39 protein-coding genes (1 of these 39 running past the window's edge) are annotated in these 57,671 nt (G+C 31.7%); 23 read left to right on the forward strand and 16 right to left on the reverse strand.

The features are described from left to right. Positions 1 to 347 precede the first annotated feature (347 nt). The 16 genes from RCH18_RS16130 to RCH18_RS06565 all read right to left on the reverse strand — a co-directional run bounded on the left by RCH18_RS16130 (position 348) and on the right by RCH18_RS06565 (position 24,445). Positions 348 to 536: a BREX protein BrxB domain-containing protein gene (locus RCH18_RS16130; RefSeq protein WP_442788151.1), complete on the reverse strand. Its 189-nt coding sequence runs from the start codon at positions 534 to 536 to the stop codon at positions 348 to 350. An 8-nt stretch (positions 537 to 544) separates the two neighbouring features. Continuing rightward, a complete protein-coding gene (locus tag RCH18_RS06495; RefSeq protein ID WP_326935942.1) occupies positions 545 to 877 on the reverse strand; it encodes a hypothetical protein in 333 nt (110 codons plus the stop codon). 228 nt (positions 878 to 1,105) lie between these two features. Continuing rightward, positions 1,106 to 1,546 carry a BrxA family protein gene (locus RCH18_RS06500; protein ID WP_326936028.1) on the reverse strand — a complete coding sequence of 147 codons (441 nt, stop codon included), beginning with the start codon at positions 1,544 to 1,546 and terminating at the stop codon, positions 1,106 to 1,108. After that, the gene (locus RCH18_RS06505) at positions 1,543 to 1,764 is read right to left on the reverse strand and encodes a helix-turn-helix domain-containing protein (RefSeq protein ID WP_326935943.1); all 222 of its coding nucleotides are present in this window, start codon (positions 1,762 to 1,764) and stop codon (positions 1,543 to 1,545) included. The genes RCH18_RS06500 and RCH18_RS06505 overlap by 4 nt, the downstream gene beginning before the upstream one ends. A gap of 465 nt (positions 1,765 to 2,229) precedes the next feature. Beyond that, positions 2,230 to 2,700 carry a hypothetical protein gene (locus tag RCH18_RS06510; protein ID WP_326935944.1) on the reverse strand — a complete coding sequence of 157 codons (471 nt, stop codon included), beginning with the start codon at positions 2,698 to 2,700 and terminating at the stop codon, positions 2,230 to 2,232. A gap of 482 nt (positions 2,701 to 3,182) precedes the next feature. Beyond that, a complete protein-coding gene (locus RCH18_RS06515; RefSeq protein ID WP_326935945.1) occupies positions 3,183 to 5,582 on the reverse strand; it encodes a glycosyltransferase in 2,400 nt (799 codons plus the stop codon). Beyond that, positions 5,572 to 6,606, reverse strand: a complete 1,035-nt coding sequence (locus RCH18_RS06520; protein ID WP_326935946.1) for a pesticidal protein Cry7Aa — start codon at positions 6,604 to 6,606, stop codon at positions 5,572 to 5,574. Before RCH18_RS06520 ends, RCH18_RS06515 begins: the two co-directional genes overlap by 11 nt. 806 nt (positions 6,607 to 7,412) lie before the next feature. After that, positions 7,413 to 10,454, reverse strand: coding sequence for an SMC family ATPase (locus tag RCH18_RS06525; protein ID WP_326935947.1), 3,042 nt, complete (start codon positions 10,452 to 10,454; stop codon positions 7,413 to 7,415). A gap of 11 nt (positions 10,455 to 10,465) precedes the next feature. Then, positions 10,466 to 11,689 (reverse strand): metallophosphoesterase family protein, encoded by a 1,224-nt coding sequence (locus tag RCH18_RS06530; RefSeq protein ID WP_326935949.1) that lies wholly within the window; start codon positions 11,687 to 11,689, stop codon positions 10,466 to 10,468. A 123-nt stretch (positions 11,690 to 11,812) separates the two neighbouring features. Further along, positions 11,813 to 13,660 carry an outer membrane protein assembly factor BamB family protein gene (locus RCH18_RS06535; protein WP_326935950.1) on the reverse strand — a complete coding sequence of 616 codons (1,848 nt, stop codon included), beginning with the start codon at positions 13,658 to 13,660 and terminating at the stop codon, positions 11,813 to 11,815. A 14-nt stretch (positions 13,661 to 13,674) separates the two neighbouring features. Further along, on the reverse strand, positions 13,675 to 14,496 hold the full coding sequence (locus RCH18_RS06540; protein ID WP_326935951.1) for an alpha/beta hydrolase: 822 nt from the start codon (positions 14,494 to 14,496) through the stop codon (positions 13,675 to 13,677). Positions 14,497 to 14,962: 466 nt separating this feature from the next. Beyond that, positions 14,963 to 16,267, reverse strand: a complete 1,305-nt coding sequence (locus RCH18_RS06545) for a serine hydrolase domain-containing protein (protein ID WP_326935952.1) — start codon at positions 16,265 to 16,267, stop codon at positions 14,963 to 14,965. Positions 16,268 to 16,271: 4 nt separating this feature from the next. Further along, a complete protein-coding gene (locus RCH18_RS06550; protein ID WP_326935953.1) occupies positions 16,272 to 18,776 on the reverse strand; it encodes a beta-N-acetylhexosaminidase in 2,505 nt (834 codons plus the stop codon). 4 nt (positions 18,777 to 18,780) lie between these two features. Continuing rightward, a complete protein-coding gene (locus RCH18_RS06555; RefSeq protein WP_326935954.1) occupies positions 18,781 to 20,259 on the reverse strand; it encodes a glycoside hydrolase family 10 protein in 1,479 nt (492 codons plus the stop codon). A gap of 304 nt (positions 20,260 to 20,563) precedes the next feature. After that, the gene (locus RCH18_RS06560) at positions 20,564 to 23,479 is read right to left on the reverse strand and encodes an FAD-binding and (Fe-S)-binding domain-containing protein (RefSeq protein WP_326935955.1); all 2,916 of its coding nucleotides are present in this window, start codon (positions 23,477 to 23,479) and stop codon (positions 20,564 to 20,566) included. A gap of 216 nt (positions 23,480 to 23,695) precedes the next feature. Beyond that, positions 23,696 to 24,445 carry a DeoR/GlpR family DNA-binding transcription regulator gene (locus tag RCH18_RS06565; RefSeq protein ID WP_326935956.1) on the reverse strand — a complete coding sequence of 250 codons (750 nt, stop codon included), beginning with the start codon at positions 24,443 to 24,445 and terminating at the stop codon, positions 23,696 to 23,698. A gap of 214 nt (positions 24,446 to 24,659) precedes the next feature. On the opposite strand from RCH18_RS06565, the gene RCH18_RS06570 reads away from it, so the two are divergent. From RCH18_RS06570 to ribB, 23 genes are all read left to right on the forward strand, one after another. Next, positions 24,660 to 27,917: a SusC/RagA family TonB-linked outer membrane protein gene (locus tag RCH18_RS06570; RefSeq protein ID WP_326935957.1), complete on the forward strand. Its 3,258-nt coding sequence runs from the start codon at positions 24,660 to 24,662 to the stop codon at positions 27,915 to 27,917. Between the two features lie 23 nt (positions 27,918 to 27,940). After that, positions 27,941 to 29,671: a RagB/SusD family nutrient uptake outer membrane protein gene (locus RCH18_RS06575; protein WP_326935958.1), complete on the forward strand. Its 1,731-nt coding sequence runs from the start codon at positions 27,941 to 27,943 to the stop codon at positions 29,669 to 29,671. A 216-nt stretch (positions 29,672 to 29,887) separates the two neighbouring features. Continuing rightward, complete coding sequence (locus tag RCH18_RS06580) at positions 29,888 to 31,078, forward strand: exo-beta-N-acetylmuramidase NamZ family protein (RefSeq protein WP_326935959.1); 1,191 nt, start codon at positions 29,888 to 29,890, stop codon at positions 31,076 to 31,078. A 54-nt stretch (positions 31,079 to 31,132) separates the two neighbouring features. Beyond that, positions 31,133 to 31,960, forward strand: coding sequence for an N-acetylmuramic acid 6-phosphate etherase (murQ, locus tag RCH18_RS06585; RefSeq protein ID WP_326935960.1), 828 nt, complete (start codon positions 31,133 to 31,135; stop codon positions 31,958 to 31,960). Between the two features lie 53 nt (positions 31,961 to 32,013). After that, positions 32,014 to 33,522 (forward strand): sodium:solute symporter, encoded by a 1,509-nt coding sequence (locus RCH18_RS06590; protein ID WP_326935961.1) that lies wholly within the window; start codon positions 32,014 to 32,016, stop codon positions 33,520 to 33,522. Between the two features lie 78 nt (positions 33,523 to 33,600). Then, positions 33,601 to 36,600, forward strand: coding sequence for a glycoside hydrolase family 3 N-terminal domain-containing protein (locus tag RCH18_RS06595; RefSeq protein WP_326935962.1), 3,000 nt, complete (start codon positions 33,601 to 33,603; stop codon positions 36,598 to 36,600). Between the two features lie 338 nt (positions 36,601 to 36,938). After that, entirely contained in the window at positions 36,939 to 38,147 is a 1,209-nt protein-coding gene (locus RCH18_RS06600; protein ID WP_326935963.1) for an anhydro-N-acetylmuramic acid kinase, read from the forward strand. A gap of 33 nt (positions 38,148 to 38,180) precedes the next feature. Continuing rightward, on the forward strand, positions 38,181 to 39,452 hold the full coding sequence (locus tag RCH18_RS06605) for an acyltransferase family protein (RefSeq protein WP_326935964.1): 1,272 nt from the start codon (positions 38,181 to 38,183) through the stop codon (positions 39,450 to 39,452). A 134-nt stretch (positions 39,453 to 39,586) separates the two neighbouring features. Continuing rightward, a complete protein-coding gene (locus RCH18_RS06610) occupies positions 39,587 to 41,119 on the forward strand; it encodes a glycoside hydrolase family 10 protein (protein WP_326935965.1) in 1,533 nt (510 codons plus the stop codon). A gap of 25 nt (positions 41,120 to 41,144) precedes the next feature. Next, positions 41,145 to 42,404, forward strand: a complete 1,260-nt coding sequence (locus RCH18_RS06615; protein ID WP_326935966.1) for an MFS transporter — start codon at positions 41,145 to 41,147, stop codon at positions 42,402 to 42,404. Positions 42,405 to 42,482: 78 nt separating this feature from the next. Next, complete coding sequence (lgt, locus tag RCH18_RS06620) at positions 42,483 to 43,331, forward strand: prolipoprotein diacylglyceryl transferase (RefSeq protein ID WP_326935967.1); 849 nt, start codon at positions 42,483 to 42,485, stop codon at positions 43,329 to 43,331. A gap of 190 nt (positions 43,332 to 43,521) precedes the next feature. Beyond that, complete coding sequence (locus RCH18_RS06625; protein WP_326935968.1) at positions 43,522 to 45,132, forward strand: glycoside hydrolase family 3 protein; 1,611 nt, start codon at positions 43,522 to 43,524, stop codon at positions 45,130 to 45,132. A gap of 146 nt (positions 45,133 to 45,278) precedes the next feature. Continuing rightward, a complete protein-coding gene (gene nhaC, locus RCH18_RS06630) occupies positions 45,279 to 46,736 on the forward strand; it encodes a Na+/H+ antiporter NhaC (RefSeq protein WP_326935969.1) in 1,458 nt (485 codons plus the stop codon). A gap of 408 nt (positions 46,737 to 47,144) precedes the next feature. After that, positions 47,145 to 49,337, forward strand: coding sequence for a catalase/peroxidase HPI (gene katG, locus RCH18_RS06635; RefSeq protein ID WP_326935970.1), 2,193 nt, complete (start codon positions 47,145 to 47,147; stop codon positions 49,335 to 49,337). 205 nt (positions 49,338 to 49,542) lie between these two features. Continuing rightward, positions 49,543 to 50,181 carry a peroxiredoxin gene (locus RCH18_RS06640; protein ID WP_326935971.1) on the forward strand — a complete coding sequence of 213 codons (639 nt, stop codon included), beginning with the start codon at positions 49,543 to 49,545 and terminating at the stop codon, positions 50,179 to 50,181. Positions 50,182 to 50,353: 172 nt separating this feature from the next. Continuing rightward, a complete protein-coding gene (locus RCH18_RS06645) occupies positions 50,354 to 50,662 on the forward strand; it encodes a thioredoxin family protein (protein ID WP_326935972.1) in 309 nt (102 codons plus the stop codon). Between the two features lie 87 nt (positions 50,663 to 50,749). Then, complete coding sequence (locus tag RCH18_RS06650; RefSeq protein WP_072992602.1) at positions 50,750 to 51,007, forward strand: DUF6952 family protein; 258 nt, start codon at positions 50,750 to 50,752, stop codon at positions 51,005 to 51,007. Positions 51,008 to 51,186: 179 nt separating this feature from the next. Further along, the gene (tpx, locus tag RCH18_RS06655; protein ID WP_326935973.1) at positions 51,187 to 51,684 is read left to right on the forward strand and encodes a thiol peroxidase; all 498 of its coding nucleotides are present in this window, start codon (positions 51,187 to 51,189) and stop codon (positions 51,682 to 51,684) included. 9 nt (positions 51,685 to 51,693) lie between these two features. After that, complete coding sequence (locus RCH18_RS06660) at positions 51,694 to 52,068, forward strand: diacylglycerol kinase family protein (RefSeq protein ID WP_326935974.1); 375 nt, start codon at positions 51,694 to 51,696, stop codon at positions 52,066 to 52,068. An 18-nt stretch (positions 52,069 to 52,086) separates the two neighbouring features. Continuing rightward, entirely contained in the window at positions 52,087 to 54,534 is a 2,448-nt protein-coding gene (locus RCH18_RS06665; RefSeq protein WP_326935975.1) for a DNA translocase FtsK, read from the forward strand. A 4-nt stretch (positions 54,535 to 54,538) separates the two neighbouring features. Further along, positions 54,539 to 55,228, forward strand: a complete 690-nt coding sequence (locus RCH18_RS06670) for a LolA family protein (RefSeq protein ID WP_326935976.1) — start codon at positions 54,539 to 54,541, stop codon at positions 55,226 to 55,228. Between the two features lie 8 nt (positions 55,229 to 55,236). Continuing rightward, positions 55,237 to 56,670 carry an LptF/LptG family permease gene (locus RCH18_RS06675; protein WP_326935977.1) on the forward strand — a complete coding sequence of 478 codons (1,434 nt, stop codon included), beginning with the start codon at positions 55,237 to 55,239 and terminating at the stop codon, positions 56,668 to 56,670. An 8-nt stretch (positions 56,671 to 56,678) separates the two neighbouring features. Then, positions 56,679 to 57,671, forward strand: the 5' portion of a protein-coding gene (ribB, locus tag RCH18_RS06680; protein ID WP_326935978.1) for a 3,4-dihydroxy-2-butanone-4-phosphate synthase. Its footprint extends 141 nt past the window's final position; only the first 993 of its 1,134 coding nucleotides appear in the window; the start codon lies at positions 56,679 to 56,681; its stop codon lies beyond the right edge, outside the window.

A 57,671-nucleotide genomic window follows, 5' to 3' on the forward strand; every position in this document is an offset into this window, starting at 1 on the left:
GAAAAGAATTTATTTTCTTTTCTCTCTTTCTGTAAAAATTTAATATACTTGCAACTCTTTTCTCAAAAGTTGCATTTATAAGTTGAATTCAAGAACTATAAATTAATAAGATTTAGTAATTATCTATAAAAATATAAAATTTCTTTTCTTTTCATTATAACGTTCTTTATTGTTTATAATCGCATTCAAAAATCGGTAAACATTTTTTGTGATACCTGGTGTGAAAACATATTCTTCAATCTCTTGATTGATGAAATAATCATCCATTTCACTTACCACAACAGCTAGATTAATTCTTCTAGTAATTTCTTTATCGTTTAGTTCTTATATTGTTTTCATAGGTTTATCTATTCTAAAAATTTGTTTAAATGATTGGATCTGTATAAATTATCGTCATTTAGTAGTCCAAACATATTATAATTGTTGTTGTCGTAATTACCAGGATAAAAAAGAATGACTTTAAATTCTTTTATCAATTGTTCCGTGTTTTTGAGAAAGTCAGAAGCTCTTAGATAAGGATAGGCTGTACCAAACACATGTAAGACTAAATAAACCTTCTTTTCATTGTTTGTACCGAAATGGTTCTTAACTTTTCAGTAAATTTAGTATAAAAGTTCCCCTCGTTAATTTCTTCCAATATCCATTCTAATGCTTCTTCATCATCTTCTTTTTCCTTTTCTAATATTAAATCAAAAAGGGATCTGTTTGCGAACTGTTCAGCTTTAAGAAAATCGATCATTTCATCGTAAATATTAATCACCAAACAGTCTAAGTAGTTATTGGGTCTACTTAGTTTTTCGATTAGTAAGTTGATTTCCTGACGCATTTCATATTCTTGCGCTGGATCATAAGTGTAGATATAAACTGGAAAAAACAAATTTCCAGTTCTGGGCTCTTGAAACCCTCTATTTCCATTAATTTGAATAGTTTATTGCTATTTAACATGGCTAAATTTCTTGTTTTTCTAATTCACTTAATAGCAATACATCCAAGAACCAAAAGTCACCGGCATTACAACACTCTCTCAAAACTGTATTTGTTATTGCTATTTTTGAATTCTGTTTTTACGCAACATTCCTAGATCAATGAGCATTTTTAAAGCTACTTAACTACTTTTGTAGATTGAATTTTCGGTAATTTTTTGTAATTCTGAATAAAAGCCCATCTTCCTATGCAGAAAGTTAATAAAATCAGTAATTTCTAATTCATAATCTAAATTTTGCCATTTATTTAGTACTACTTCCAGCATAAAGTGCTTAATGATAGGGTAGCATTTACAAATACCGTAATACAATAGTACGTTTTTGCCGTTTCTATCCAACGTCATAAACGAATCGAGTAGTCTTTCATTATTGATTGCCTTTAATCTTTTCGCAATCTCATGTTTTAATGTTTTCTTAGACTTTTCTGAATTTACAGGAATAACATTGAAATCGATATTTTCCATACCGTCAAGGAAATTCTTAGCACTATTAATAACTGAGATAAACGCTTCTGTTTCCCGAAGTAGTAACGCACCTGAAGTAAAGGCAGTGCTATATCTTATTTTTTCTTATGCCAGTAGTTAATTATGCTATTATTTTCTGTTAAAAGTTCTTTTGCCTCGATTTTCAAAAGAAAAGCGATTTTATATAATTGCTCGATGCTGGGTTTTCTTCTATTTTGAGCATACGCATTTACCATATTGTAGCTTTTGCCCAAATGTTCTGCTAACCAAGTCTGTGTCAATCCTTTTTTCTCTAGTTCCTGTGTGATTCTGTTCATTTCAAAAAATTTAAGGCTAACTGTAGAATTTTAACATAGATATAACAAAATATGAGCTAGTATTTTGTGGAAAAATGCGGATAATAAATTACATAAAATCAGACTAACTTTTTTGACCAATGGCTTCTCTAGTCAAAAGTTATTTCCGATTTCAGCGCAGAATATAAAATGAAAACTTAAAAAACTATCTTAAGTTTTTCAAAATAGTGCATCTCGAATAAGTCAAAGCGTAGTTTGATACACATTTTTTAAAACAAAAAAATTACTAACTAAATAAGAGATACATATATAGATTGAGAATACAGTCAAGGCAAAAAAAACCCCAACAGTTGTTGGGGTTTTTTTATGTTTTGAAATGGATAATTTTTAAAGTAAAATGAACCATTATAAAGTAGGTTATGATAAAATATAAATATTATTGAAAAAAGAAATTCTATTTAACATCTTTAAATAAAATGAAGTTTTTTACTTACAATCCACTGGATCAAATTTATATTTTACACTATCAAAATCTATTGGTTCGCCTTTAACAAAGTGCGAAGCCCCTAAAGTTATTTGGATTTGACCATTTCCTAATATCAGTTGATTATTGCGTTTTAAAAAAGCCATTGGATTTTTAAACGTTTTCTCTTTATTACTTCCCTGTATAAAAGTGTAGCTGGCAAATATGGTATCGCCTTTAGTCTCACCTACTAATTCCCCGACTTTTGTTGGCATATTTTCTATTGCCATTTCCATTGTACCGGTTACTTTTCCATCTTCAAAAGTATTTATTTTCAAATCTAATGTATCTTGCTCATAAACCGCCTTGTAACAATTTACGCTTGTAGCTTTTGCTATTTCTTGTGTTTTGTCATTTTTTTCATTCTTATCATTTTTACAACTTTGAAAACTAACACAAGTTATCAATAAACCTAAGACAGCTAAATTTCTCATAATACAATTTTTTAGTTATTTATTTTGATCTTACTATTTGCTAATTTACAAATAAAAATACTACTTCTGACCATAAAATCTACAGTTTTAAAGACAATTTTTATAAATATTTATTATATTTTGAGTTTTACAAGGAAAATATAAATTAAAATCTGACGCGATTGTAATTGGTATCACATCCACTATTCCTGCGCTTTCGTATTGGCTAAAAAATGAAAATCGATAGATATAATGTCACCTCTTTTTAGGCTTAGTTATTAAAAGCACATTATAATTGACATTGAATTATATCACACTAAAAAATTTAAATCTTTGCTATTTTTTAGTTGCTAATATGAAATGAAGTAATAATAGATGTAAAATCTAAACAATCCAATAATTTATTTATCGAAGTTTACGATATCAAAAAAAAATGAGCTTGAATAAATATCGAGCTCATAATTTTAAGATTTACGTCATCATATAGCAACAGCAGTTGATTTTTAATTATGATTACTGCTATATTCGTTTACTTTATTTTTTTCACTTTTATTTGCTATTTCAATTGCTGATGACATAATTTCATCCATGGTAAGTCTTGAAAGCAAGTAACTGATAGTAGATTCAGCACCTTGATTTAGATTTACCTTCTTTTCTTCCAATCCATCATAACAACCACCTGTTTTTGGGTTATAAATGATCATCTTTAAATGATTATTACCTAAAAACCAGTCAAATGCAATCTTCATTTTGACGCGATACGAATTCTCTTTAAACTCATCTAAGAAAGTTCTTAAAGCAAGAATTGTATAAGCCACATCTATGGGTTGTTCACCATATTGATGTACTGATTGACCTTTTTGATACCAACCTTGATTGGATATCACTTTAATTTGAGTATCCGTAAAAATAACTGATAGTAAGAAATCAAATGAATCTTTAGCTATATTTTTGAATAATTTACTTCCTGTCGCTAAACTCGCAAATAACATTGCTTCTGGAATAATGCTGTTAGCATAAGTTAAATATTCCTCATACCATTTCCATTCCTCATCTGAAACTCCGCGATACTTTGAAACTAAATTATCAGCTAAGGTTGTAATGAGCTGTGTAATTTCATTATTTTGTATTTCCAAATTATAATAATATAATCCTTTTATGGAAAACGAAATGGCTCTTGGAGATTTAAAGGTTGTAATAGTATTCAAACTTTTTTTAAGTCCAGTTCTTGCTTTTTCAATTAACTCAGCAGGAATACAATTATGAAAAGAACTAAATTCACCCAATGCCCAAATTCCTCTTCCATTAGCATCCTCCAAATTCTCATTATGATTATTAGCTGTAAATTTTCCATTTACATCCACATAATTTAAAAATGATCCATCTTTTTGCTGACAAAAAAGTATAAAATCTAGGTAGATTTGAATTAATTTTAAATCATCAGGGTCTTTATTCAATTGATAATGTTTTGTAACTGCAATTAATGCTCTAGCGTTATCATCTATCGTATATCCAGAAGAAATATCAGGTACAGCTATCTTTGAGAACTGTATGTAGCCATCTTTAGTAGTCATTCTTTTGATATGATCTAAAGAAATTTTAGGCATATCGTAAACTAGTTCAATCTTTTTATTTGAATTTTTGACTAACTGTATATGAGCAATTGCGGCATTTTCCCAAGATGTAGAGCTTATTTTCTGTAAAGCACTCAATCGCATTTTTTCTAATAGTTTTGGACTATTCAGTACTCTAATTGTTTTGTTTGCCAATTGATCAAAATCTTGAAAATCATAATTTAAACCAGCACCTATCAAAAATTCTTTTGCATGTGGAATGGGTGTCGCGATCACAGGACATCCGCAAGCCATTGCATAAGCTAATGTTCCGCTAACTGCTTGATTTGGGTCTTTTGAAGTAAAAAAATACAATTGAGTTCGTTGTAAATAATGCATCAAATCATCTAATGATAAGTAATGATTTATAAATTTGACATTATCTTCTAATTTGAGCTCTTTTACTTTGTCTTGTAGAGACTCTCTGTATTTTTCACCTTCATTTTTAAATACTTCAGGATGTGTTTTTCCAATTATTAAATATAAAACATTCGGAAATTTTTTAATAATCTTAGGTAAGGCCATTAAAGCAGTTTCAATACTTTTTCCTTCACTCAGTAATCCAAATGTTGACAAAACTATTTTATCATTAAATTGATGCTCTAATTTAAGTTTTGTATTATCAACTGGCGCTACTAAATGGGTTCCGTGAGCAATGACCGTAATTTTATCAATAGAAATACCGTAATCTTTTATTAAAATTTGTTTTGAAAAAATGGTCATCACTACTATACTCTCAGAATAGTATGCAATTTCCTGTACAATACTTTTTAATTTGTCGTTTGGATTTGGCAACACAGTATGAAATGTAGTTGATACAGGTGTTGTAATTTTTTTTAGAAATGGCAATAGATATTCTCCATAATTACCACCAAATAAACCAAACTCATGCTGCAAAAAGAGCATTGAGATATTTTTGTTAGCATTGAGATTTTTGGCTAAGGTTGTAAAATTCTGCACTTCTTGAGTATTGATCCTATATTTAACTTCTTTAGGATATTGATGATTTACTTCTCCAGCTTCTAAAGCGCAAATTTTTATTGTAAAAGAACTACCAAATTTTTGCTGAATTGCATTTTTAAGATCTTGAGAATAAGTGGCAATACCACATTCTCTAGGAGGATAAGAAGTCATTATTACTATTTCTGGCAGCTTAACATCACTGTTTGAAAGTGGATCGTATTTAAGATCATTTGAATTCTTTCTTAAATTGTCTTCTTTATATTTACTTTTATCTGATTTAAAAGTAATATCTGATTTACTGTAGTTTGGAAAAATATTAGCTCTCATAATGGATCGTATTTAATAAAAGTTCTTGTAATAATGCTTTTAAACTCAAGGATGCGCAGGCTATTTGTTTGTCGGCAGCACCATAATAAATATATAAAGTGTCATCAAATAATGCAGTTCCAGTGGGAAATACCACATTAGAAACAATTCCATCCTTCTCATAATCTAAATCTGGCGAGAATAATGGCTCTTTTAATCGTGCAATAACCACCGTAGGATCATCAAGTTGCAATAATGCTGCTGCTGCAGTATAAATATATCCTTGGGAAGTATCTTGAACGCTATGATAAATCAATAACCAACCATATTCAGTAGCAATGGGAGGACAACCACCGCCTATAAAACTGGACTCATGCTGATTTCCAATAGGATCTAAAATAATATGTTGATCAAAATGCAGAAAATAGTTATTCCAAAAACCAACGGTCAAATCCTCTAATTTCTCTATTAAAACAAGCTGAATGCCAGGGCGAATGCGATGTAAAAAAGCTAATTTCCCTTTAATTCTAGCTGGAAAAAATATTACATCTTTATCCCAAATAAAAACTTTTTTACTACGATCAAAATGTCTTGACTGACGAAAATATTTTTTATTTACTAAATTATTACACTCTGCTAAACGCTTAAACTCATCAAATGTGAATTTTGGAACAATGATTCCGTTATTCCGAAATGTCATAAAATCCCGTGATGTGGTCAATGTTCCTAACGCATTCACTCCATCATAAGAAGTATACGTGATATAATAAACACCCTCGATTTTTACAATTCTTGGATCCTCAATTCCTGCTGAGGCCTCAGCAGAAGATGGAATTAATAAAGGTGTATTGTTGCGTTGTACAATATTTAAAGGACCATCAAGTTTACAATATCCTATTGTCGAATAATTACCTCGACGAACCGCTCTATATAATAAGTGTAAAATGTTTCCCTCCTGCATAACCGCTGGATTTAATACACTGTCATTTTCAAATGAGAGAGCTGTTTTTGATAAAATTATACCTTCCTTTTTTACTTTTAACATCGCTTCCTTAAAGTATTATCTCTATATAGATTTTACAAATTATTTGAAAATCAATTTAATAAATGAACCATTATTTAAAATATGTTCTAATTGTTATTAAAAAGGATTACTGTAAATTATTAAGCTTAGACCTTTTAAACAAACTATATTTTACTGAAAATTGTCATTATATATTTCCTTTTACTAAGCGAATATCATTGCCACTATTGATTCAAATAAAATTAGCAGTGGTAACAAGGAAATTTGTTACTTGCCGCGCAGTTTTTATTTTAGCTTTTAAAAATGAAAATTTGAGTACGCTTGTATTACAAAGTTGAAATTATTAGCTTAAAATTAGTTATACGATTTAATTGAATAGTTGTATAAATCACAGATAAACGACACAAATGTTTAAATGTGTTTCGAATTATCTATTTAAAGCCAAGTTTTTAGTAAGAATTATAGAAAATTCTTAGTTTTTAGATAATAGGGAATTGTAATTATGATTGTAGCAAACAAAGAATATAATTTTGTTACGTCAAGATATTGAAGTCATTAGAAATAAAAGGACAAAGCGCCTATTTCTTCTTATATTGGGGTTTGGATTGGTAAAATGTAATGATTTTGTCAACATCATTTAAGAGGGAATCTTTCAAGGACAATTAGTTCATAAAATATGATGATATTATGGGAAAGAACATCAAGTTTACTTCTCTGTCACTTTATGCGGAGTCCAAGGGTAATAAGCGGAGCTGCTCCGACTCCGATTTGTGTGGCAAAGTGTGCCTAAAATAATAGGCACTACTTTTATAAATAAAGTTTCAATTTTAATTCCAATTTTCGGTAACAATACTACCTTTTTCATCCTGTTTTGTAACATTTATAGATCTTGGAATGCGCTCTTGCAATTCAGCTACATGCGAAATAATCCCTACAATCCTATTTTCCTTTCGCAAGGACTGCAGTGTTTCAAAAACGATTGAAATGCTTTCTTGATCTTGGGTTCCAAAACCCTCGTCGATAAAAAAGAAATTTTTATCATTTTTATTTAAGGATTGAACGCTTTCCGCCAATGCTAAAGCTAAACACAAGGAAGCCTGAAATCCCTGACCACCCGAAAGTGTTTTTACGCTTCGTGATGCGCCATTGTTAAGATAATCAATCACTTCAAACTCATTAGCGCTGTTAATAGTCAAGCTCAACTGATTTTTAGTCATTCGGTGAAAACGAATGTTGGCAACATCAGCTAAGTTTTGCAAGTAAATACTAGAAACATAATTGACAAAACCACTCGCATTAAACATATTCGATAATATGCCTAGATTAGAATGTCGTGTACTCACCATTTCAAATTGAGCTAATAAATCTTGTTTTTCTATAAATTGTTTGTTGATTCTTGATAAGTTATCATTTAAAGTGGAGTATAATCCTAATTGATTTTCAAATTGTAATTTGAAACTAGAAAACTGTGATTTCTTTTCCTCTAATATATTATTGTCGAATGTTTTTCCTAGTATCCGTTTTTCTGCTTCTAGCACCGCATTAGTAACAGTCAATAAGTTCACCGTAAATAACTTTACCTTTTCCTTTTCAAGTGTAAGATTCCAATTTTTTAATAGAATAGTTCTAACTTCTTCAACCGAGGAAAAGTTATGTTCGATTAACAATTCTGCAATAGTTTTTTGAGTCAGTTCAAGTGCTTTTTTATATTCTGTAACTTGCAATTGTATTTCTGCTAAACTTCCTGTAAGCATCGCCAAATCTTGATTTTCTTTAGCAATCAGCTCTTTCAAAATTTGAAAATCTTTCGCTGTTTTTAGATTATTATTATGTATTGCCGTTTTCTGAGCTTGAATTGATGCTACAGCAATTACTTCGTATTCGGCAATAGAAAGTATTTTTATTTGACACTGCTCATTATCGATAGCAGCACTTTTAACCGCTTGTAAAGTAACAAGTTCGTTTTTACTTTTGTAATTATTTTTTAGAAGATCGGTTATACTTTCATACTCTTTGCGAATCTTTTTCTCATCATTTTCTAAGGCTATTATTGTTTTTTCTAGTAGTAGTTGTTGTTTTTTTGTAGATTCAAATAATTGAGAATTGCTGGGATCAAAATCTTTCCAAATGAAATTTGTCAGATGAATTTTTAGTTTATTTTGGACGTTTTCTCTTTCCGAATTTACTATTGTTATTTGCGCTTGAAAATGATTTATTTCAAATTCTAATTTTTCGCATTGTGCTTTATTTAAACTAATCTGCAGTTCTCGATCGTTTAAATTATTAATAACTTTAGCGATTATAGCTAATTGATTCGAAACATCTTCACCATGCATAATATTAGGATGCTCTACTGATCCACAAAGCGGACAATTTTCGCCATCATGTAAATTCTCAACAAAAAGAAGTAGCTCTTTAGAAACTAAAAGATTTGTCCTAATTTCTACTGCCTTTTCCTTTTCGAGTGTAACTTTGTCTAAATTAGTTTTTAAAACATTATTCCAACTTTCAAATGGTAATTCTAAAAGTTGAAATGCAGCTGTTTTTAATTTTAAATCGTGCTGAAGTAAATCATTTTTCTTTTTATTCTCATCAAGATTATTTTTCCACGCTTGTTGCTGTTGATACCATGTTTCTATTTCAAATAACAAAGAGGTATCTACTCGAATTTTTTTAGCGTCGCCCAATTGTTTTTCAATGCTTTCTAATTGAAAAATTAGTGCTTTTTCTTTTTTCTCACTATCTAAAAATAAGTTTTCCTCTGCCTTTAGTTTTTCAGCGATAGTAACTAACTCCTTCTTTAAATTTATAATTTTTTCTATGGATTCTAAATCGCAAACTTTGATTTTTGAATTGTCTAAATTTTCAAATTCTGGCTGTAAAATTTCTAAAGCAGATTGGTTTTTTAATCCACTATCTACTAATAACTGCCTTTTATGTTCAGTTACAATTTTATTTTCTTTTGATTTTTCTAAAGCTGTTCTTTCCGTTTTTAAGGTGATTAAATTAGATTTAAAATTGCGTTCTGTTTTTTCATATAAATCTATTTCACATTGTAGCGAATCGATCATTTCTTTTTCAACATTCAATTCAAAAAGTTGGATTTTCTTTTTCTCTAAATCTTCAAAGTTTGTTTTAAGGAGCATTAACTCATTGAGTTCTATTTCAACTAAACTCAATTCACTTTTATTTTTTTGTAATACAGTAGCGGCTTCACCAACTTCATTTTCTAAAACGGAAATTGCTTCGGCTGAAACTGATTCAAAACCTGATAAAACGCCTTTTAATTGATCTAATTCTGTCCTTGTTACACTTTGAGCAGTTGAAACTTTATAAGCCAAATCAAAACGTTGAAGATAAAAAATCTCCTTCATCATATCAGATCGCTCTTTGCCTTTTAAACTTAAAAACTCATTGAATTTTCCTTGCGGAATTATAATGGTACGTCTAAAGTTTTCATAAGTAAGACCTATAATAATCGTTGCATCAGCAGAGGTCATCGGGATCCACTGCTCCTCTTTCCATTCATAAGCCAATCGCTCTATAGAAGTGGTTTCTTCAAAACGCTTTTTTCGTTTCCAATCAGCCACAAACTTAAATTTTCGTTCTTGATAATTTAGAAATTCCAATTCGATATTGGCTCGATCAGATTGTAAATTGAGCATGTTATAAGCGCGCTTATCGGCTTTGTTTAAACGGTCTGTTTCACCATACAACACAAAACCAATGGCTTCTAAAATTGAAGATTTTCCAGAACCTACAGCGCCAAAAATTCCGAATAAACCAGCATCAGTCAGTTCTTCAAAATCAATAGTTTGTTTTTTCTGATAAGAATATAAACCCGCAATAGATAATTTTAATGGTAACATAACTACTTTCTTTATTGATTTTTAGATTGACTTTCAATAATTTCATTAAACAAATCTAATATTTCAGTATTAGGTTCTTGTTTGTACTTAGAAATAAAATAGTCTTTGAATAAGCCTTGCATGTCCTGCTCTAAGTTTACTTTGAAAGATTGTTGCTGTTCTTCATTCTCTTTACTTATAACTGGAATAATATAAATAATTCCATCATGGCTTTCGTGAATTCGCTTTAAATCTAGAGTGGCAAAAAAAGTATCGCTAACCAGAGTTAACTCAACTAAACAATATGGATTTGCTAACAGCCACTCTACAGCTTCATCAATAATTTCAAATCTTTTTCTATGCAAAACTCTTCCTGACTGCAATGGAGCTGCAGTGTACTGAACCGCTTTGTTGGGTTCAGCTTCAATTAAAACTACTTTTTTTTCTTGACCTGTTTCTGAAAAACTATACGACAATGGACTGCTTGAATACACTACAGGACTGTTATGACCACCTACATTTTGAAAACGATGTAAATGTCCTAAAACAGTATATTGAATTTGATGCGGAATACAATCAGTGTAAATAATATCGGCATTTCCTATTTTTAATGGTTTCTCACCATCAGGTTCTTCAAGGATTTCGCCGCCACGTTTGAGCATATATAAATGAGTGGTTAATATATTTACGCCTTTTGTATCACAATATTTATCGGCCAGTTTAGCCCATGAATCCTGTAATAATTTGTTTAATTGATCTTCCTTATTCTCACTCCCTAAATAAGTTTTTAGTCGCATTTCATTGGCGTAAGGGGTAGTTATAATTCTAACTGGGAAATTATATGACGGTAATTTAATTTCCAAAAACCCATTTTCTGATTGTATGATTTCAAAGCCATTTTCGATTATCATTTTCGGTATAGTCATATCTGGATTACCTACAAATAGAATTCCGCATTCTCGTGCAAGGGGATTTGGCGAGTCAATTCTATCTGGACTATCGTGGTTACCTGCGATGGCAATTACAGGTCTTTTTCCATTATTAGTTAATCTTTTTAGGGTTTTATAAAGTAAATCAACAGCCTCAACTGGAGGGTTAAAAGTGTCAAATAAATCGCCGGCAACTATAACTAAATCCGCATTTTGATCGTCAGCAATGGTGCATATTTCATCCATTACCAACCTTTGCTCTTCTAAGCGAGAAAAATGATTTAACTTTTTTCCTAAATGCCAGTCGGCAGTATGTAATATTTTCATTTTAAAACTATAGATTTTGATGCTTATCGCAGTTAATTGTAACTCGTAATTTGACGCAGCAAGATCTAAATAAAAAATTATAAACAGTAACTTTTGATTAAATTGATTTTAATTTTTATTAAATTATATAGATCCATCTAATTTAAAAATGCTGCCTTCAATAAGCGAAGTCCATACAATTCCATTCTTATCCGTAGTAAAGCCATTTATACTTGAAGTGCCTAAATGCACTGTTTTCAAAACTTCAAATTTTTCAGCATCAACAATTACAACTTCACCTTTACGACTTCCTAAATAAATTTTACCGTTATTTTCTAATATTGCTGCTGGATTGTGTTCATATCCTATTTTTAAATCTAAAACTTTACTTTGAGTTATTAAATTTTCCTCGGTCAATTCTATATCATCGTTGAGAGGCAAGCGTAGCAATTCGCCGTCCATTGTTTTAGCATAAAAGAATTTTCCATTTTGACTCTTGCCCATCGATTCGCGTACTTTCCATTTGGAAGTTCTCAATAAAGATTTTCCTGTATTGATATCTAAAATTGTTAAAAATCGTTGAGGCGTTACAAAATAGAGTCGGTTTTTTGAGGAAACTAATTCAACATTTCCTGCAGAATATAATTCTTGTTTTTCATTGCCATTGTTCCACTTCCATAAAAGGTCGCCCGTATTTTTATCTAAACAGTAGAGATAAGTATCCCATGTTCCAAAAATAATGGCATTCCCTTGAATTAGCGGTTTTCCTTGTGAGTAGGATTGTGGTAGTTTATTTTCCCAAATTACTTTTCCATTATTAATATCAATGCAAATGAATTTTGTTGAACTCGCGGTGTACAGTTTTTCGTTCTCAATATTTGGATATCCTACTAAGATTCCCCCAACAGCAGTTTTCCATTTTTGTTTTGATGATCTTTTATCATAACCTACTAAGTTTCCCTCAATTGTTCCAACTATTAGATTACTATTGCTAATTTGTGGTTGAAAATAAATAGAATTGCCTGTCTCAATTTTCCAATTTATTTTCTTATTTTTCAAATCAATTGACTGAATTGATCCTAGTGAATTAGCGAAATAAATATTTTTTTTATCAAAAGATGGAACCGTATAAATGGATGCTATATCATTGACAAAAGATGTTAATTCATTATGCTTCGTGCTTTTATCGATTATAATCTTGGATGGTTTTGTAGAAACTGAATGCGCAAATACAGCGTTTTTTTCTATTTCTTTGTGATAAACACTAATGCTATCGCTGCTTATTACCACTTCGTTATAACCTTTAGTTTGTCCGTCTTTTGAAATTATCGATCTCCCCATAAGCCCACTTAACCCGGAGAAATCATATTTTTTTTGGGTATGTCCATGTCCACAAAAACTAGCTACGGTAGGATATTTTTTTAGAACAGAAAGTACTTCTTTGTAATTACTAAGACTATTGTCTAGCGGATAATGAGAAAAAGTCAATACTTTTTTAATATTATCTTTTAAACTATCTTTTATGGTTTTATCAAGCATAAGTATATCTTCCCTTTTTACAAAACCGTCTCCCATTTTCATATAAGGTCCACATGCAAATCCTACAAAAAGATAATCGCCTTTTGAAAACGCAAACCGATCTGCACCCCATAATTTTTTATAAGTCAAGGCTGCGCTTTCGCTCCAAGTTGTTTCATGATTACCAGAAATAATGTAATAAGGCAGCTTTAAATCGGTAAGAATAGTATACACACGATTGAGCTCCTCATCATCCCCTCGGTTAGTTAAATCTCCAGTTATAACCACGAAGTCATTCTTAGAATCATTGATTTCTTTTATAATTTTTTGGAGTAAAACATCATTATCATTGCCTACAGACACATGTAAATCAGTAAGATGAACAAATTTAATTTCTGGAACTTCCGTTGACTTTTGTGCAAAGCAAGTTGAAATGATAACAAGCAATAGAATTTTAGAAAATATATATTTCATAATGAAGTATTTATTTAGTTTGAGATATTATTAAAAAAATTACTAAAAAATAAAAATTGAAATTTTAATGAGTTTTCCCAATATTCGCCATTGTGTTCTCCCGGACGTTCAATATAATCATGCTTAATTTTTAAGTCTAGCATCTTTTGATGTAAATTTCTATTAACTTTGATAAAAAAATCATCAACACCGCAGTCTATAATAAGTTTTAGTTTATTACTTTCTACTAAATTGAGCATATTAATTACTGTGTTTTTTTCCCAATTTTCAGCAAAATCTGTTATTGAGCCCAATCGTTTTTTTAAATCCCAATTTTCTGAAAACGGACGAATATCCACTCCCCCACTCATACTTCCCGCAGCCCCAAATACGTCCTGATGTTTAAATGATAAGTACAAAGCTCCATGTCCGCCCATGCTAAGACCACTGATGGCTCTACCTTTAGGACTAGCATTAGTTCTATAATTTTGATCAATAAAGGGAATTAACTCTTCAATAATATACGTTTCATATTGAGATGAGGGATCAATGGGACTATTAAAGTACCAACTAGAATAATTTCCGTCTACACCTATAGCTATGAAATTATAGTTGTCAACCTGCTTCATTACAGCTGCAAAACTTTTGGCCCAAGTAGCATAATTTCCACTATATCCATGCAATAAGTAAACTACTGGAAAATTGCTATTTGTCTTTTTATAACTATCAGGAGTGATAATGCAAGACTTTATATTCTTTTTCATGACAGTACTGTACACTTGAATCGTGTCGATCTTTGCTGCATTACTATGTAGCATTACAAATAGAAGTAGCGTTGTAAAAAATATTTTTTTCATGTTATGGCTGATTAGTATTTATACTGCTCAAAATATTTAATTGATTTATAATTCTTTAGTATTTATTTTAAGATCAACTAAGATTACTGTTATTAAGTATGTAGTCAATTAATAAAAAATGAACAGCAGATTAATTGGTTTTTAAACAACTTCTTAATATCGAAACTGGATGCAAAGCTTTTCTATTATACCATCAAAAATTTGGTGACACAGCTTGTTCCTGCTGCTGTAATTTAAAAAGCGGTCAAATTAAAAAATCTACTATGTGAATATTACTATTAATAATACCTTTTTGATTAGTGACAATTCCCACATTTTTCCCTTTTAGAAGAGGCAAATATGTTAAGTAATTTTTAGCTCCTACTTTTATATCTTGTGCAAAAGCGAAGGATAAAATAAGTAAGCTACTTAAAAATATGTTTTCATAATCAATTTATTTACATTCTATAGAACTCAACACTATCATTTAATTATTTATTTGTTTCCATATTTTAGACGAAAAGTTATCTTTATACATTAATCTATTGGTTCGAATAGGATTTACACGATTAGTTAAAATGATTAAATACCTTTTAGAATCAGGATTCAGAAAGAAAAAAGTACCAGTAAAACCAGTGTGACCATATTGATTTTTTGTAAAAATATTGTCTGGTTTTCTCTTATCAAATCCAAGTCCTCTATAGATTCCTTTTCTACCTAAAGGTGAAGATGTAAACTCTTTTATGATTTTTGATTTTAATATTTGTTTTCCTTGATGCTTTCCATTATTCAATAGCATTTGACAAATTACTGATACAGATGATGCGTTTGCAAATAATCCCGCGTTACCTGACACACCACCAAAGATTGCGGCTGCTTCATCATGTACATATCCATTAATTGTATCTCTTCTAAAATAATTATCAATTTCAGTAGGAACAATATCATCAAAAGTGGTCCAATTATAGGGATTATATCCAATATTTTTAATTCCTAATTCTTTATAAATTTCATTTGCCAAATGGTCTAATGTATAATTCGTTTTAGACTCAATAAATTGTTTAATTAGCAAAAAATTTAAATCACTATATAAATATTTACCTCGTATGTTAGTATTTGCTTGACTAATTTTTTTGTAAACTGATTGATAAAATTCTGGATTTAACCACATATTTCTATATATCTGAATATAATTATCTTTTGGCTCGAATGCTAAATACTTAGCATCAAAAAGAATATTCTTATTTACATACATATTATCAAATGGAAGAGGATAATTTTCTGATTTTTCGTTAGTGAGAAGAGGTAATCCATCTGATGTGGAGAGTAAACTTTGATAAAACGTAATGCTTGGTTTTAAACCACTAGTGTGCGTTAACAACTCAAATAGAGTCAAATCAGCGATAGCAGTGTTTTTATACTCAATAACTACATTCCCTAATCTTTCATTCAAACTAATTTTACCGTCTCCAACCATGCGCATCGTTACAAGAGTTGCACCTAAAACTTTAGACATAGAAGCTAAATCATATACATCTTCTGACTTAACCGTTGCTTTTTTTGAATAATCGTGATGACCATAATTTTTCAAAATAAAAATAGAATCTTTACTACCTACTATAATTTGAGCACCTGGAAAAAAACCTTCTTTTAAAGCATTATTAACAATTGAATCAATATAGACTTCATTTTGCTTAACATTGAAAACATTACTCGACTTTTTTAAAGAACTGCAACCAGTTATTGATAAAAGTACCAAAATAAAAACGGTTGCAAATATTATTTTTTTCATTTTATTAAGGATTAATTCTTAAATCTTGTGCCGCCATAATTGCCTCGTTGTTGGTTCCGGTAATTACAATTTTAACTGCCAGCACAGTTTGGTTGGGAAATATAGAGGCATTCCCATAATCAAATGAATCTCCTTTGATAAAATCAACTCCATTATAAGAGTACTCAACGTGACCATCATTAATGATAAATCTTGGGTGATTTGGAATTCCAGTTAACACATCAATTTTCGAGGACACTATAGGTGTTTTGAAAGTGTATAATATCCAGTCACCACTAACACAAGCAACATCAGTCCGCAGATAGGTTTCCATATTATAATCTTCTAAAAGAGAGAATGGAAATTTTGGATTTTCTATCATAGACGATGTCACTTTTACTGCTGGTTCTTGATACGGACTATGATCCAGATTAACTTTAGCAGCTGATTCTTTATCCTCTTTATTTTCAACAGAAAAATCTAAACGATAACTATTTCTTTCATTATAATTTTCTATAGCAAATCTCAAACGTAGTTTAAATTTTAGAGCATTTTCCGCTCCATAGGAATTTATTAATTTGTCATTTTCATAAAGAGTTACGGCTCTAATAGCGCCGTTTGCCGTACTTTCAGCTATTGGATTAAAAGTGAGATACCAAATTCCTGATTTATCTATTGTTTCTGATATTATCTCTGAAAATTTTATAATTTCCTTTTTAGACGTACTCCAGTTGGCTACTGGTAATTTCTCTACTTTTACTGTTGGGCTTGCGGTGCTTTCATTAAAAAAAGTGCGAAATAAGTACTTTTCATACTCTTTAGTTTGAATTGCACTTGAATAAAGTGGTGATTGTATCGTTGGTTCTTTACCATCGGAACTATAACGAACTATCGCTCCATGATAAGGTAATGTTACCGTTATGTTACCTTTATTATATATCGCTGTAGGTGGAAAATCTCTAAATGCAATTCCCATATTTGCAAGTCTCCCTAAGTGACTATTAGTTAATCGACTATAGAAATCCTCCCAGTTTTTTGGCTGTTTATTAGACCAAGCAATTTCAGATAATGCACTAATCCTAGGATAACTCTGGTATTCCATAAATCGAGCTGGTAAATCAAGATATTCACTCCATAAAGCTCCTTGCACTCCTTTTATTAATTTCTGTTGTTGTACCGTTAACTCATTTTCAGGAATAGGTTCAAATGAATACACTCTCTTAGTATCAATAATTGCAGCCCAACGATGGCCACGCTCAGTTGCTGATTGTGCCATATCGAAGTACGTATATTGTCCCGGAATCATAACTGTATTATGACCTTTTTTTACAGACTCAATACCATAACTTATTCCTTGCCAAGCAAAAATTTCTGTTTTAGGACTAAGTTCTCCTCCTTTAATAATTTCATTCCAACCAGCTGCTTTTTTATTATATTTTTCAACAATTTTTTCCACTTTTCTAAAGAAATAATTTTGAAGCTGGAAGGTGTCTGTATAACCTTCTGTTTCCATAACGGCTATACATTTTGGACATTGTTCCCAAGTTGCAAGGTTTACCTCATCACCTGCAACGTGTATATATTCAAAAGGAAACATCTCAGAAAACTCTTTTATAATAGAATCTAAAATGTTATAATTTTCTTCACGCCCCACGCACCATACATTGTTCACTTCGCCTTGAACGCTTTTAGTCTGTTTGGTAATTACACATCCTATCTCAGGATATGCACCTATAACTGCGCGTGAATGTCCTGGAATTTCAATTTCTGGCATAATAGAAACCCCACGTTCTGCCGCATAATTTACTATTTCTTTAATGTCTTTTTGTGTGTAATACCCTCCATATCGTTTATTACCAGAACCGTATGCAGGTGGTAATACTTCATCTGGTCCTCTAAAACCTCCTTTAATTGCTAAATCAGGCATTGATTTTATTTCAACTCTCCATCCATTATCGTCAGTAAGATGCCAGTGAAAAATATTCATTTTGTGTGCAGCTAACCAATCAATATATTTCTTAACTGTTTCCTTGTCAAAAAATTGTCTTGAAACATCTAGCATCATTCCACGCCATGCAAAACGGGGATAATCTTCAATTTTAACATAGGGAATAGTTCCTTGCTTGACTTCTTTAGCCGTAATTATCTGTACTAATGTTTGAAAACCATTCAATAATCCATTTGTAGATTTTCCCTTAATTATCACTCCATTCTCTGATACATTCATGGTATATCCATCAGTAGGAATACTTGCCTTTTTATCAATAAGAAGTGAAATATTTTTCTTTTTGTGCTTATTACCAATACTCATAATTGGCTTAATACCAGTTTTTTTTAAAAATTTATCTTTTATAAAATATTTACTATTTCCTAACTTTTTATCAATCGTAATGTGAATTGAATTTGGAATTAAATATACCTTATCTATTTGTTCTACCTTGACAGGTTTAGGGATTAAATCTAATTTCTGCCCATAAAAAACAGTATAAAAACTAAAAAAAAATACTATGAATAAAAGCTTTATTTTCATGTCTCTATTTATTAAATTGTATTAAAGTACTTTCACTTTGTGTAGCGCTTAATGCCGTTATTGCAAAATCATAATTCTGAAAATCAGTTGGAGAGATTTCTATAGTCGTTGCTGTAGTTACATAATAAATGTTTTCAGAGTTAGATAAATCAGCTAACTTATCTTTAGAAAATTTGTAAATAACAAATTTTTTATTGTCTTTGCCATGCATCCAATGTAGCGTTACTTGCCCTAATTTTTGAGTAACATTTGGATTTATTGGTGGAGCAGGTTGTATTTTAATTACTCTATTTGCCTCAGGGGTTAATGCTATATGTTTGTATTGTTTTTCTACAATAGGTTTTCTCAGCGTATCACCCAACTTTTGAAAAACGTTTGCCGTAAAATGCATCGAACCATCAAGTAAAGGTATTGAACGAATCATTTCCAGTTGTCGCACAATTTGATTTGCGCTTCTCCATTCCACCTCTTTAGCTTTCTTTGTAATTTTATAATCTCCAAGACCTATATACACATTTGCTCCATATTTGTGAGTAGCCCACCATTTTGCTAAAACTTCAAAATCAGCTCTATCAAATCCAATATGCCAATACAACTGAGGGGTAACATAATCAATCCAATTTTCTTTTTGCCATTTTAAAATATTGGCATACAAATCATCATAGTTTGTAACTCCTGCAATCGTATTACTACCATCCAAATCTTTTGATTTGTTTCGCCAAACTCCAAATGGTGAAATTCCAAATTCGACTTCAGGTTTATTGGCATTTATCGTATCTCTTATTTGTTTTATAATAAGATCAACATTATCTCTCCGCCAGTCATCTTTATCTTTAAATTGGCGATGCTCTTTAATAAAAGCTTGCTCATCTGGAAATTCTTGTCCAGTAATTTTATAGGGATAAAAATAGTCATCCATGTGTATCGCTTGAATATCATAGTTTCTAACAATTTCACCTACAACAGAAGCAACAAAATTTCTGGTTTCTTGAAGACCTGGATTGAAATATCGAGTTTTGCCATAAGTAACAAATAGCTCTGGCTTTTTAAAATATAAATGAGATTTAACAAGGACATCTTTAGTGATGTCTTTTTGTACCCTATACGGATTAAGCCACACATGTACGCTCATTCCTCTTTTACCAGCTTCATCAATCATTAATTGTAATGGATCAAAACCTGGAGCCAATCCTTGTTTTCCAGTTATCCAATGGGATGCTGGCTCTTTGGAAGATTTATAATAAGCATCTGCTGTAGGTCGAATTTGAAAGACAACGGTATTTAGATTGTAAGAGCGTAAATTGTCTAAAATCGCTGTCATTTCGCTTTTCATTTCTTTATCTGAAAGACCAGGTTTTGATGGCCAATCAATATTATCAACTGTTGATATCCAAGCAGCACGCATTTCTCTTTTTAAAGATTCCTGGCTATACATTGTAATTTGAAATAATACTAGCAGAATTAAAATATTTATAGTTTTCATAATTATTTTTTAAAATTTTAATTTTTATATCAAGGCATATAAGTTTTACGATTAATCTAATCTCGCACTTAATTATGCTGTCAACAATAAAAGCTAAATCACCCACTAAAGTTCTACTATCCTAATGATTGCATAAAAAAGTATTGTAAATATAATTTGGTACAAAAAATCCGTTCTATCGTCGCTAAATAATTATCGCACTAAAATATTTTTATTACTTATGGAATAACTAATTTTTTCATTTAATTATGTAAAGTATATCTATTATAAACTATACGGATGACAATTAATTAAGCCTAGTTAGTTATTTTAAATAACTTCTTAATATCGAAACGGGATGCAAAGCTTTTCTATTTGTACCATCAAAAATTTGGTGGCGACAACTTGTTCCTGCTGCTGCAATTTCAGTAGTATCTGCTGTTGATCTAATTTTTGGAAACAAAGTATCCTCGCCCATTTGCATACTTATTTCGTAATGCTCTTTCTCGTATCCAAAAGATCCTGCCATTCCACAACAACCTGAATTATAAATAGTAACGGAACTGTTTTTTGGTATGTTGAGCATTGTAAAAGTCGCCTCAATGGAACTCAACGATTTTTGATGACAATGTCCGTGAATTTTTATTGTTTTAATTTCATCTGAAAATTGATCTGCATTTATTTTTCCTTTTGTAATTTCATTTTTGAAAAACTCTTCGATAGTAAATACATTTCTAGCCAGTTTTTCAGCACTTTCTTTATCATCTGCTAATCGGATGTATTCATCTCTAAAAGTCAATATTGCTGAAGGTTCAATGCCTATTAACGGACAATCATTAGTAATTAATTTTGAAAATAGCATTACATTTTTATTAGCAACATCTTTTGCTTCTTCAAGAAAACCTTTGGAAATAAAAGCTCTTCCACTTTCTTCGTGATCAATTATAACAACTTGATAACCTACTGCTGATATTAATTGGTAGGCGTCAATTCCCACAGAAACATCATAAAAATTAGTAAACTCATCACAAAAAAGATATAGTTTACCATTTGGAAAAATATTGATTTTTTCTACTTTCTTGTTTTTCTGATACCAATTTCTAAAAGTCTTAGCAGCTAGTAGTGGCACTTCTCGTTTTGCTGCAATTCCCATCGTTTTTTTGACTACTGGTAAATTGACTATGAAATTAGTCATTTTTGGAGCAATGCTTCCAAGTTCATTTAGTTTGGCGTTGTACGCAAAAACTTTATTTCTAAATGAAAAACCATTTGCTTTTTGGTATTGGTACAAAAACTCTGATTTTAATGCTGACACATCCACATTACTTGGACATTCACTTGCACACGCTTTGCAACTTACACACAATTCAAAAACTTTATATAATTCTTCGTGATCAAACTTATTGTCTTTTTCAGAATGTGTCAAGTATTCTCTTAATGCATTTGCTCTGGCGCGAGTGGTATCTTTTTCATTTCGTGTGGCGCGATAACTAGGACACATACTTCCACCCGCCGAAGGCAGTTTTCGACAATCACCTGAACCATTGCATTTTTCTGCAAGGCGTAAAATCCCTAAACTGTCTGAAAAATCCTGAATGGTTTGAATATCAGGTTCCACTCTACCCGCTTCTACTCTTAGATTTTCATCCATCTTAGAAGCATTTACAATTTTGCCTACATTCAAAATGGTATATGGATCAAATGCTTTTTTTATTCTTTTCAGCAATTCATAATTTTTGTCACCAATCATATAGGGCAAAAATTCTCCACGTACGATTCCATCGCCATGCTCTCCGCTAAGTGAACCTCTATATTTTTTTACTAAAATAGCTACTTCGGTGGCAATATTTCTAAACTGATGTAAGCCCTCTTTTGTTTTTAAATTTAATACAGGACGTAAATGAATTTCTCCAGCCCCAGCATGTGCATAGTAAATCGCACTTTGTCCGTGACGTTCCATCATTGCAGAAAATTCAGCGATATAATTAGGTAAATCACTTAATTCTACCGCTGTGTCTTCAATTGAATCAGCTGCTTTATCATCACCCACAATACTTCCCAAAAGTCCCAGACCTGCTTTTCGCAACTCGTTTATTTTATCAATATCAGTTCCAAAAATTTTTGGCAAAGCATAAGCAAAGTTATTTTTTTGCAAATCAGCAATTAGCGCATCAGCTTGTCTTTCGGCATCTTCCATACTAATATAGGAAGCCACCTCCAGCATAATCACTGCTTTAGGATCGCCCTGTATAAAAAATCGATTTTTAGCTTGTTCTCTATTGGTTTTAGTACAGTTTAAAATAGTATCATCCATCATTTCGCAAGTGTACAAATGATGTTTCATAGCGATGACAACAGCCTCTAAACTTTCTTGTATCGTATGAAAATGCGCCACAACCATTACATTATTTGTAGGTGGTAAATCATCTACTTTAAGGGTAATTTCAGTAGTAAAAGCTAGAGTACCTTCGCTTCCGCAAAGTAGTTTACCTAAATTTATTGTGCTTTCCGTTCCTCCAAAAAGTTCAGAATTAAGCAATATATCTACGGCATAACCTGTATTTCTTCTATGAATCTCAGGTTTAGGAAATTCCTTTTTGATTTCAATTTGGTTTGCTACAACAGACAACTCTTGATATATTGTTTTATAAATGGCACTTTCAAGTGTATTCCCTTTTGTTTTATCCACGAATTCTGCTGAACTCAATTCTTTGAAAACTACAGTACTTCCATCACTCAAAATAGCTTTAATCTCTGCAATTTTATCCCGAGTTACCCCATAGCGTATAGAAGTAGTTCCGGAGGAATTGTTACCAACCATTCCTCCAATCATACAGCGATTAGAGGTCGAAGTGTTAGGACCAAAAAATAATCCATAAGGTTTTAAGTATAAGTTTAGCTCATCCCGAATTACGCCCGGTTGGACGCTGACAGTTTTATTGACTTGGTCAAATGCGACAATTTTAGTAAAATGTTTAGAAACATCTACAATTATTCCGTCTCCCACAGTCTGACCTGCTAGAGAAGTTCCAGCGGTTCGAGGCGTAATTGAAATTTTATTTTCTGACGCAAATTGAATTATTTTCGAAATATCCTTTTCCGATTTTGGGATTGCAACGGCTACAGGTGCGATTCTATAGGCAGAAGCGTCTGTGGAATATAAAATTTTATTCAGTTCATCATATAAAAGCGTTCCTTCTAATGAATTTGATAACTGTAATAATTTTTTAGAAATAGACATGTATTATTGGCTGTTTTATTAATTTGGAAATCAATGGCATTGCAAAATTTTCTACTAATTTATGAATTTCAAAATCCTAAAATTTTAATTTTTTATAGAAATAGAATTGAAGTCTTGATTTAGAATTATGAAAAATATATTGTTCTAAAATTTTGCTTAGTTATAACAGAATAAATACTATAAAATATTTTCAAAATTATAGTTGAACTCCTTTGATTAAAGTAGTTGTACTCCTGCTTTTTTAAAATCTGTTAATCGTTCGTCGTTTGGGTCAAGATCAGTTACAATAGTATCTATTTTATTTAGTCCACATACTACATGCGGTTTTCTCGTATTTAATTTTTCAGCTGTGAATAAACAAATTACTTTTTCAGAAGACTCGATCATCGCTTTTTTAACAATTGAAACCTCATAACCCATTTCAGTAAGACCTTGATTAGTATCAATACTACTCACACCCATAAAGCAAATATCAGCTTTAATTTTTGATAAAACCTGAAGAACATCAATGCCAATGGTTACCATTGCGTTTTTCTGCATTTTTCCTCCTATAAAAATTAAATCTATATTGGGATGTTGCGATAATTGCATTGCAATAGGTAAACTATAGGTGTATACCGTAGCCTTTAAGTCAGCAGGTATAAGTTTACAAAAAACTGAATTAGTGGTCCCACCACTCATTATAAGTACCTGACCATCATGTAATAAAGAAAGTGCTTTGAGACCCACTTCATTTTTTTTATCCTCATTTGTAATTATTAAATCAAAGACGCTATTTTGCTTATTAATAACAGGAACCGCACCACCATACACTTTTTCTAAACGTCCTTTCTGGTGCAATTCATTTAAGTCACGTCTTATCGAATCTTCTGAAACTTTTAAGTCAATGGCTAAATGAATGGTGTTTACACGAAGTTCATCGGCAAGTTTAGATAAAATAAAATTATGTCTTTCTGCTTTTAGCATAATATTCCAGATATATTAAATACAAATGTATTAAATTAATTAATTAACAATTAGTAGATTATTTAAAAATTTGCATAGTACTACAAACATTAAAGTTAATTTCTGCGTTTTTATGCGTTATTGAATAGAAAAATAAAAATAATTCGAAAAATATTGCAATTATATTGTCTGATTAAATATATTTGTACAATAACTATAAAAAAACCACGTAATTATGAGAAAATTATTAGTGATTTCATTATTGTTTTTTTTAGCACAAGTCAGCTTTGCACAGACAAAAACAGTAACGGGAACAATTACAAACAATTCAGATGGAATTCCAATTCCTGGAGCCACAATTTTAATTAAAGGCACAACAAAAAGCAGTGTGTCTGACATGGACGGTAAATATCTAATTAATGCATCAAATGCTGATGTACTTATCTTTAGTTATATGGGATTTACATCTAAAGAAATAAAAGTTGCTGAACAACAATCGATTAATATTTCACTTATTGAAAGTACTTTAAATTTAGATGAAGTAGTAATCGTTGGATTTGCTTCGCAGAAAAAAGCCAATTTAACGGGAGCAGTTGCTAAAATCGACATTGAGAAAGCACTTGGAAGCAAACCATTAACAGACATTAGTAAAGGGCTTCAAGGCACAACACCAGGATTAAATATCACATTTAATTCGGGAAATATTGGTAAATCATCCAATATAAATATTCGTGGAGCTGGTACAATCATCAATGGGACGGCTACAGGTTCTCCATTAGTATTAGTAGATGGAGTTCCATCAGATCTATCACTTTTAAATCCTGAAGATGTTGCGTCAATGTCTGTTTTAAAAGATGCAGCTTCCGCTTCCATTTATGGAGCTCGTGCTGCTTTTGGTGTTATATTAGTAACCACAAAAAATGGTAAAGACGCTAAAGGTAAAGTTAGATTCTCCTATAGCAATAATTATGGATGGAGCAATCCTATTTCTTTAGTTGAATTTAATGATCCAACTATTGAGCTTCCCGCTATGATTCAAGCACAAGCTCGTGCTGGTAATGCAAATCCCGAGTCATTTGGAATGAACTATAAAACATTGCTTCCTGGAATTATAAACTGGAAACAAAAATATGCTTCGACTAGAAATAGTAATGATAAAAACATGATTTTAGGGGAAGATTTTGATGTCATTGGTGGGAAAGAATATTTCTATAGAGTGTGGGATCCACATAAAGAAATGTTGAAAAAAAATGCAATTCAATCTTATCATAATTTCTCAGCACAAGGATCTTTATCCGATAAAAGTTCTTTTATAGTATCCTTAGGAATATCTGATCAAGAAGGTATTATGAATATTAATACAGAGAATAATCAAAGAGTCAATTTGAATATGGGAATGAGTACCCAGTTAGCATCTTGGCTTTCAGGTGATTTTAAAGTTCTTTCTTCTATGCAAGAATATAAATCCCCGTTCAACTATTACAACAATGGTTTAGATACTGCTGGAAATGGATATTTTGGTTATTATATGCGTTGGGGATCTTATTTTCCTTATGGAACTTATAATGGAGTGTCTTTTCGTCATGCAGCAGGATACATGAATAATGCATCTATGAATGAGAGAATAGAGAACGACACACGTATCAATGCTAAACTGACTGCTCAAGTTACTACAGACTTTAATATTATAGGTGAATATAGTATCAATAATAATTATTTTAGTAATAAAATTAATGGTGGCCAAATTCCTTTATGGGATTGGTGGACTGGAGCTGGAGATTTAGTATCAGGCAAACCTACGCTTATGGAAACTGGTAACGATTTTGTAGCTCAGTCTAAGTCTTCGTACACCAATAATGTTGCTAATATATATGCTAACTATACCAAATCTTTTAATAGCGTGCATAACTTTAAAGCTTTAGCTGGTTTGAACTCAGAATGGCAATCATTTGAAAGAACTTACGCTCGTAGAAATACATTATTAGATAAAAACAAACCTGAATTTAATTTAGCAATTGGAGATCAATTTGTTACAGCTGGAGCAGGTCAAGGTCCAGCATTATCTAGATATGCGATTGCCGGCTTTTTTGGACGTATTAATTATGATTATGACGGTCGCTACTTATTAGAGTTAAATGCTCGTTATGATGGTTCTTCTAAATTTCCTTTACAAGAACAATGGGGATTTTTTCCATCAGCTTCTGCGGGATATAGAATTTCAAATGAAAAATTCATGGAAAGCACACGTAATTGGTTAAATGATTTAAAGATACGCGCATCCATTGGATCAATTGGAAATCAAAATATTGCTAATAATGCTTTCTTACCAATTATGTCAAGTTCTAACCCATTCTGGTTAGGAAGTGGTTCTACTATTCCTCCATCGGTTTCTTTACCTACAAATGTAGATGTTAATCTAACATGGGAAAAAGTAACTACACAAGATATTGGATTAGATTTAAGAGTTTTCAATATGTTAGGTTTAACTTTTGACTATTACCAAAGAGATACTAAAGGAATGTTATCACCTGGCAAATCTCTTCCTGGATCATTTGGACAATCTGCAGCCAACACTAATTCTGGAAATTTGAGAACTAGAGGATGGGAATTAGGAATTAATTTTAATAAAGAAATTAGTACTAATGTTTCTGTTTACGCTGATCTTACTTTATCGGATTACACTACAGAAGTAACAGAATGGAACAATTCTTCAAAACTACTTGGTTCATTTTACCAAGGTCAAAAATTAGGAGAAATTTGGGGACTAACTACTGAAAGATTAATACAATCTACAGATGTTGTTGATGCTACAGGTTTGATTGTTAATGGAATAGATTTTAAAGATGTACGATCAGGGATTTTTAAATATGGACCTGGCGATGTATTATATAAAGACCTTAACGATGATAAAAAAATATCAAGAGGAAAAGGAACAGCTGATGATTCAGGAGATTTGAGTGTTATAGGAAACACTACGCCTAAATATCAATATGGTATTCGTCTTGGTGGAAACTTATATGGATTTGACATAGATGCTTTCTTTCAAGGTGTTGGTGAACGTCAATACTGGGCTACTTCTGATTTAGTTTTACCTTTTTATAGTAGAACAGATGCAATGTATGCAAATATGAATGATTACTGGACTCCTGATAATACAGAAGCTTACTATCCTAATCCGTTTCCAAAACATGATGCAAATGCTTTTGGTAGCTATGCACCTGGATCTAATAACTTTGTTGCACAATCTAGATATTTGCTAAATATGTCTTACTTAAGATTAAAGAGTGTAACAGTTGGATACACTTTACCTAAAAGCTTGAGTAAAAGAATAGGCGTAGATAAAATTAGACCTTATATATCAGGTTTAAATTTATTGACTTTCAAAGATGGTAATTTACCTGTAGATCCAGAAATTAATGATTCTGAGGCTACATGGGGTAGAACATTCCCTTATTCAAAAACATGGTCTGTTGGTCTTCAACTTGCATTTTAAAAACAAATAAAAAATTAAGAAAAATGAGAAAATTAATAACCAATTCTAAGATAAAGCTATCTATACTTGCTCTTTCAATAGCAGGACTATCTTTTAGCTGTTCAGAATTTTTAGATACGCCACCAGAAGACGCGTTTACAGATAGTAATTTTTGGACCTCAGAAAATAATGTCCGAACATTCTCTTGGTTAAATTATGATACTTTTTTGGGATACGGAAATAATGCAGGAACAACTGCTGATTTTTATTTCCATAACTCGTCGAATTTTGACGATAATCTAAACATGAATGTTTTTACTACTTTTAACACAACTGCCAATGCTACTAATGGGAACTGGAACTCTTATTACACGTTAATACGCCGTAGTAATTTGATGTTAGAAAGAATTCCAACCGTTGCCATGGATGAAACAAAGAAAAATCATTTTTTAGGTGTTGCAAAATTTTTTAGAGCGTATACCTATTTCCGTTTGGTACAAGAATTTGGTGATGTTCCTTACACTGATGCTTTTTTACAACAAAATGATGCTAATGTTTATAAACCAGCTTTAAGTAGAAATGATGTAATAAACAATGTTATTAAAGACTTAGAAGAGGCCTCGGCTTTAATGCTAAACGTTGATGATAAAAATGTGACTGTCAATAAATTTACTGGTTATACATTATTAAGTAGAGTTTGTCTTTACGAAGGTACTTTTAGAAAATATAACTTATCACAGTCAGGTAATGAATATCTACAAAAAGCAAAAGATGCAGCATTGCTTGTAATGAATAATACCTCTTATAAATTAAATCCAGACTGGAAAGCCCTATATAATTCTGTTGAATTATTAGGAAATAGCGAAGTTATCTTAGCAAAAAGATATATTCCAGCTATTTTAAGAAACTCTATCCAAGCTTATACTAATACATCTACTGTACAAAGTGGATTATCTAAATTTGCAGCGGAAAGTTACACCACTACAAACGGCTTACCAATAAAACAAGTTGGAGGAAACAGTCAATATTTAGGTGATAATACTATTACAGATGTATTTGCTAATAGAGATCCACGCTTTGCTAAAGCATTTGGAAATGTTGATTACGCTTATTCAGATAAGCCACTAAATGGTTTAACCTCTATCACTGGATATATTTTCCAATTATATAACAACCCATCTACAACGGGAACTGAAGTGACTACAATAGCTCAAAACCAAATTGATGCGCCAATATTTACTTTAAGCGAGGTGTACTTAAATTATGCTGAAGCTTGTGCAGAACTAGGATCAGCTACTAACGCAGATTTAAACTTATCTATAAACAAAGTAAGATCTAGAGCAGGAATAGCGATACTTACTACTGATGGTTCAGGTGCATCAGTGGGAGGAATAGCAATTAATGATCCACAACGCACTTCTAGTTTAGAGCAGATTACAGGTGTTGTAAATCCTCTAATTTGGGAAATTCGCCGCGAAAGAAGACTTGAATTTATGAGCTGGACAAGCCTTAGAAAAGCTGACATTTTACGCTGGAAAAAAGGTGAATACTTAGATGGAACTAAAAATCCTGATTTATTTTTAGGAGCGAGAATACCCTCATTGATAGGAACAAATTCAAGAACTAAAGTGAACGCTGAAGGTTATGTAATTCCTTATACAGTAAACAGAACATTTGTTTCTCCAAAACATTATTTAACAGCAATCCCTACAAATGACATTAGTTTATATGCAGTTGAAGGCGTGGAATTAAAGCAAAATCCAGGTTGGCAATAAGCAACCTTATTTGTATTAATAAAACTAGCTCTGGATTTAAAAACTCAGAGCTAGTAATTTTTAAAGTATATTCATATTTAATAAATGAATATAAATAGCTTTACAACCATTAAATAAAATTTTCTAATTGTAATAGTGATCGACTAAGAAATCCAATGCGAATTTTATACTTTTAAATAAATAGTATAAAATTTTCTAAACTAAACATATACTACAATGATAAAACATATCAAAAAATATATTTTTATTTCACTTTATTTAGTATGTTCAGCAGCTTGTAGTAGTGCTCCAAAAATGGTGACAGAATCAAACACTCTAACTATCAAATCCGGAGCCGATAATTACCTTAAATACCTACCCCTTTTAAAAAATAAAAAAGTGGGTATTGTTACCAATCAAACAGGAATTTTATCTGATAAAACCCATTTGATTGATTTTCTGATAGAGAAAGAAATCAATATTAAAACAATTTTTGCGCCTGAACATGGTTTTAGAGGAACTGCAGATGCAGGTGAACATATAGTAGATGGCAAAGATCCTAAAACTGGACTTTCTATAATCTCCCTTTATGGTGATAATAAAAAACCTAATAAAACACAATTAGCTCAAATTGACATCATGATATTTGATCTACAAGATGTAGGTGCTCGTTTTTACACCTATATCTCTTCCTTACATTATGTTATGGAAGCTTGTGCTGAGAATGGAATTCCATTAATTATCTTAGACAGACCCAATCCAAATGGTAGTATTATAGACGGACCACTTTTAGAAAAAGAATTTACAAGTTTCGTAGGGATGCACCCTATTCCACTGCTTCACGGGATGACTATGGGTGAATATGGCAAAATGATTAATGGTCAAAAATGGTTGAAAAATGCAGTACAATGTAAACTTACTGTTATACCGTGTGTAAACTATGATCGCAAAATGGAATACAATATTCTTATTAAACCGTCTCCCAACTTACCAAACGATCAATCCATAAATCTTTATGCTAGTTTATGTCTGTTTGAAGGAACTAATGTAAGCGTAGGTCGTGGTACAGAGAAGCAATTCCAAATTTTTGGTTCGCCCTTTTTAAATAAAGAAAAATTTGATTTTAGTTTTACTCCAAAGCCAAATTTTGGTGCAAAAGAACCGATGCATAATGGTGTAAAATGTTATGGTGAAGATTTATCATCGTATAAAAAACTCAATCAATTAGAATTAAATTGGCTTATAAAAGCCTACCAGAATACTAGCGATAAAACTAAATTTTTTAATGCTTTTTTTACAAAATTGGCTGGTACTAAAAAATTGCAATCACAAATTGAAAACGCTATTTCCGAAAAAGATATTAGACTTAGTTGGCAGAATGACCTAACTGCTTTTAAAAAAATGCGCGGTAAATATCTTATTTATTAAAATTAGGAACAGCAACAACAATAAAAAAATTATGACCTTCAAAATATTATAAAAATGGCAAAAAATAATCCTGATACAGAAAAAGAATCACTTTATGCTAACCTTGAAAAAATGAGTACCGAGGAAATACTCATGGGAATTAATGCAGAGGATAAAAAAGTATCAAGTGTGATCAAAAAGCAAATACCAAATATTGAGAAACTGGTAGATGCTGTTGTACTAAAAATGAAAGACGGTGGGAGATTATTTTATATTGGAGCGGGTACATCAGGTAGAATAGGAATATTAGATGCATCAGAGTGTCCTCCTACTTTTGGCGTACCTCATGATCTGGTGATAGGTATTATTGCCGGTGGTGATTATGCGATTAGGAAAGCAGTTGAGAATGCCGAAGATGATTTTAACCAAGCTTGGGAAGATTTAAAAAAACATAATATTTCAAGCGCTGATTTTGTAATTGGTATTGCAGCCTCAGGAAATACGCCTTATGTTATAGGTGGTTTGAAAATGGCTCGTGAAAACAATATCAAAACAGGCAGCATATCTTGCAACAGCAATAGCTTAATCTCAAAAGAAGCTGATTTCCCTATCGAAATTGTAGTCGGTCCTGAATTTTTAACAGGAAGTACCCGTATGAAAGCAGGAACTTCGCAAAAACTGGTGTTAAATATGATTTCTACATCGGTGATGATTAAACTAGGGAAAGTCTATGGAAACAAAATGATTGATATGCAATTGTCTAACAAAAAATTAGTGCAAAGAGGTGTTGAAATGATCATAGAAGAACTAAAAATTGATGAAAAGTTAGCAGCTGAATTATTAAATAAACATAAAAGTGTTAGAGCCGTTTTACTAGCAGAAAATAAAAATCTAGCAGATTAACATTGTAAACTTTCCTCAAATTTTATACACTAACTAGCCAACCAACACACAAAATGACACCAAGCGCCATTCTAATTCTTATCATTGTTTATTTCGGAGTATTATTCTATATATCACATAGAGTGAGCAGAAAGGATGATGGTAATGAGGCATTTTTTACTGCTAACAAAAATTCAAAATGGTATTTAGTAGCTTTTGGGATGATAGGAACAGCTTTGTCTGGTGTGACTTTTATCTCCGTTCCGGGAGAAGTGGGCGCTGCAGGTGGTGAACAGTTTAAATATTTTCAATTTATAATAGGGAATGCGATTGGTTTTATAATCATTACTAAATTATTATTACCGTTATATTATAGAATGAATTTGACCTCTATTTATAGTTATATAGAGCAAAGAATGGGGTTTTATAGCTATAAAACCGCTGCTTCTATATTCTTGATTAGTAGAACTGTAAGCTCGGCTTTTAGACTTTATTTGGTGGTTATAGTATTGCAACGTTACGTATTTGATTTTTACGGAATTCCATTTGCGATGACGGTTTTAATTTCATTATTACTTATCTTTTCTTATACGTATAGAGGCGGACTTAAAACAATTATTATTACAGATACATTGCAAACTTTTTTCTTAGTCACTTCAGTTTTTCTGACTATCTATTTTATTTGTGATAGTATGAATCTTAGTGCTATTGCAGCTTTCGAAGAGGTAAAAAATAGTAATTATTCGAAAATATTTTTCTTTGATGATTTCTTAGGAAGCAAATTCCATTTTATAAAACAAATTTTAGGTGGAATGTTTGTTACTATCGCCATGACAGGACTCGATCAAGATTTAATGCAGAAAAACCTGAGTTGTAAAAACATTGGCGAAGCTCAAAAAAACATGTTTACCTTCACTGGAATATTTGTTATCATCAATATATTTTTCTTAAGTGTAGGCGCTTTACTTTACATTTATGCCAATAAAAATGGAATTGCAGTACCAATCGACTTAATTACTGGCAAACCGCGAACTGATTTGCTCTTTCCAGAAATAGCCTTAAATCATCTCTCGATAATTCCAGCAATTGTATTTTTACTAGGAATTATTGCAGCCACTTTTGCTACTACTGATAGCGCTTTGACAGCATTAACTACTTCCTTCTGTGTCGATTTTTTAGGCATGGATAAAAAAGAAAATTTACAAAAAAAGAATAATGTCCGAATTAGACATTTAGTACATATCAGTTTTTCAGCATTGATTTTCTTAGTTATTATTGTTTTTAATTCTATAAATGATAGCTCTGTGGTAGGGATGATTTTTAGAGTGGCTTCTTACACCTATGGACCATTGTTGGGATTATACGCTTTTGGATTATTCCAAAAAACAAGAAATGTAAATGACAAATTGGTGCCTTTTATTTGCCTTTTGTCTCCGCTATTCACCTATTTGATAAATGAATACTCTAGAACTTTATTTTCAGGTTATGTTTTTGACAATGAATTAATAGTAGTCAACGGAATGATCACCTATTTGGGATTGTTAATAACTAGCTCCCATAGCGCTGAAAAAATTAGCTTTTAGTATAATTAAATTATTGAATAATGAATTGCTTACCATCAAAAAAATAAAAAGGTAATCAGTTCAGTTAAAATTAATGAGATGAAAAATTATTTTTTTAAAATCAGTCTTTACGCTGCATTATTGATTCTAATTACAAATTGTGCTGTTTCTAAAAAAGCAAATAACAGAGCTTATTTAAACAAAAATGCTTTTGAAAATAATGAAGCGGTTTATACTTCATTAAATAAATCAGAAAGAAAAACTTTTTTTAAAGATTCGGAGTCTGAAACACGCTGGACTGATAGTATTTATAATAAAATGTCTCTTCAGGAAAAGCTAGGACAATTATTTATGATTCCTGCCTATTCTAATAAAGATTCAGTCCATGAAAAAAATATTAAAGAATTAGTCGAAAAATATAAAGTAGGTGGTGTTATTTTTTTCCAAGGTGGTCCAGTGCGCCAAGCTATATTAACAAATGAATATCAATCCATTGCTAAAACGCCTCTATTTATAGGTCTTGATGCGGAATGGGGACTAAGTATGAGACTCGATTCTACTTATGTTTTTCCATGGAATATGACACTCGGAGCCATTCAAGATTTAGATTTAATTGAAAAAGTAGGAATACAATTAGGCGCCGAAAGTAAAAGAATGGGTATTCATTTTAATTTTGCTCCAGTACTTGACATCAACACCAATCCTAAAAATCCTATTATTGGCAATCGCTCCTTTGGCGAAAGCAAAACTAACGTTAGCGCTAAAGCAATCGCATTGATGAAAGGCGTTCAAAAGCAAGGCGTTTATACGACTGGTAAGCATTTTCCTGGTCACGGTGACACTGCTGCTGATTCGCATTATACATTGCCATTAGTTAATTTTTCAAAAGAACGTATCGATATGATTGAATTATATCCATACAAAAAGATGTTTGATGAAGGTTTAGTTTCTGTCATGGTAGCGCATCTTAACATTCCAAGTCTGGAAAGTAAAGAAAACTATCCCTCCTCTGCATCTTATAATATAGTGACTACTGTACTTCAAAAACAATTGGGATTTGAGGGTTTAATTATTACCGATGGTTTAGCAATGAAAGGGGCTAGCAACTTTAAAGGTCCAGGTGATCTTGAGTTAGCCGTATTATTAGCAGGAAATGACATTTTACTTTGTCCTGAAAATGTTCCTATTGCAATGACTAAGTTAGAATCGTCATATAATGAAGGAATTATCACTGAAGAGCGTCTAGCACATTCTGTAAAAAAAATATTGCGCTATAAATTTAAAGCAGGTTTAAATAGGTACAAAGCTATTGAAATAAGCAATTTAATTACGGATATTAACCCATCTAAAAATGATGCTTTAAATTATAAACTATATGAAAACGCCATCACGGTATTGAAAAATAAAAAGGAAATTCTGCCTATTAAAGACCTTAGCCAGAAAATTGCTTACGTAAAATTAGGTGATGATGTCAATAGTTCGTTTGTGTCAACATTAAAAAAATATACCGAAGTAACCGAAGTTTCAAATACCAATATTGATAGTTTAAACCTAGAGTTAAAAAAATACAATACGGTAATTATAGGTTTTCATAAAATAAACAAAACTTGGGCTAAGCAAGATTTCACGGAGACAGAACTGACTTGGCTACAGAAAATAGCGCAAGAAAATAAAGTAATCGTAGACATTTTTGCAAAACCATATACCTTACTTCCTATCACAAATTATGATGACATCGAAGCATTAGTTATTTCTTACCAAAATTCAGATATAAGCCAAATCGTTTCAGCAGAATTATTATTTGGTGCTATTGATGCAAAAGGTGTATTACCTGTTTCCATTAATAATCACTTTAAAATAAATGATGGTTTAACAACTAAAAAATTAAATAGACTAGGTTTTACAGCTCCCGAAAACGAGGATATGAATCCACAAATTTTATCTAAAATTGATAGTATTGCGCAAAAAGCTATCGATGCAAAGATGACTCCTGGAATGCAAGTCTTAGTGGCTCGAAAAGGAAATGTGATATTCCAAAAATCTTATGGTCATCTAATCTATGATGGTGAGAAAAAAGTGACCAATTCAGATTTATACGATGTAGCTTCTTTATCTAAAATGATTTCAACACTTCCTAATGTGATGCAGTTATATGATAAACACAAAATAAAATTAGACACTAAACTGAAAAAGATGGTACCTATTTTTAGAAAAACAGATAAAGCTTCAATAAGTTTTAAAGATTTATTGACACATTATGCAGGACTTCAAGCTTGGATTCCGTTTTACAAAGCCACATTAAATAGTGATAATTCACCTATGGATAAGTATTATCGCAAGGTGGCAAACAATCAATTTTCAACTAAAGTGGCAGATGGTCTTTATATTAGAAATGATTATCACGATACGATTATGAAACTTATTGCTGATAGTCCGTTGTCGCTCAAAAAAGAATATAAATACAGCGATTTCACTTTTATAATTTTAAAAGAATATTTAGAAAGAAAAACAAGGCAACCACTTGAAATTTTAAGTCAAAAAAACTTCTATAGCTCACTTGGTATGAATAATACACTATACAATCCATTATCAAAATTTTCTAAGAATGTAATTGCACCGTCAGAAGTGGATAATTATTTCCGTCATCAAGTGGTGCAAGGATACGTACATGATATGGCTGCCGCAATGGAAGGTGGCGTTGCTGGTCACGCTGGAATTTTCTCTAATGCAATGGATATGGCCAAGATGATGCAGCTTTTTTTGCAAAAAGGAAATTATGGAAACAAAAGCTATTTTTCGAAAGAAACATTTGATGCTTTTAATACTTCATATTACGCTGCTGAAGGAGTGCAAAGAGGGTTAGGTTTTGATAAAAGAGTTGCGAAAGGTGGTCCAACATGCAATTGCGTTTCTGAAGCTAGTTTTGGTCATACGGGTTTTACAGGTGATATCGCTTGGGTGGATCCTGAAACTGAAATTGTGTATATTTTTCTATCAAATAGAACTTATCCAGAAGTAACAACAGAAGGAAACAAATTAGCCAAGGAAAAAATTAGAGAAGACATTCAACAAATTATTCAAGATGCGATTATCAAGTAGTTTAAAAGCAAAACAAAAATACTTTAAAAGTTTTTTTATATTTAAATCAAACAATTTAAACCTTAAACATTACTAACTATTAGATGAACATAATATCGTTGTTTAAAATATATAAGCCATATAAGTTTTAAATCATATTGTAAAAACAGAACGTGAAATTTCAAATTTCTTTTTATTAAGGCTATTAAATTAAATGAGTTGCCACAGATAAATGCGGCAATAAATTGTTTGTATAATTTATACATAGCTATTAAAGATAATAGTAAACAAAATTATATGTTCTTCAATATTTTATATGGTTTAAAAAAAATCTAATCACAGTACTCATTTTTCTAATTATGAATTCAAATATAGAATCACTTTATAAAATTGCTCAAAAACCAACACGAACCATTATTGGTTTAATGTCTGGAACATCTTTAGACGGTTTAGATATAGCCTTGTGTGAGATTTCAGGTTCTGGTAAAAAAACTGAAGTTACATTATTGGAGTTTGAAACTGTTAATTATTCCGAAGATATAAATTCTGAAATTCGCTCTGTATTCGCAAAACAATCTATTGATTTCCAAAAATTAGTTTTGCTAAATGAGTGGATCGGAGTTTTACATGCGGATATGATTTTGAAATGTTTACACCAATGGGGAATATCTATAGAGAAAGTAGATTTAATAGCCTCACACGGTCAAACTGTTTTTCATGCACCAAAGATTTTACATCAGCAAGAAAAATTTCCAAATGCTACTTTACAAATTGGCGACGGCGATCATATTGCGGTAAAAACAGGTATTATAACACTGTCAGATTTTAGACAAAAGCATCTTGCAGCAGGAGGCGAAGGAGCGCCTCTAGCAGTTTACGGTGATTATTTTCTTTTTTCAAAAAAAGGAGAAAATCGGATTATGCTGAATATGGGTGGTATTTCAAATTTTACTTATTTACCCGCAAGTAACAATCCCGAAGAAGTTTTTGTTACCGATACAGGAACTGGAAATACCCTAATTGATGCTTTTACAAAATTGTACTTTCCAGATAAGTCGTATGATAAAGATGCTGAAATCGCTAAAACGGGAAATGTAAATCAAGAACTTTTAATCAGTTTAAAATCTGATTCATTTTTTACAAAACCATTTCCTAAAACAACAGGACCTGAACTTTTTAATGTTGATTATGTTAGAAATGCACAAGCGAACTCTACTACTAAAAATATTGCTATTCCTGATTTACTAGCGACATTAACACGATTTAGCTCGGAAACAATTGCAGAAGCTATACATGTAGCAATAAAAAATAAAACTGATCCTATTGAAAAATTTACTATTTATATGTCAGGTGGTGGAGCGCACAATCCTCTATTAGTAAAATGGTTAAAGGAATTATTGCCTTGTCATTTTTTAAACAGTAATGATATAGGAATTTCTGGCGATGCTAAAGAAGCGATTTTATTTGCTGTTTTAGCTAATGAAACAGTTTCAGGTGGAAAATCTGATTTTGGAACACGCAAAGGAATTCCGTCTGTTTCGATGGGGAAAATTTCGTTTCCTCATTAAGAAAATAAACAGCTATCACAAAACCAAAAAAAAATGCAAAAAGAACGCTTACTTTCGCTTGATGTTTTTAGAGGATTTACCATTCTATTGATGACCATTGTAAATAATCCTGGAAGTTGGGCATATATTTATCCTCCTTTACAACACGCAGAATGGCATGGCTGCACTCCTACTGATTTAGTATTTCCTTTTTTTATATTCATTATGGGAACTGCAATTCCTTTTGCAATGCCAGTAAAACATTTTGATACGGCCGTTTTTAATAAAATTCTAGTTCGCTCGCTTCGCATATTTTGTTTGGGCTTATTTTTAAATTTCTTTAGCCGAATTGAATTATTTTCATTGGAAGGAGTTCCTTTATTGATCGTTCGACTACTCATAACTTTTGCAGTAGCGTATGCCTTATTGGGGAACTTCACTCTAAAAATAAAGACTTATCTCGTTTTTATTATTTTCGGTGCGCTACTATTTTTGGCATATAGTGGCATTCCAGCTTTTGAAAGCGTAAGAATTCCAGGAGTTTTACAGCGAATAGGAATTGTGTATTTTTTTGCTTCCATTTTATATTTAACATCAAATTTTAAAATACAAATTCTTATAGTAACATCTATTTTACTAATTTATTGGGGCTTAATGGCATTGGTTCCTGTACCAAGATTTGGCGATGCTAATTTTGAAAAAGGAACTAATTTAGCAGGTTGGCTTGACAATCTATTGCTAAATGGTCATTTATGGGCATCATCAAAAACTTGGGATCCAGAGGGAATTTTAAGCACTTTGCCAGCAATTGCAACAGCAGTCTTAGGAATTTTTGTTGGCCAAATTTTAAATATGCCAATTGCAAAACTGCAAATTGCTAAAAAAATGACCCTTGTCGGGATTGGTTTAGTTGTACTAGGATTACTCTGGAATATTGTTTTTCCAATTAATAAAGCATTATGGACTAGTTCTTACGCTATTTATACCGCTGGAATTGCAACCTTATGCTTGACAATCCTATATTATATTATCGATGTCTCATACTATAAAAAATGGACCAAATTATTTTTATTTTGGGGTGTGAATCCTATGATTGTATTTTTCTTTTCAGGAATAATTCCAAGAGCTTTAAGTGCCATTAAAGTTGAAAATCCTATTGTAAGTCAAGAAAAAATTAATCTTCAAAAATTTATTTATGACTATAATATAGTTCCACTGTTCAGTGATCCGTTGAACGCTTCGCTTTGTTACGCGTTATCTTACGCTGTTTTTTGGTCTATTATTTTATGGATCCTCTATAAATATAAATTAATCTTTAAAGTATAATTGTAGTCGGTTTCGATTTGATAAAAGCTCGAACTTTTTGGCAAACAAATTGTCTCTTGAAATTTGATCCTTTTTATAACCTATAAATCACACTAAAAAAACTATTTTTGAAGACTTTACTAAATAACATCATAATGAAAAATTATAAGTACAGCGCACTATTCATAACCTTCGTAATATTCTCATTTTTGAATTTAAATGCTCAAGAACTTGTTAAACACCCTAAAACTGAATTTAGAGGAGTTTGGATTGCCACTGTAGTCAATATAGACTGGCCAAAAACAAGCAGCGATAGTGTTGACAAACAAAAAGCAGACTATATCGAAATTTTAGATACCTATCAAAAATTAAATTTTAATGCAGTAATTGTCCAAATTAGAAGCGTAGGTGATGCTTTTTATCCAACTAAACTGGCTCCATGGTCAAAATATCTAACTGGAAAAGAAGGAAAAGCACCTGTACCCTATTATGACCCTTTAGAATGGATGATTACTGAAGCACACCGTAGAGGTTTTGAATTTCACGCATGGATGAATCCATATCGTGCAACAATGAATTATAATACTGCTGCTCTCAGTCCAGATCATGACTTTTTTAAATATCCAGAATGGATGATAAAATACGGTGGAAAATATTACTACAATCCTGCCTTGCCAGAAGTTCAAAAACATTTACTAACCATAGTTGACGAGGTGGTACAAAATTATGATATTGATGCCATGCATTTTGACGACTATTTTTATCCTTATAAAGTGGCTGGTGAAAAATTTAACGACACGGCATCGTATGAGAAATATGGAAAAGGAATGAGTATTGACGACTGGAGACGTGACAACGTCAATACTTTTGTCAAAGACGTTTCGGTTTCTATAAAGAAGAGTAAACCATGGGTACAATTTGGAATTAGCCCTTTTGGCGTTTGGCGAAATAAATCGGTAGATCCTCGCGGTTCAGATACAGAAGCTGGCCAAACCAATTATGATGATTTATATGCCGATCCTATTGCTTGGATGGACAATAAATGGATTGATTATTTAGTGCCACAATTATATTGGAGCATGGATCATCCTAAAGCTTCGTATTCTAAATTACTAAAATGGTGGTCTGAAAACTCAAATAATACTGCTATTTATATCGGGAACGGTACCTACAAAATCAATGCTGATTCTGATAAAAGATGGAATAACCCTCTTGAAATTCCAAACCAAATTGACATTACAAGATCGTACAAAAACGTTCAAGGAAACGCCTATTTCAGCGCAAAAGGGTTTGTAAATAAAAATCAAAAAGTAACCAAATTGCTGAGTGAAAATCAATACAAATATCCGGCATTGCCGCCAGTTGTGCCGGCTGCTGTTAAAAATATAGTTATTGTTCCCGCAGCAAGTAATTTAGTAATGGATCCAATCTCTATACGATTTGACGTGCAACGTCCATTATATAGTAAAATAAGATATGTAGTAGTTTACGCAGCTCCATTTGGTTCCGCAATTGATAGTAGCAATCCAAGCCAAATAGTTGAAAAAGTAGCTTATGAATTTAATAGTGATACGACACAAATTATAATTCCATCGTATAAAATGGATATAAATACGACTTGTGCGATAACATTTATCGATTATTATGGTAATGAAAGTCAAGCGACAATCGTAGATCTAAAACAATAATTTCAAAATTCAATAAGCAACTTAAATGAAAGTAGATAATAGACCCTGGTATTGGATTCCCGTATTAAATTTTGCATCTGGTTTTCCTTATGTAATCATCATTTCGGTTTCAGTGCTGATGTATAAAAATTTAGGAATTAGTAATGAAGATATTGGCTTCTATACCAGTTGGTTGTACTTACCTTGGGTTATAAAACCACTATGGAGTCCTTTTATAGACTTATATGGAACTAAAAGAAATTGGTTTCTAACCATGCAATTGCTTATTTCAATTGCCTTTTTAATTGTTGGTTTTATTATTCCTACAAGTCATTTCTTTATTTTGAGTTTAGCCGTCTTTTGGGTTGCTGCTTTTGCATCGGCCTCTAATGATGTGGCCAGTGATGGTTTTTATATGTTGGCATTAGAGAAAGAACAGCAATCATTTTTTTTAGGAATTAGAAGTACTTTTTATAGAGCGTCGATGCTTACAGGAAATGGATTAATTATTTTATTAGCAGGTTATTTAGAGCATCGCTTTGGCGATAACCAGCAAGCGTGGTCTTACACCATGATTTTTGTGGGTATTGTAATGACCATTTTAACGATTTATAATTATTTTGCTACGCCAAAAGCAGAGTTGCCAGTTGTAGCCGGACATGAAGAAGAGAAAAATTTCAGTAAAGTATTTATTAGTTTTTTTAAGAAGAAACAGATTGTTTTAGTTCTATCATTTATATTATTATTCCGTTTAGGAGAATCACAATTGTTAAAGATGTTAACTCCCTTTCTAGTAGATCCCATTAATCAAGGTGGAATGGGTTTACAAACCGAAGATGTAGGACTCATCTATGGAACTTTTGGACTTATTGCATTAACCATCGGCGGAATTTTAGGCGGTATTGCTATTTCAAGAGATGGTTTAGGAAAATGGATGTTACCTATGATTATAGCGATGCATTTGCCTAATATTGGTTTTATATTACTTTCTCATTTTCATCCAAGTTCGATACTTTATATTTATTTGACCGTTATCGCAGAGCAGTTTGGTTACGGTTTTGGTTTTGCCGCTTTTATGATGTATTTAATTTATGTTGCCGATGGTGAGTCAAAAACGTCTCATTACTCTATTGCCACAGGATTTATGGCACTTGGGATGATGCTTCCTGGAATGGTAAGCGGTTATATTCAAGATTATTTAGGTTACGGCAATTTCTTTATTTGGGTATTTATCGCAACAATCCCTGGTTTGATATTATCTCGATTTCTACTATTTCCCAAAGATTTCGGGAAAAAGACAACTTAAAACATTCACGTAAAGATTAATTCTAAAACTTACTGAACATTTACAAATTATTTTAAAAATGTATAATAATAATAAAACATGGCTGGACTTTACATTATCTGGGATTTTGATCCTGAAATAATTAATATTTTTGGATTTCCACTAAAATATTATGGACTATTATTTGCTTGTGGTTTACTTTTAAGTATGCAAATACTCAAGAAGATTTTTAAGAATGAAAACTTAAAAGATAGCGCACACGAAGCATTAATTTTTTATGGAATATTTGGAATTTTTATTGGGGCAAGATTAGGACACTGTTTATTTTATGATTTTGATTATTATTCAAAAAATATTTTAGAAATTATTCTACCTATAAAAAAAACTTTAAATGGAGGATATGAGTTTGCAGGATATGCGGGTTTAGCAAGTCATGGAGGAACAATTGGTTTGATTATTTCATTATATCTATATTCAAAGAAATTTCATATAAAATTTCTTAAAATATTGGACGTAATAGCAATAGTTGCACCACTTGGTGCAATGTTTATAAGACTGGCGAACTTAATGAACTCTGAAATGATTGGTAATACTACCTCAATGCCTTGGGCTTTTATATTCTTAAAAGTGGATAACCTGCCAAGACATCCTGCTCAACTTTATGAAGCAATTTCATATTTTATAATTTTCCTAACAGTATCTATAGCATACAAATACGGAAGTATAAAATTAGGAGATGGTTATCATTTTGGTTTAACAATAACTTTAATTTTTATAATGAGAATTTTAATTGAGTTTGTAAAAATAGATCAGGTTGAATTTGAGGAGGGAATGATACTGAATATGGGGCAATTATTAAGTATTCCATTTGTAATAATTGGAATCTTTTTTATTGTGAAGAATTTAAGATCTAAACAATTAAATTCTAAAATTCATATAATGGACTAAATTTTTACTTCGAATATTAGTCATTAATTTCTTTATTATTTATTTAAAATAAGCGAATTATAATAATGTAGAGTAAAAATCTTTTAAAAAAATAATAAACCAAGCCAGAACAATAACGAATTAACCATTAAGTTTAGCTGCAGGTACTGGGAACCACAGACTATAAACTAAGAACTAAGGAAGACAAAAAATGACATTAGAACAAAAAATAGGACAATTTTTCTTTCCTGCAGTTTTTATCAATGATACGGAAGAAAATATTCAGGCAACTGAAAAGTTAATTCAGGATTACAACATTGGTGGACTTACTTTTTTTCATAGTAGAGCCTCTGCTGCCACCAATTATGAAACTAAGACAAAAGTTGTTTTTAATGATGATAGCTGTCAGCGTTTAAAGGAGTTGATCATTCGTTTTCAAAAATGCGCTCCTACTCCACTGTTAATGAGTATTGATGCCGAATGGGGCTTAGCCATGCGTGTCGAAAAAACACCGCAGTATCCTTATGCAATAACATTGGGTGCTTTGCCTGTATCAAAATCTCATTTATTATATGAAGTGGGAAACCAAATTGGAAATGATCTTAAATCTGTTGGCATTCATTACAACTTAGCACCATTAGCAGATATTAACAATAATCCTGATAACCCTGTGATTGGTTATCGTTCCTTTGGCGAAAGCAAAGAAAAAGTTAGTGAATTTGCATTAGCATATCTACAAGGTATGAATGATGCTGGCGTGCTGGGCTGTTTAAAGCATTTTCCAGGTCATGGAAATACGAATGTAGATTCGCATTTGGGATTACCTATTTTAGAAGAAAATTTAGAGCAATTATTAGCAAACGAACTAGTTCCGTTTATAAAAGGAATTGAGAATAATGTCGATTCCATAATGATAGGTCACTTGGCCGTTCCAGCATTGAATAGCGGTAAAAATACTTCGGCTACCTTATCGAAATCCATTATAGAAACACTTTTGCGAAAGCAATTAGGCTATGATGGATTAGTAATTTCTGACGCTTTAAATATGCGAAGTGTTTCTGATTTATATGAGAAAAAAGGACAACTGGAATACGAAGCTTTTAATGCTGGAAATGATATACTTTGTTTTGCAGAAAATATAGCGGAAGGAATTCAAGAAATTCTTGAAAATGCAACCGCGGAAAGGATTGAAGAAAGCTATAATCGCATTGTAAAATGCAAACAAAAAGTTGGATTATTAAATTTTGAAACAGCTGTTCAATCGATGTCAGATTATGAATTTAATTTTAAAAAAACATCTGACTTAAATCATCAAATCGCTGAAAATTCTATTACACTAATCAAAGATAATAACAATACAAAAGTTGTTATTGATGCTAAAATTGAGAATAAGCTAGCTAAATTAAGTCTTTATAGAAAAACTAATAATCCCTTTTTTCAAGCTTTAGTGAAGGATTTACCTTCACCCGAATATAGTTATCAAAGTGGAGACAATTTATATTTTGAGTCGTTAGAAAAAAATCTTGAACCTTATGACACTTTAATTATCGCTTTATTTGTTCCAAAAGCCAAGCCTTTAAACAATTTTGACATTGAGCCAGAAGTGCTACATTTTTTAAAAAAAATAGTAACTAGCAAAAAGTGTATTTTATATGTATTTGGGAATCCATATTCACTTCAAGTAATTCCAAATTTAAAATCAGCAACAGGAATTGTTCAAGTATATCAGGATTTTGAAGAGTTTCAAAAAGTAGCTGCGAAACAATTACTTCATAATTTAGTTTGTGAGGGAAATCTGCCTATATCAATTAAAACTTTGTAAGTATATAATAAATGATAATCGAGCAAGAAGGCTATTTGTCTTTATCAGAATAAAAATATTGTAAGTAGAAAAATTGACAGTTTTACAAAATCAGTTTAGGCTAATAGCAACTTTTTTATTTATATTGCAAGCTCAAATAACAACAAATGAATACTGAAATTAACAGAAATAAACAATTATCAATTGTAGAAGCCTTAATTCCTGTTGCAGCACTGATCACCATGTTAGGTTTTAATGTTTATGTCTATGGGGATGCAGCTTTAAGCGGCAGTAATCAATTTGTTTTACTCTTAGGTGCTGCTGTTGCAGCAATTGTTGGTTTTTTTAATAAGGTTTCCTTTCAAAAAATGATGGATGAAGTGGCTGAGAATATCAAGTCAACCGTTGGAGCCATTTTAATACTGCTTATGGTAGGTGCTTTAGCTGGTACTTGGTTAGTAAGCGGAATCATTCCTTCGATGATTTATTATGGTTTACAAATTCTAAGTCCCGCTATCTTTTTACCAGCTACATTAATTATTTGTTCTATAATATCTATTGCAACTGGAAGCTCTTGGACTACAAGTGCTACCGTTGGTATAGCGTTGATTGGTGTTGGTGGCGCTTTAGGTTTTGATTTAGGAATGGTAGCTGGAGCAGTTATTTCTGGAGCTTATTTTGGAGATAAACTTTCACCTATGTCTGACACTACAAATCTGGCTCCTGCTATGGCTGGAACTGATTTGTTTACTCATATAAGGTATATGACGCTCACTACAATTCCAACTTACATTATTACATTACTTCTTTTTATTATACTTGGTTTATCTGTTGATGTAAAAGGAGATGTAAATATTGCCACTTTACTCACCGATATTGAAGCTTCTTTTACAATTTCACCATGGCTGTTTGCAGTTCCCGTGATTGTCATAGGTTTAATTATAAAAAAAACAGAACCTTTAATTGCACTACTAATTGGTACTTTATTAGCTGGAGTTTTTGCACTTATATTTCAGCCACATATTATAAACCAAATTGCTGGTGTAGATCACATGACTATTCAATCAGCCTATAAAGGTATTATGGATGCCATAACGATTGATGTTATTATACCCACTGAAAATAAAACTTTAGAGTCCCTTTTCACATCAGGAGGTATGCAAAAGATGCTGGGCACCATTTGGTTAATACTTTGTGCTATGGTTTTTGGAGGAATTATGGATGCGATAGGTGCTTTAGCTAGAATTAGTCAAGCATTACTTAAATTAGCCCACACCACTTTTGGGTTATTTGCTGCGACAGTAGGAAGTTGTTTAGCGCTGAACATTACGGCTTCAGATCAGTACTTAGCTATTGTAGTTCCAGGCAAAATGTTTGCACAAGCTTATAAAGATAAAGGTCTTGCTCCCGAAAATTTAAGTAGAACTCTTGAAGATGCAGGAACAGTTTCTTCTGTTTTAATCCCTTGGAACACCTGTGGAGCTTATCATGCAGGAACTTTGGGCGTCTCTACTTTTGATTATTTACCGTATGCCTTCTTTAATATAATTAGTCCCTTTATGACTTTGATATTTGCTGCCTTTAATATCAAAATTAGACAATTAGTGGCAGAAGTAAAGAGTTGAGACTTGGAGCAATTTGTTATCGTATTAAACTGTCGCACTTAATTACTGGGATAAACTTAATTAAACGAAAACACAATAATTGTTACTCTTATTGAAAATTAAGATCATCATTAAAACGTACATGACTTATGTGTTTGATAAGGTTTACAATATTTTCTTGTAATCATTCCAACGATTTTTGCATTAACGTATTGTTTTTGAGCGGAATAAACTAACTAAATTAGCTTCAGGTTCAATTATAACAATTTACAACAGATCTTCTTATTTGTTTTAACATATACGCCAATTTCAGTTTACATAACTAAAACTTATGATTTGATAAAAACTAATAATTAAAATCAATCATTTTATCGATACTTTATCTTAAGTTTGTAATGATCAATTTAATATAAACAAAAACAAACATATATGGAACTTTCAAATGACTTAAGTAAATGTCCTTTTAGTCAAAAGGAAAAAAGCACTAAATCTGTTATAACAAATCAACATTGGTGGCCAAAAGCGCTAAATTTAGATATCCTTAGCCAGCATGATACAAAAACTAATCCGTTAGGAGAAGATTTTAATTACGCAGAAGAGTTTAAAAAATTAGATTTAGAAGCCCTTAAAACTGATTTAAAAAATTTGATGACTGATAGCCAAATTTGGTGGCCCGCCGATTGGGGACATTATGGTGGTCTAATGATTCGTTTAGCGTGGCACTCGGCGGGAACTTATAGAGTTTCTGATGGACGTGGAGGAAGTAATACAGGAAATCAACGTTTTGCACCAATCAACAGTTGGCCGGATAATGGAAATTTAGATAAAGCAAGGAGATTGCTTTGGCCGGTAAAAAAGAAGTACGGAAATAAAATTTCGTGGGCAGATTTGATGATTTTAGCAGGAAATATGGCTTATGAATCAATGGGTTTTAAAACTTTTGGATTTGCAGGTGGACGTGAAGATATTTGGCATCCTGAAAAAGATATTAGCTGGGGAGAAGAAACAGAATGGCTTGCAAAATCGGGAAGTGAAGGAACCAGATATTCAGGCGAGAGAGACTTAGATAATAAGTTAGCTGCCGTAATGATGGGTTTAATTTATGTAAATCCAGAAGGAGTTGATGGCCAACCTGATCCTTTAAGAACTGCTCATGACGTTCGAATTACTTTTAAGCGCATGGCGATGAATGATGAAGAAACTGTTGCATTAACTGCAGGCGGACACACTGTAGGAAAAGCGCATGGAAATGGAGATGCTTCATTACTTTCAAAAGAGCCTGAAGCAGGTGAATTTGAAACGCAAGGTTTTGGTTGGATCAATCCAAAAAATAATGGAAACGGTGCTGATACCATTACTAGTGGAATAGAAGGTTCTTGGACGACTAACCCAACACGGTGGGATAATGAATATTTTCATTTACTATTAAGCTATGACTGGGAATTACAAAAAAGTCCGGCAGGTGCTTGGCAGTGGGAACCCATAAACATCAAAGAAGAGGACAAACCATTGGATGCATTTGACCCAACGAAAAGAAATAATCCAATCATGACTGATGCCGATATGGCAATGAAAATGGATCCAATTTATAGAGAAATATCCGAGCGTTTCCATAAAGATCAAGCTTATTTTGATGATGTTTTTGCAAGAGCATGGTTTAAATTGACACATAGAGATTTGGGACCAAAAGATAGATATTTGGGAGCTGATGTTCCTGATGAAGTACTAATATGGCAAGACCCAATTCCTACGGTTGATTATACATTATCTGAATCAGAAATTGAGGAATTGAAAACAAAAATCCTTAATAGCGGTTTAACAAGAACGGAATTAATAAATACAGCTTGGGATAGTGCTAGAACTTTTAGAGGTTCAGATCTACGTGGCGGTGCTAATGGAGCTCGAATCCAATTATCTCCACAAAAAAGTTGGACTGCCAACGAACCAGAACGCTTAGAAAAAGTTTTATTTGCACTAACGCAACTTCAAAATGGATTAGGTAAAAAAGTTTCTATCGCTGATTTAATTGTTTTAGGTGGAAATGCAGCAATTGAAAAAGCAATTCAGGATTCAGGATTTAATATAAAAGTTCCTTTTCAATCAGGTCGAGGTGACGCAACAGCAGATATGACAGATGCGGAGTCATTTGAAGATTTAGAACCACTTGCAGATGGTTTTAGAAACTTTTATAAAAATGAAAATACCGTAAATCCTGAGGAATTATTACTTGATAGAGCACAATTATTAGGCTTAACAGCTCCACAAATGACAGTTTTAATAGGTGGAATGAGAGTTTTAGGAACTAATTATAACGGGTCGAAAGAGGGAGTTTTCACCAATAACGAAGGAGTGCTAACAAATGATTTCTTTGTAAATCTTACTGATATGGACTACAGCTGGAAACCAGTTTCAGAGAATCTATATAATATTGTTGATAGAAAAAGTGGTGTAACGAAATGGACTGCCACTAGAGCTGATTTAGTTTTTGGTTCTAATTCTATTCTGAGATCTTATGCTGAGGTGTATGCTCAAGATGACAATAAAGAAAAATTTATCAAAGATTTCGTTAAAGCTTGGAACAAAGTAATGAATAACGATCGATTTGATATAAAAGCAAATTAATTTAGACGTTTGTAAATACAAAAATCCACTACTATTTAGTGGATTTTTGCTTTATTTATATTATTGATCAACATAAATGCATTTTTATTTGTCATAAGTTTTTTCTATGGTTTTATAAATAATTAGCATAAATAACTATTAAAAAATCTGTTTTTATGGAGTACTTTTGCACTGTAGAAAAAAACAACAATTTAAATATAAATATATGTCTTTAGTAGGAAAAAAATTCCCAAGTATTGCAGTTGACGCTATCTCTGAAATGGGTGATAATTTGAAAATTAACATTTTTGATGAGGCAGTAAATAATAACAAAAAAGTACTTTTATTTTGGTACCCAAAAGATTTTACGTTCGTTTGCCCAACAGAACTTCATGCTTTTCAAGATGCTTTACCAGATTTTGAAAAAAGAAATACAATTGTCATAGGTGCTTCTTGTGATACTAACGAGGTTCACTTTGCATGGTTAAATACTGCAAAGAACAACGGAGGAATTGAAGGTGTTACGTATCCAATACTTGCTGATACAAATAGAAACTTATCCAACATTTTAGGAATTCTTGATATTGATTCAACTGAATATTCTGAAGAAACAGATTCAGTAATTGTTGAAGGATCTAATGTAACTTTCAGAGCTACTTATTTAATTGATGAAACTGGAAAAATTTTCCACGAAAGTGTAAATGATATGCCATTAGGTCGTAACGTAAACGAATACTTACGTATGGTTGATGCTTACACGCACATTCAAGAAAAAGGTGAAGTTTGTCCAGCTAACTGGGAAGCTGGTAAAGAAGCAATGACTGCTGATAGGGCTAGTACTGCTGAATACTTGAGCATGAACTAAGAAATAATCAAATTTAAAATTCCAAATTCCAGTACAATTCGGAATTTGGAATTTAAGATTTGGAATTTCTAATAATTGAAGTTTAGACTAAAGCAATTAATAATTATTCCAAAATAATAAACTTTTATATTGAGAGATTAAAGTTTAAAAATGGGAATCTTAAATAAAAATTATGTTAATAGAATTAACTGACGATACATTACAAGATTTAATTTCGAAAAACGAAAAAGTAGTCGTTCAATTTTCAGCATCTTGGTGTGGAAATTGTCGCATTATGAAACCTAAGTTTAAAAAGTTAGCCACTGAAAACGAAGCAATCACTTTTGCTTTAGTAGATGCCGAAAACTTTCCTGAATCAAGAAAACTTGCTAACGTGAGTAATTTACCAACGTTTGCCACTTTTGTAAATGGTAAATTGGTAAACGAAACACAAACAAACAAGCAGGAAGTTTTAATTGAATTAGTAAACGAAATCGTTTAAAAATTTAATTGTTAAAAGGGCTAATCTTTTCAATAGTTTGCCCAGATTAATGGACAATTTAATGAATAATCATATAAAAAAATAAAAATGAAATTACCTGTAATTAAGCATTTAACCCAATTTATAGAAGAAAATGATGAAGATTATATAATAGAAACAATAGATGTTCTTGAAGCTATGACTGAGATTCCTTCACTTAAAGATGAAGAGTTAGATGTAATAGGGGAATTAATTTCTAATATGTATGGTGCATTAGAAGTCAATAAATTAGTTAAATCAGGAACAGATAAGAAAGAAGCACTTAACACATTTATGAAAAGAGTTTTAGGTTCCATAGACAAATAAAAACAGCAATATATATTAGAACGCACCCGGAAACGAGTGCGTTTTTCTTTTAGTGATGGATTGTAATTTACATGTAATAAAAGACGATCAATCTCAAAAAGACAAACATTATAACTTCACTTCTAAACAAATTCTTAAAAAATTTTCATACTTTTGAAACTCACAAAAAAATAAATAACATGGCTTCAATTACATTAGGAGGAAATCCAATTCATACATCAGGAGAATTACCAAAAGTAGGTACTAAAATGACTGATTTTAAACTAGTTAATACTGATCTTGCAGAAGTTAGTTTAAATGATTACGCAGGGAAGAGAGTTGTTTTAAACATTTTTCCAAGTGTTGATACTGGAACTTGTGCAGCTTCTGTTAGAGCGTTTAATGAAAAAGCAAGTGCATTAGAAAATACAACCGTTTTATGTATTTCAAGAGATTTACCATTTGCTCAAAAACGTTTTTGTGCCGCTGAAGGATTAGAAAATGTGGTTAGTCTTTCTGATTTTAAAAATGGCGATTTCAGTAAAAATAACGGTTTAGAAATGACAGAAGGCCCGTTAGCAGGATTACATTCAAGAGCAATTATTGTAATTGATGAAAATGGAACAATAATACATACAGAGCAAGTTGGTGAAATTGCTGATGAGCCAAACTATGAGGCTGCAATAGCAGTGCTTTAATATACTCTAATGGAATTTAAAAAAGACAATACTTTTATAACTGGTAGACTAAAAAGTTTAAATTTTGCTTTAATCGGTGCTATCAAACTAATCCGCACTGAACATAGCATTATGGCTCAGTTTTCAATAGGAATTTTGATGACTATTGCTGGTTTTTATTTTGGCATTTCTAAAACAGACTGGCTTTTTCAAACAATGGCTATCGGATTAGTTCTAAGTGTTGAAGGATTAAATACTGCTGTAGAGAAAATAGCTGATTTTATACATCCTGATTATCATGAAAAAATTGGGTTTATTAAGGATATAGCTGCCGGAGCTGTATTTTTTGCTGGAATAACAGCAATAATAATTGGTTTAACAATATATATGCCTCTATTTTTATAGGTATTATTACAAATTAGAATGGCTAAAACATTAAAGACTGCTTCTACAAAAAAAACGGATAAAACTACAGATATTAAAAAACCTCTAAGGATCACTAAACAACATAAAATTGTTTTAGGATCCTTATTAGTTTTGTTTTCTATTGCTTTATTGGTTGCCTTTATCTCATTTTTTATTCATGGACAGCAAGACCAAAGTGCCGTTCAGGAATTAAGTGATCGGTCAGAGGTTGTGGGAAACTGGCTGGGGAAATTTGGTGCCTATTTAGCCGATTTATTTATTTATAAAGGTTTTGGCCTTGCTGCGTTTATATTTATACGCTTATTTTTTGTAAGTGGTATCTATTTATTTTTGGGACTGCGGCTTCAAAAACTTAAAGACATTTGGTTTTGGGATTTATTTGTTATTGTTATTTTATCCGTTTTATTAGGATTTTTTGCCACTTCAGCACCTGAATTAGGTGGAATTATGGGATATGAGCTCAATTTATTTTTTCAGGATTATATAGGAAAGACTGGAACATTTCTGTTATTGTTATTTGGACTTATCATTTATATTATTTTTAAATTGAACATTTCGCCAGAAAGTATTCAATCCTTTTTTAATGATTCTAAAAAACAGATCAATGCTACTACCGCAAATAATCCCGTAAACACCAAATCAACAAATTATAATTTAGAAGAATTTGCTCTAGTCGAAGAGGAATCAGAGGATCAGATTCATTTAAAAAAGGCAGATTCTAAATTTGAAATAAATAAAGAAGCTTTAAAACCTACCATTAATAATTCATCTGATTTAAAAAGAGATCCTGTTACCAAAACTTTAAATATGGAGGTTACACCTCCTCCATTTACAGAAGTTATTGTATCCGCGTCTGATTCATTTGTAGTGGAAACAGCTCCTGAGGAAGATATAATAGAAGAAAATTTAGCCTCGCGACTAGTCGCTGATTTTGGATTATTCGATCCAACTTTGGATTTATCCAATTACAAATTCCCAACAATTGATTTATTAAAAGAATATTCAACTGGTGGTATTACAATCAATCAAGAAGAATTAGAAGAAAATAAAAACCGAATTGTAGATACGCTTCGCAATTACAAAATCGAAATTGCCCAAATAAAAGCTACCGTTGGACCATCTGTAACCTTATATGAAATTGTACCTGAAGCTGGAATTCGAATCTCTAAAATTAAAAGCTTAGAGGATGATATTGCTTTATCACTATCAGCATTAGGAATACGTATCATTGCTCCTATTCCTGGCAAAGGAACTATAGGAATTGAGGTTCCTAATAAAAACCCAACCATGGTTTCTATGAAAAGTGTTATTGGCTCTGCCAAATTTCAAGAAGCTGAAATGGAATTGCCTATTGCCCTAGGAAAAACGATTTCTAATGAAACTTTTGTCGTAGATTTAGCCAAAATGCCCCATTTATTAATGGCTGGAGCAACTGGTCAAGGAAAATCTGTGGGTTTAAATGCGGTCTTGACCTCACTTTTATATAAAAAACATCCAGCAGAAGTTAAATTTGTTTTAGTTGATCCAAAAAAAGTGGAACTAACACTTTTTAACAAAATTGAAAGACATTATCTAGCCAAACTTCCAGATATGGATGACGCTATTATCACTGATAATGCAAAAGTGGTCAATACACTAAATTCACTTTGTGTGGAGATGGACAATCGGTATTCATTATTGAAAGACGCAATGGTTCGAAACATAAAGGAATATAACGATAAATTTAAGGCTCGTAAGTTAAATCCTGAAAACGGCCATCGATTTTTACCTTATATCGTTTTAGTTGTCGATGAATTTGCTGATTTGATTATGACAGCAGGAAAGGAAGTTGAAGTTCCTATTGCTCGTCTAGCCCAATTAGCGAGAGCTATTGGTATTCACTTAATTATTGCCACACAAAGACCATCTGTGAATGTAATTACGGGACTTATCAAAGCCAATTTTCCGGCGAGAATAGCCTTTAGAGTTACTTCTAAAATTGATTCAAGAACAATTCTTGATACGCAAGGCGCTGATCAATTAATAGGCCGTGGTGATATGCTTTATACTAATGGAAATGATGTAGTGCGAGTACAATGTGCTTTTATTGACACTCCTGAAGTCGAGAAAATCACAGAATTTATTGGTTCTCAAAAAGCATACGCAACAGCATATCTACTTCCAGAGTTTGTTGGTGAGGAAAGTGGCATTAATCTTGATGTGGATATTTCTGATAGAGACTCTTTATTTAGAGAAGCTGCTGAGATCATTGTAAATGCACAACAAGGATCGGCTTCTTTATTACAACGCAAATTAAAATTAGGCTACAATAGAGCGGGTCGCTTAATCGATCAGTTAGAAGCCGCAGGAATTGTAGGCCCTTTTGAAGGCAGTAAAGCTCGAAGCGTTAATATATTGGATATGAGTTCTCTTGATCTATTTTTCAATAATGAACAAAATAAATAAAACAATGAAATTAAGCAATCAAGATTCCAAAAAGAATTATCTACAAGCAATAACAAAAAATATTTTTTTAATAACCACCTTGTTATTATTTAGTTTTGCTACACAAGCGCAAGATAAAAAAGCAAAACAACTGCTAGATGAGGTTACCGCTAAAGTAAAAAGTTACGATAATATTACAATTGACTTTAAATATACGTTAAACAATTCTAAAGAAAATATCAATCAAGATAGCAAAGGAAATGTCACGATGAAAGGAAATCAATATGTATTGAATTTTATGGGTGTTACGAGAATTTTCGACGGAAAAAAAACCTACACCATTGTTCCAGAAGATGAGGAAATTACCATATCTACTGCAAACGATAAAGATGATAATACCATTACGCCTTCTAAAATGCTTACTTTCTTTAATTCAGGATATCGATACAATATGGATATAATCCAAAATGTAAAAGGTAGAAAAATTCAATACATACAATTGGTTTCTACTAATCCTAAAGACTCAAGAAAAGAAGTTTTACTTGGTATCGATGTCCAAACAAAACATATTTATAATTTGATTGAAGTGGGTAAAAAAGGTACAAAAACAACATTAACGGTTAATTCTTTTAAAACCAACCAACCTTTGTCAAAAAATCAATTTACATTTGCAGGGAGTAAATATCCAAATTACTACATCAACAAATTAGATTAATGCACTAGGTGAAAATTCTTGACAAATACTTATTAAAAACCTTTCTGACTACATTTACTACTGTATTTGTAATTCTGTTTTTTATATTTATACTACAAACTGTTTGGCTGTTTATAGCAGAATTAGCTGGGAAAGATTTAGATGTAGTAATGATTATAAAATTTTTGGCTTTTTCAATGCCAAGGATTGTACCTCTTGTTTTGCCACTTTCCATTTTACTAGCTTCGATAATGACTTTTGGCAATTTAGCCGAAAATTATGAATTTGCGGCAATGAAATCATCTGGAATCTCGCTCCAAAGAGCGATGCGTAGTTTAACTATTTTCATCATCTTTTTAAGTATTGTTGCTTTTTTATTTTCAAATAATGTAATCCCTTTTGCCGAATATAAATTTATAAATTTTAGAAAAAACATAGCCCAAGTCAAACCAGCTTTGGCAATAGCAGAAGGGCAATTTAGTGATGTAGGTTTTTACAACATCAAAGTAAATAAAAAAAGTGGTCCCGAAGGAAATACACTTACGGGTATTACGATTCACAAAAAATCTAATGCAGGTGACGCCAGTAAAACAATTATAAAAGCAAAAGATGGTGAATTAATAAGCAGTGAGCAATCTAGTATTTTGCAATTAGTACTTAATGATGGGTATTACTATGAAGATCTTGTTCCAAAAAATTATGCTGATCGGGAAAAAATGCCTTTTGTAAAAAGCTCTTTTAAAAAGCAAGTGATAAATATTGATTTGTCTGAATTAAATAAGATAGATGTAAACCAAGAATCAGTGGCGAATACCAATACAATGCTTACGGTTAATGAGTTAAGTTATACATTAGATTCATTAAATAAGTCTATTAATACTGATATTATTGCTTTTGCCGAAAATAGTAATATGAAAATTACCTATCCTGCTAAAAATAGTAACATAGTTAGTAAAAAAAATAAAACGATTCCTAATGATCTTTTGTCGTTATATACCAATCAAGAAAAATCTAATATCTTACAATTAGCAAGTAGCACAATATCTAATACACTATATTCCATTGACAATTCTAATATGGAATTATTGAATAAACAGAAAAATATTAATAATCACATATTGGCATTTTACGATAAATTTGTAATTGTATTTGCCTGTTTTCTAATGTTTTTTATTGGAGCGCCACTAGGTGCCATTATTAGAAAAGGTGGTTTAGGACTTCCGATAGTTTTTGCAGTTCTAATCTTTATAACCTTTCACTTTATCAATACATTTGGAAAAAGATTAGCACAAGAAAACGGAATGACACCATTTATGGGTGCCTGGTTATCCTCATTTATATTAACTCCTTTAGCTATTTTATTAACGTATAGAGCAACGAACGATATTGGATTAATAAGTATGGATATTGTATTAGCTCCTTTTCAAAAAATTATTAAAAAATTATTCCCAAAACAAAACTAACACCTGAAATGGACTTAGAGAACATAAAGTTAAATACAATTGAAGAAGCAATAGAAGATATTCGCCAGGGAAAAATCATAATCGTTGTTGATGATGAAGATCGCGAGAATGAAGGTGATTTCTTAGCCGCAGCTGAAAAGGTAACTCCCGAAATGATCAATTTTATGGCCACTCATGGTCGAGGATTGATTTGTGCACCGCTAACAGAAAGTCGCTGTAAAGAATTAGGTTTACACGTTATGGTGACTAATAATACAGATCCAATGGAAACTGCTTTTACAGTGTCAGTGGATTTAAAAGGTAATGGAGTTACTACAGGCATATCAGCTTCTGATCGTGCTAAGACTATATTATCCCTAGTCAATTCAGATACAAAGCCACACGAACTAGCCAGACCAGGACATATATTTCCTTTAATAGCTAAACAAGGTGGCGTTTTAAGACGTACTGGACATACAGAAGCAGCAATAGACTTTGCTCGTTTAGCAGGTTTTAAATCAGCGGGTGTTATTGTTGAAATTATGAATGAAGATGGCTCTATGGCGCGCTTACCGCAACTTGTGGAAGTTGCTAAAAAGTTTAATTTAAAATTAGTTTCTATTGAAGATCTTGTGGCATATAGAATGCAGCACGATAGTTTGATCATCAAAAAAGAAGATTTTAATATTGAGACACGTTTTGGTACCTATAGACTTCGAGCATATCAGCAAACCACAAATAAACAAATTCATATCGCATTAACAAAAGGAACTTGGAATTTAGGCGAATCTATACTTACAAGAATAAATTCTTCCCAAGTAAACAATGACCTATTAGGAACCCTAACAAATAATGCTGATCAGCAATTAGATGATATGTTTCGAGTAATTAATGATGAGGGAAAAGGCGCTGTTATATTTATTAATCAAGATATGCAGTCCATAAGTTTTTTAAATCGTCTTGCTGAACTTAAATTATTACAAAGCGAAGGTGTGATGAAAGCACCAAAAATCATTATTGAT

Origin of the sequence: Flavobacterium sp. PL11 (assembly GCF_035985025.1) — a bacterium.
Lineage (GTDB): Bacteria > Bacteroidota > Bacteroidia > Flavobacteriales > Flavobacteriaceae > Flavobacterium.

Coding starts and splice junctions, on each gene's coding strand:
- nhaC (WP_326935969.1), top strand. CDS start 45,279: ATGAATACTGAAATTAACAGAAATAAACAATTATCAATTGTAGAAGCC.
- RCH18_RS06545 (WP_326935952.1), bottom strand. CDS start 16,267: ATGAAAAAAATAATATTTGCAACCGTTTTTATTTTGGTACTTTTATCA.
- RCH18_RS06540 (WP_326935951.1), bottom strand. CDS start 14,496: ATGAAAAAAATATTTTTTACAACGCTACTTCTATTTGTAATGCTACAT.
- RCH18_RS06535 (WP_326935950.1), bottom strand. CDS start 13,660: ATGAAATATATATTTTCTAAAATTCTATTGCTTGTTATCATTTCAACT.
- RCH18_RS06615 (WP_326935966.1), top strand. CDS start 41,145: ATGAAAGTAGATAATAGACCCTGGTATTGGATTCCCGTATTAAATTTT.
- RCH18_RS06595 (WP_326935962.1), top strand. CDS start 33,601: ATGAAAAATTATTTTTTTAAAATCAGTCTTTACGCTGCATTATTGATT.
- RCH18_RS06530 (WP_326935949.1), bottom strand. CDS start 11,689: ATGAAAATATTACATACTGCCGACTGGCATTTAGGAAAAAAGTTAAAT.
- RCH18_RS06575 (WP_326935958.1), top strand. CDS start 27,941: ATGAGAAAATTAATAACCAATTCTAAGATAAAGCTATCTATACTTGCT.
- RCH18_RS06560 (WP_326935955.1), bottom strand. CDS start 23,479: ATGTCTATTTCTAAAAAATTATTACAGTTATCAAATTCATTAGAAGGA.
- RCH18_RS06570 (WP_326935957.1), top strand. CDS start 24,660: ATGAGAAAATTATTAGTGATTTCATTATTGTTTTTTTTAGCACAAGTC.
- RCH18_RS06525 (WP_326935947.1), bottom strand. CDS start 10,454: ATGTTACCATTAAAATTATCTATTGCGGGTTTATATTCTTATCAGAAA.
- RCH18_RS06640 (WP_326935971.1), top strand. CDS start 49,543: ATGTCTTTAGTAGGAAAAAAATTCCCAAGTATTGCAGTTGACGCTATC.
- RCH18_RS06515 (WP_326935945.1), bottom strand. CDS start 5,582: ATGAGAGCTAATATTTTTCCAAACTACAGTAAATCAGATATTACTTTT.
- tpx (WP_326935973.1), top strand. CDS start 51,187: ATGGCTTCAATTACATTAGGAGGAAATCCAATTCATACATCAGGAGAA.
- lgt (WP_326935967.1), top strand. CDS start 42,483: ATGGCTGGACTTTACATTATCTGGGATTTTGATCCTGAAATAATTAAT.
- RCH18_RS06590 (WP_326935961.1), top strand. CDS start 32,014: ATGACACCAAGCGCCATTCTAATTCTTATCATTGTTTATTTCGGAGTA.
- RCH18_RS06660 (WP_326935974.1), top strand. CDS start 51,694: ATGGAATTTAAAAAAGACAATACTTTTATAACTGGTAGACTAAAAAGT.
- RCH18_RS06520 (WP_326935946.1), bottom strand. CDS start 6,606: ATGTTAAAAGTAAAAAAGGAAGGTATAATTTTATCAAAAACAGCTCTC.
- RCH18_RS06580 (WP_326935959.1), top strand. CDS start 29,888: ATGATAAAACATATCAAAAAATATATTTTTATTTCACTTTATTTAGTA.
- murQ (WP_326935960.1), top strand. CDS start 31,133: ATGGCAAAAAATAATCCTGATACAGAAAAAGAATCACTTTATGCTAAC.
- RCH18_RS06510 (WP_326935944.1), bottom strand. CDS start 2,700: ATGAGAAATTTAGCTGTCTTAGGTTTATTGATAACTTGTGTTAGTTTT.
- RCH18_RS06605 (WP_326935964.1), top strand. CDS start 38,181: ATGCAAAAAGAACGCTTACTTTCGCTTGATGTTTTTAGAGGATTTACC.
- RCH18_RS06550 (WP_326935953.1), bottom strand. CDS start 18,776: ATGAAAATAAAGCTTTTATTCATAGTATTTTTTTTTAGTTTTTATACT.
- RCH18_RS06625 (WP_326935968.1), top strand. CDS start 43,522: ATGACATTAGAACAAAAAATAGGACAATTTTTCTTTCCTGCAGTTTTT.
- RCH18_RS06555 (WP_326935954.1), bottom strand. CDS start 20,259: ATGAAAACTATAAATATTTTAATTCTGCTAGTATTATTTCAAATTACA.
- RCH18_RS06670 (WP_326935976.1), top strand. CDS start 54,539: ATGAAATTAAGCAATCAAGATTCCAAAAAGAATTATCTACAAGCAATA.
- katG (WP_326935970.1), top strand. CDS start 47,145: ATGGAACTTTCAAATGACTTAAGTAAATGTCCTTTTAGTCAAAAGGAA.
- RCH18_RS06650 (WP_072992602.1), top strand. CDS start 50,750: ATGAAATTACCTGTAATTAAGCATTTAACCCAATTTATAGAAGAAAAT.
- RCH18_RS06565 (WP_326935956.1), bottom strand. CDS start 24,445: ATGCTAAAAGCAGAAAGACATAATTTTATTTTATCTAAACTTGCCGAT.
- RCH18_RS06645 (WP_326935972.1), top strand. CDS start 50,354: ATGTTAATAGAATTAACTGACGATACATTACAAGATTTAATTTCGAAA.
- RCH18_RS06505 (WP_326935943.1), bottom strand. CDS start 1,764: ATGAACAGAATCACACAGGAACTAGAGAAAAAAGGATTGACACAGACT.
- RCH18_RS06610 (WP_326935965.1), top strand. CDS start 39,587: ATGAAAAATTATAAGTACAGCGCACTATTCATAACCTTCGTAATATTC.
- RCH18_RS06600 (WP_326935963.1), top strand. CDS start 36,939: ATGAATTCAAATATAGAATCACTTTATAAAATTGCTCAAAAACCAACA.
- RCH18_RS06665 (WP_326935975.1), top strand. CDS start 52,087: ATGGCTAAAACATTAAAGACTGCTTCTACAAAAAAAACGGATAAAACT.